This window comes from Chelatococcus sp. GCM10030263 (genome assembly GCF_042666455.1).
Lineage (GTDB): Bacteria > Pseudomonadota > Alphaproteobacteria > Rhizobiales > Beijerinckiaceae > Chelatococcus.
On record NZ_JBHTDB010000002.1, the window covers coordinates 796,115 to 851,768 of the forward strand.

The 55,654-nt window shown below is 66.2% G+C and carries 56 protein-coding genes and 1 other RNA gene (2 of these 57 cut by a window edge); 25 read left to right on the plus strand and 32 right to left on the minus strand.

The annotated features are described in order from the left end of the window. Positions 1-260: the 5' portion of a sulfite exporter TauE/SafE family protein gene (locus ACFQU1_RS03560; RefSeq protein WP_378129280.1), read on the minus strand. It extends 496 nt beyond the left edge of the window; 260 of the gene's 756 nt are visible here — the first part of the coding sequence; the start codon lies at positions 258-260; the stop codon falls past the left edge of the window. Positions 261-459: 199 nt separating this feature from the next. Next, on the minus strand, positions 460-1,173 hold the full coding sequence (locus tag ACFQU1_RS03565; protein WP_378129282.1) for a DUF1013 domain-containing protein: 714 nt from the start codon (positions 1,171-1,173) through the stop codon (positions 460-462). Positions 1,174-1,434: 261 nt separating this feature from the next. On the opposite strand from ACFQU1_RS03565, the gene ACFQU1_RS03570 reads away from it, so the two are divergent. Together ACFQU1_RS03570 and ACFQU1_RS03575 are read left to right on the plus strand one after the other, a co-directional pair. After that, complete coding sequence (locus tag ACFQU1_RS03570; RefSeq protein WP_378129284.1) at positions 1,435-1,629, plus strand: DUF1192 domain-containing protein; 195 nt, start codon at positions 1,435-1,437, stop codon at positions 1,627-1,629. Between the two features lie 333 nt (positions 1,630-1,962). Continuing rightward, the gene (locus ACFQU1_RS03575; protein ID WP_378129286.1) at positions 1,963-2,472 is read left to right on the plus strand and encodes a DUF1465 family protein; all 510 of its coding nucleotides are present in this window, start codon (positions 1,963-1,965) and stop codon (positions 2,470-2,472) included. Positions 2,473-2,708: 236 nt separating this feature from the next. Here ACFQU1_RS03575 and rpmE read toward each other — a convergent pair whose 3' ends face one another. Beyond that, positions 2,709-2,939, minus strand: a complete 231-nt coding sequence (rpmE, locus tag ACFQU1_RS03580) for a 50S ribosomal protein L31 (RefSeq protein WP_378129288.1) — start codon at positions 2,937-2,939, stop codon at positions 2,709-2,711. 142 nt (positions 2,940-3,081) lie between these two features. Here rpmE and ACFQU1_RS03585 point away from each other — a divergent pair, with 142 nt between their 5' ends. Further along, entirely contained in the window at positions 3,082-4,923 is a 1,842-nt protein-coding gene (locus tag ACFQU1_RS03585) for an ABC transporter transmembrane domain-containing protein (protein WP_378129290.1), read from the plus strand. Positions 4,924-5,015: 92 nt separating this feature from the next. On the opposite strand, the gene ACFQU1_RS03590 is transcribed toward ACFQU1_RS03585, so the two are convergent. The 11 genes from ACFQU1_RS03590 to ACFQU1_RS03640 all read right to left on the minus strand — a co-directional run bounded on the left by ACFQU1_RS03590 (position 5,016) and on the right by ACFQU1_RS03640 (position 16,149). Continuing rightward, positions 5,016-6,047 (minus strand): peptidoglycan -binding protein, encoded by a 1,032-nt coding sequence (locus tag ACFQU1_RS03590; RefSeq protein ID WP_378129292.1) that lies wholly within the window; start codon positions 6,045-6,047, stop codon positions 5,016-5,018. Position 6,048: 1 nt separating this feature from the next. Further along, entirely contained in the window at positions 6,049-7,032 is a 984-nt protein-coding gene (locus tag ACFQU1_RS03595; RefSeq protein WP_378129294.1) for a flagellar motor protein MotA, read from the minus strand. Between the two features lie 116 nt (positions 7,033-7,148). Further along, complete coding sequence (locus tag ACFQU1_RS03600; protein WP_378129296.1) at positions 7,149-7,958, minus strand: inositol monophosphatase family protein; 810 nt, start codon at positions 7,956-7,958, stop codon at positions 7,149-7,151. A gap of 81 nt (positions 7,959-8,039) precedes the next feature. Beyond that, positions 8,040-9,167: an SEL1-like repeat protein gene (locus tag ACFQU1_RS03605; protein WP_378129298.1), complete on the minus strand. Its 1,128-nt coding sequence runs from the start codon at positions 9,165-9,167 to the stop codon at positions 8,040-8,042. Then, positions 9,164-9,814: a thiamine phosphate synthase gene (locus tag ACFQU1_RS03610; RefSeq protein WP_378129300.1), complete on the minus strand. Its 651-nt coding sequence runs from the start codon at positions 9,812-9,814 to the stop codon at positions 9,164-9,166. The genes ACFQU1_RS03605 and ACFQU1_RS03610 overlap by 4 nt, the downstream gene beginning before the upstream one ends. A 106-nt stretch (positions 9,815-9,920) precedes the next feature. Further along, positions 9,921-10,985, minus strand: a complete 1,065-nt coding sequence (gene fba / locus ACFQU1_RS03615; protein ID WP_378129302.1) for a class II fructose-bisphosphate aldolase — start codon at positions 10,983-10,985, stop codon at positions 9,921-9,923. Between the two features lie 65 nt (positions 10,986-11,050). Then, the gene (locus ACFQU1_RS03620; protein ID WP_378129304.1) at positions 11,051-12,244 is read right to left on the minus strand and encodes a phosphoglycerate kinase; all 1,194 of its coding nucleotides are present in this window, start codon (positions 12,242-12,244) and stop codon (positions 11,051-11,053) included. Then, entirely contained in the window at positions 12,241-12,780 is a 540-nt protein-coding gene (locus tag ACFQU1_RS03625) for a hypothetical protein (protein ID WP_378129306.1), read from the minus strand. Before ACFQU1_RS03625 ends, ACFQU1_RS03620 begins: the two co-directional genes overlap by 4 nt. Before the next feature lie 48 nt (positions 12,781-12,828). Continuing rightward, the gene (gene gap / locus ACFQU1_RS03630; RefSeq protein WP_378129308.1) at positions 12,829-13,836 is read right to left on the minus strand and encodes a type I glyceraldehyde-3-phosphate dehydrogenase; all 1,008 of its coding nucleotides are present in this window, start codon (positions 13,834-13,836) and stop codon (positions 12,829-12,831) included. A 72-nt stretch (positions 13,837-13,908) separates the two neighbouring features. After that, positions 13,909-15,900, minus strand: coding sequence for a transketolase (tkt, locus tag ACFQU1_RS03635; RefSeq protein ID WP_378129310.1), 1,992 nt, complete (start codon positions 15,898-15,900; stop codon positions 13,909-13,911). An 18-nt stretch (positions 15,901-15,918) separates the two neighbouring features. Continuing rightward, positions 15,919-16,149, minus strand: coding sequence for a hypothetical protein (locus ACFQU1_RS03640; protein ID WP_378129312.1), 231 nt, complete (start codon positions 16,147-16,149; stop codon positions 15,919-15,921). Here ACFQU1_RS03640 and ACFQU1_RS03645 point away from each other — a divergent pair. The 6 genes from ACFQU1_RS03645 (at position 16,148) to ACFQU1_RS03670 (ending at position 20,650) form a co-directional block, all read left to right on the plus strand. After that, positions 16,148-16,426 (plus strand): DUF4164 family protein, encoded by a 279-nt coding sequence (locus ACFQU1_RS03645; protein ID WP_378129314.1) that lies wholly within the window; start codon positions 16,148-16,150, stop codon positions 16,424-16,426. The two genes, ACFQU1_RS03640 and ACFQU1_RS03645, sit on opposite strands and share 2 nt — an antisense overlap. 15 nt (positions 16,427-16,441) lie before the next feature. After that, a complete protein-coding gene (locus tag ACFQU1_RS03650; RefSeq protein ID WP_378129316.1) occupies positions 16,442-16,831 on the plus strand; it encodes a cell division protein ZapA in 390 nt (129 codons plus the stop codon). A gap of 312 nt (positions 16,832-17,143) precedes the next feature. After that, on the plus strand, positions 17,144-18,946 hold the full coding sequence (locus ACFQU1_RS03655) for an ABC transporter ATP-binding protein (RefSeq protein ID WP_378129319.1): 1,803 nt from the start codon (positions 17,144-17,146) through the stop codon (positions 18,944-18,946). A 68-nt stretch (positions 18,947-19,014) separates the two neighbouring features. After that, a non-coding RNA gene (ssrS, locus tag ACFQU1_RS03660) (6S RNA) lies at positions 19,015-19,169 on the plus strand. A gap of 22 nt (positions 19,170-19,191) precedes the next feature. After that, on the plus strand, positions 19,192-19,794 hold the full coding sequence (locus ACFQU1_RS03665) for a 5-formyltetrahydrofolate cyclo-ligase (protein WP_378129321.1): 603 nt from the start codon (positions 19,192-19,194) through the stop codon (positions 19,792-19,794). A gap of 22 nt (positions 19,795-19,816) precedes the next feature. Further along, positions 19,817-20,650: a TIGR00282 family metallophosphoesterase gene (locus tag ACFQU1_RS03670; protein WP_378129322.1), complete on the plus strand. Its 834-nt coding sequence runs from the start codon at positions 19,817-19,819 to the stop codon at positions 20,648-20,650. On the opposite strand, the gene ACFQU1_RS03675 is transcribed toward ACFQU1_RS03670, so the two are convergent. From ACFQU1_RS03675 to ACFQU1_RS03685, 3 genes are all read right to left on the minus strand, one after another. Beyond that, positions 20,647-21,630, minus strand: coding sequence for a D-2-hydroxyacid dehydrogenase (locus tag ACFQU1_RS03675; RefSeq protein ID WP_378129324.1), 984 nt, complete (start codon positions 21,628-21,630; stop codon positions 20,647-20,649). The genes ACFQU1_RS03670 and ACFQU1_RS03675 overlap by 4 nt on opposite strands. A 15-nt stretch (positions 21,631-21,645) precedes the next feature. Beyond that, on the minus strand, positions 21,646-23,268 hold the full coding sequence (gene ggt, locus ACFQU1_RS03680) for a gamma-glutamyltransferase (RefSeq protein ID WP_378129764.1): 1,623 nt from the start codon (positions 23,266-23,268) through the stop codon (positions 21,646-21,648). A gap of 203 nt (positions 23,269-23,471) precedes the next feature. Then, positions 23,472-23,732: a hypothetical protein gene (locus ACFQU1_RS03685; protein WP_378129326.1), complete on the minus strand. Its 261-nt coding sequence runs from the start codon at positions 23,730-23,732 to the stop codon at positions 23,472-23,474. A 439-nt stretch (positions 23,733-24,171) separates the two neighbouring features. On the opposite strand from ACFQU1_RS03685, the gene ACFQU1_RS03690 reads away from it, so the two are divergent. Continuing rightward, entirely contained in the window at positions 24,172-24,768 is a 597-nt protein-coding gene (locus ACFQU1_RS03690) for a MarR family transcriptional regulator (protein ID WP_378129328.1), read from the plus strand. 124 nt (positions 24,769-24,892) lie between these two features. Here the strand turns inward: ACFQU1_RS03690 and ACFQU1_RS03695 are convergent, their stop codons facing one another. The 4 genes from ACFQU1_RS03695 to ACFQU1_RS03710 all read right to left on the minus strand — a co-directional run bounded on the left by ACFQU1_RS03695 (position 24,893) and on the right by ACFQU1_RS03710 (position 27,721). Next, positions 24,893-25,591 carry a glutathione S-transferase N-terminal domain-containing protein gene (locus ACFQU1_RS03695; RefSeq protein ID WP_378129330.1) on the minus strand — a complete coding sequence of 233 codons (699 nt, stop codon included), beginning with the start codon at positions 25,589-25,591 and terminating at the stop codon, positions 24,893-24,895. Between the two features lie 149 nt (positions 25,592-25,740). Then, a complete protein-coding gene (gene bfr, locus ACFQU1_RS03700; RefSeq protein ID WP_378129332.1) occupies positions 25,741-26,223 on the minus strand; it encodes a bacterioferritin in 483 nt (160 codons plus the stop codon). Positions 26,224-26,327: 104 nt separating this feature from the next. After that, positions 26,328-27,347 (minus strand): CorA family divalent cation transporter, encoded by a 1,020-nt coding sequence (locus ACFQU1_RS03705; RefSeq protein ID WP_378129334.1) that lies wholly within the window; start codon positions 27,345-27,347, stop codon positions 26,328-26,330. Positions 27,348-27,421: 74 nt separating this feature from the next. Further along, positions 27,422-27,721, minus strand: coding sequence for a bacterioferritin-associated ferredoxin (locus ACFQU1_RS03710; RefSeq protein ID WP_378129336.1), 300 nt, complete (start codon positions 27,719-27,721; stop codon positions 27,422-27,424). A gap of 83 nt (positions 27,722-27,804) precedes the next feature. Between ACFQU1_RS03710 and chrA the strand changes: the two genes are divergently transcribed. Both chrA and arfB read left to right on the plus strand, forming a co-directional pair. Then, positions 27,805-29,010 carry a chromate efflux transporter gene (gene chrA, locus ACFQU1_RS03715; protein WP_378129338.1) on the plus strand — a complete coding sequence of 402 codons (1,206 nt, stop codon included), beginning with the start codon at positions 27,805-27,807 and terminating at the stop codon, positions 29,008-29,010. 37 nt (positions 29,011-29,047) lie between these two features. Further along, complete coding sequence (arfB, locus tag ACFQU1_RS03720; RefSeq protein ID WP_378129340.1) at positions 29,048-29,470, plus strand: alternative ribosome rescue aminoacyl-tRNA hydrolase ArfB; 423 nt, start codon at positions 29,048-29,050, stop codon at positions 29,468-29,470. Positions 29,471-29,533: 63 nt separating this feature from the next. Here arfB and ACFQU1_RS03725 read toward each other — a convergent pair whose 3' ends face one another. Beyond that, a complete protein-coding gene (locus ACFQU1_RS03725) occupies positions 29,534-30,655 on the minus strand; it encodes a lysine-2,3-aminomutase-like protein (protein WP_378129766.1) in 1,122 nt (373 codons plus the stop codon). A 220-nt stretch (positions 30,656-30,875) separates the two neighbouring features. Continuing rightward, positions 30,876-31,922, minus strand: coding sequence for an EF-P lysine aminoacylase EpmA (gene epmA / locus ACFQU1_RS03730; RefSeq protein ID WP_378129342.1), 1,047 nt, complete (start codon positions 31,920-31,922; stop codon positions 30,876-30,878). Between the two features lie 177 nt (positions 31,923-32,099). Here epmA and efp point away from each other — a divergent pair, with 177 nt between their 5' ends. Beyond that, the gene (gene efp / locus ACFQU1_RS03735; protein ID WP_378129344.1) at positions 32,100-32,666 is read left to right on the plus strand and encodes an elongation factor P; all 567 of its coding nucleotides are present in this window, start codon (positions 32,100-32,102) and stop codon (positions 32,664-32,666) included. Here efp and ACFQU1_RS03740 read toward each other — a convergent pair. Beyond that, a complete protein-coding gene (locus ACFQU1_RS03740; protein ID WP_378129346.1) occupies positions 32,642-34,294 on the minus strand; it encodes an adenylate/guanylate cyclase domain-containing protein in 1,653 nt (550 codons plus the stop codon). The two genes, efp and ACFQU1_RS03740, sit on opposite strands and share 25 nt — an antisense overlap. Before the next feature lie 659 nt (positions 34,295-34,953). Between ACFQU1_RS03740 and ACFQU1_RS03745 the strand changes: the two genes are divergently transcribed. After that, complete coding sequence (locus ACFQU1_RS03745) at positions 34,954-36,576, plus strand: glycosyltransferase (RefSeq protein WP_378129348.1); 1,623 nt, start codon at positions 34,954-34,956, stop codon at positions 36,574-36,576. Next, positions 36,569-37,807: a glycosyltransferase gene (locus tag ACFQU1_RS03750; RefSeq protein WP_378129350.1), complete on the plus strand. Its 1,239-nt coding sequence runs from the start codon at positions 36,569-36,571 to the stop codon at positions 37,805-37,807. Before ACFQU1_RS03745 ends, ACFQU1_RS03750 begins: the two co-directional genes overlap by 8 nt. A 64-nt stretch (positions 37,808-37,871) precedes the next feature. Here the strand turns inward: ACFQU1_RS03750 and ACFQU1_RS03755 are convergent, their stop codons facing one another. From ACFQU1_RS03755 to ACFQU1_RS03770, 4 genes are all read right to left on the minus strand, one after another. Next, a complete protein-coding gene (locus ACFQU1_RS03755; RefSeq protein ID WP_378129352.1) occupies positions 37,872-38,657 on the minus strand; it encodes a MetQ/NlpA family ABC transporter substrate-binding protein in 786 nt (261 codons plus the stop codon). 34 nt (positions 38,658-38,691) lie between these two features. After that, positions 38,692-39,357 (minus strand): methionine ABC transporter permease, encoded by a 666-nt coding sequence (locus ACFQU1_RS03760; RefSeq protein ID WP_378129354.1) that lies wholly within the window; start codon positions 39,355-39,357, stop codon positions 38,692-38,694. After that, a complete protein-coding gene (locus tag ACFQU1_RS03765) occupies positions 39,347-40,489 on the minus strand; it encodes a methionine ABC transporter ATP-binding protein (protein WP_378129356.1) in 1,143 nt (380 codons plus the stop codon). Before ACFQU1_RS03765 ends, ACFQU1_RS03760 begins: the two co-directional genes overlap by 11 nt. Positions 40,490-40,564: 75 nt before the next feature. Beyond that, positions 40,565-40,780 (minus strand): hypothetical protein, encoded by a 216-nt coding sequence (locus ACFQU1_RS03770; RefSeq protein WP_378129358.1) that lies wholly within the window; start codon positions 40,778-40,780, stop codon positions 40,565-40,567. Positions 40,781-41,289: 509 nt separating this feature from the next. Between ACFQU1_RS03770 and ACFQU1_RS03775 the strand changes: the two genes are divergently transcribed. The 8 genes from ACFQU1_RS03775 to cysN all read left to right on the plus strand — a co-directional run bounded on the left by ACFQU1_RS03775 (position 41,290) and on the right by cysN (position 49,793). Then, positions 41,290-42,321: a sulfate ABC transporter substrate-binding protein gene (locus ACFQU1_RS03775; protein ID WP_378129768.1), complete on the plus strand. Its 1,032-nt coding sequence runs from the start codon at positions 41,290-41,292 to the stop codon at positions 42,319-42,321. A gap of 105 nt (positions 42,322-42,426) precedes the next feature. Then, positions 42,427-43,446 carry a siroheme synthase gene (locus ACFQU1_RS03780; protein WP_378129360.1) on the plus strand — a complete coding sequence of 340 codons (1,020 nt, stop codon included), beginning with the start codon at positions 42,427-42,429 and terminating at the stop codon, positions 43,444-43,446. Beyond that, the gene (locus ACFQU1_RS03785; RefSeq protein ID WP_378129362.1) at positions 43,436-43,762 is read left to right on the plus strand and encodes a DUF2849 domain-containing protein; all 327 of its coding nucleotides are present in this window, start codon (positions 43,436-43,438) and stop codon (positions 43,760-43,762) included. The genes ACFQU1_RS03780 and ACFQU1_RS03785 overlap by 11 nt, the downstream gene beginning before the upstream one ends. Before the next feature lie 43 nt (positions 43,763-43,805). Beyond that, positions 43,806-45,470 (plus strand): nitrite/sulfite reductase, encoded by a 1,665-nt coding sequence (locus ACFQU1_RS03790; RefSeq protein WP_378129364.1) that lies wholly within the window; start codon positions 43,806-43,808, stop codon positions 45,468-45,470. Next, complete coding sequence (locus tag ACFQU1_RS03795) at positions 45,454-46,236, plus strand: phosphoadenylyl-sulfate reductase (protein WP_378129366.1); 783 nt, start codon at positions 45,454-45,456, stop codon at positions 46,234-46,236. Before ACFQU1_RS03790 ends, ACFQU1_RS03795 begins: the two co-directional genes overlap by 17 nt. Further along, on the plus strand, positions 46,236-46,757 hold the full coding sequence (locus ACFQU1_RS03800; RefSeq protein WP_378129368.1) for a DUF934 domain-containing protein: 522 nt from the start codon (positions 46,236-46,238) through the stop codon (positions 46,755-46,757). The genes ACFQU1_RS03795 and ACFQU1_RS03800 overlap by 1 nt, the downstream gene beginning before the upstream one ends. Positions 46,758-46,783: 26 nt before the next feature. Next, positions 46,784-47,752, plus strand: a complete 969-nt coding sequence (gene cysD / locus ACFQU1_RS03805) for a sulfate adenylyltransferase subunit CysD (RefSeq protein ID WP_378129370.1) — start codon at positions 46,784-46,786, stop codon at positions 47,750-47,752. A 160-nt stretch (positions 47,753-47,912) separates the two neighbouring features. Next, the gene (gene cysN, locus ACFQU1_RS03810) at positions 47,913-49,793 is read left to right on the plus strand and encodes a sulfate adenylyltransferase subunit CysN (protein WP_378129372.1); all 1,881 of its coding nucleotides are present in this window, start codon (positions 47,913-47,915) and stop codon (positions 49,791-49,793) included. Here the strand turns inward: cysN and ACFQU1_RS03815 are convergent. The 4 genes from ACFQU1_RS03815 to ACFQU1_RS03830 form a co-directional block, all read right to left on the minus strand. Further along, positions 49,788-50,300 (minus strand): low affinity iron permease family protein, encoded by a 513-nt coding sequence (locus ACFQU1_RS03815; RefSeq protein ID WP_378129375.1) that lies wholly within the window; start codon positions 50,298-50,300, stop codon positions 49,788-49,790. The two genes, cysN and ACFQU1_RS03815, sit on opposite strands and share 6 nt — an antisense overlap. Positions 50,301-50,449: 149 nt before the next feature. Further along, positions 50,450-51,517, minus strand: coding sequence for a hypothetical protein (locus ACFQU1_RS03820; protein WP_378129377.1), 1,068 nt, complete (start codon positions 51,515-51,517; stop codon positions 50,450-50,452). 272 nt (positions 51,518-51,789) lie between these two features. After that, entirely contained in the window at positions 51,790-52,398 is a 609-nt protein-coding gene (locus tag ACFQU1_RS03825; protein WP_378129379.1) for a DUF1134 domain-containing protein, read from the minus strand. Between the two features lie 114 nt (positions 52,399-52,512). After that, the gene (locus tag ACFQU1_RS03830; RefSeq protein WP_378129381.1) at positions 52,513-53,331 is read right to left on the minus strand and encodes a 3'(2'),5'-bisphosphate nucleotidase CysQ; all 819 of its coding nucleotides are present in this window, start codon (positions 53,329-53,331) and stop codon (positions 52,513-52,515) included. 174 nt (positions 53,332-53,505) lie between these two features. On the opposite strand from ACFQU1_RS03830, the gene chpT reads away from it, so the two are divergent. Further along, positions 53,506-54,150 carry a histidine phosphotransferase ChpT gene (gene chpT, locus ACFQU1_RS03835; protein ID WP_378129383.1) on the plus strand — a complete coding sequence of 215 codons (645 nt, stop codon included), beginning with the start codon at positions 53,506-53,508 and terminating at the stop codon, positions 54,148-54,150. Between the two features lie 108 nt (positions 54,151-54,258). Next, positions 54,259-55,654 carry the 5' portion of a chemotaxis protein CheW gene (locus ACFQU1_RS03840; protein WP_378129385.1) on the plus strand. 1,130 nt of this gene lie beyond the right edge of the window, so the window shows 1,396 of its 2,526 coding nt (coding positions 1-1,396); its start codon is at positions 54,259-54,261; the stop codon falls past the right edge of the window.

Here is a 55,654-nt window from a genome sequence, read left to right on the forward strand (position 1 = left end):
CCGAGCAGCGTGCCGAGAAGGGCACCCGGCAGCAGGATCGCCAATGTGCGGCCGTCATAGAAGCGCCGATAGGCGAAGACGCCGACCCAATCCTGCATGACCAGGATGGGCAAGAGGATCGCCGCCGCCTGGAAGGATGGAACAGTCAGCGCCATCAATGGCTGGGCGACGCTGCCGAGGCCGACGAAACCGCCCTTCGATAGGCCGCCGATGATGACGGCCGGCACCGCAGCCAGATAAAAGACGGGATCGCTGACCATGGTGGGATTTCGCAAGGCGGATCGCCGCCGACGCCACCGGAAGCATTCTACTCTTCCAGCTCGAGCGCCGCGGCAAGCCCGGGCAGGTTGGGCTCATGCGAGCGGCACAGTCGGGCGGCGCGCCGTTCTTGGCAATGCCCGCGGCGAAGACCCGCCATGCTCCTGGCGCGGACCGCGGGGCGCGCCGGCCCGGCCTTGATCAGTCCTGCTCTTCCTCGTCCTGGGGCTTGAGCTGCTTCAGCTTGGCGAAGACGCTGTCGGCGTCGATCCTTTCCTCTTCCTTCCGCGGCCTCGACATATCCTCGAAGGGCTCTTGCGGCTCGGGGACGGGCGCCGTGGTTTCCTCCGCCGGTAGCAGCGTCTGGCCGCTCTCCACCTGCGCGGGGCGGTCCTTGGCCGACCGGGCCACCTCGAAGTCGAGATCGATCTGCGAGCACAAGCCGAGGGTCACCGGATCCATCGGCGTCAGACTCGCTGCATTCCAGTGAGTGCGTTCGCGGATCTGCTGGATCGTCGTCTTCGTCGTGCCGATGAGCCGCATGATCTGCGCATCCTTCAATTCGGGATGGTTGCGCAGCAGCCAGAGGATGGCGTTGGGGCGGTCCTGGCGTCGCGAGACGGGTGTGTAGCGCGGGCCCTTCTTGCGCTTCTGCTCGGGCAGCTTCACCTTGGGCGAAGCCATCTTGAGCATGTAGTCGGCATCACCTTCGGCGCGCGAGATCTCCTCGCGGGTCAGCTGGCCCGTCGTAATCGGATCGAGCCCCTTGATCCCGGCCGCCACCTCGCCGTCGGCGATGCCCTTCACCTCGAGCGGGTGCAGCTTGCAGAACTCGGCGATCTGCTCGAACGTCAACGCCGTGTTTTCGACCAGCCAGACGGCGGTCGCTTTCGGCATGAGCGGTCCCGTGGACATGGGAAACTCCTTATTCGCTGCGCCGGCTTGTGCCGGCGCGCATGGTCAAACGCTGGGTAAACCTTCCGCGGGCCTCCGGCCAGGCAAATCGGCCGGGGCGGGACGTTACCACCGATGAAGGGGAACAGCGGGAATATAGGCGTTGCCGGCGTCGCTGGCAAATGGCCGGCCGAGGATCCGGCTGCGCTCCATGGCGGCGATTGCCGACCGCGCCCGACGGCGAGATAATGCGCGCCGTTCTTGAAAGGCGAGGTGAGGCCCATGGCGAGCGAATTGGACGATGAACGACCCCGGCCGCAGTTGAACCATGTGATCGGCCAGGATCTCAGTCTCCTGTCCGTCGATGAGCTTGCGGAGCGCATCGCGCTCTTGCGTGCGGAGATCGGCCGGCTGGAGGCGGCGCTCGCCGCCAAGGAGGCCTCTCGCGCCAAGGCCGATGCGGTGTTCCGGCTGTGAACGCCACATCGCACAGTCTTGTATCTTTTTGGAACGAGGCGCGCGCTCAACGGACGGCGGCAACCTTCCGTTAAGCTTTCCAGTCTATGACTGAGATCGTCCATTTGATCTGGACGTCGAGTGGCTCTGTCCACTCTCTTTGACGCCTCCCTGCTTCGACCTTCAGCCGCCCCCATCGGGCGGCTTTTTTTTTAACGCGCGCTTCACCCCGTTTCGCCTGTGCCGGCTGCGCTGGCCCCGTCCTTGCCATGTCCCGACTGAGACCGGAGTCGATGTTCCAATACGGAACGGGCCGACGTCCGGCGGCAGTCGGAAGGGTGAGGTATGGCAAGCGTGAGTATTTCTCGAGAGGCGACGGCGCCGATTCCGTTCGGTCTCCATTTCGTCGCTTCGGAGCAGTTTCGCCGCTTGTTCCGCGAAGGGATGGGACTGATCGAGGAAACCGCGGCCTATCTCGAAGGGCGGGGCAGGGAAGAAGCGCGGGTCCTTCGGCGGCAGGCAGCCCTCGCCTATGCGACGGAAAGCATGCGCCTGACGACGCGCCTCATGCAGATGGCCTCCTGGCTCCTGCTGCATCGCGCCGTCGCCGATGGCGAGATCACCATGCGCGAGGCCCGCAGTGAAAAGGCCAAGATCAGGCTCACCGCTTCCGCACCGGCCGATATCGTGACCGATGACGCGCTGCCGGCAAAGCTCTGCGATCTTCTGAGCCGCGGTCATCGGCTCTTCACCCGCATCAAGCATCTCGATGAGGTGCTCGCGGCCTGCGAGAATGTCGACGAGAAGCAGCCACCCGTGCCGGTGCCGAGCCAGGCCGCCCGGCTGCATTCCATGCTTCTCTGAGACGACGAGGGGAGGGGGGACCGGCTCGCCGCTCTCGGGTGGCGGGCCGGTTTTTATTGTCCGCCCGCGTAAGCGTGAGCGCAGGTCCGAAAACGCCAACAGGCGCCTCGCGGCGCCTGTGGCTGGTCGGCTATGGCTCGTCTTGAGACATGCACTCCGGCATCCGCCGGTCGAACGGCGCTCACGAGGCGAGGCGCTGATCCGCGCCGCTCCGGGCAGGCGCCGATCGTGGCGCCTTACTTCTTGCTGAAGCTCAGGCCCGCGAACTTGTTGTTGAAGCGCGACAGGCGCCCGCCGCGGTCGAGCAGCTGCTGGGTACCGCCGGTCCAGGCCGGGTGCGTCTTGTTGTCGATGTCGAGGTTGAGGCTATCGCCCTCTTTGCCGTAGGTCGACCGCGTGACGTAGGATGAGCCGTCGGTCTGCGTGACCTTGATGAAATGGTATTCGGGGTGGATATCGGCTTTCATGGAAACATCCTTCTGGAGCTACCGCGAAAGCGGCAACCCCCACGTAGCGTCGACAGATTGTCTTAGGGTCGCGACCCTATAGCGCAGCGCCAAGCACGAAACAAGCGGACAAAAAGAAGCGACAGTTTTGGAAGGAGTGACGATGGCACGCCGGCCGGCACGCCAAGCGGGTGATCCCGAGCAGCAGCCAGGGGCGCGCGCACCGCTCAGCGCCCTGAAGCCGCTTCTGCCCTTCGCCCTGCGTTATCGCGGGCGGATCGCTGCGGCCTGCCTTGCGCTGATCATTGCCTCGGCTGCGACGCTCGCCTTGCCGCTCGCCGTGCGGCGCGTCATCGATCACGGCTTTTCGGTCGATGGCGCCGGCCTCATCGACAGCTATTTCGCCGTGCTGCTCCTGGTCGTGGCGGTTCTGGCGCTGGCGAGCGCCACGCGCTTCTACCTCGTCAGCACGCTCGGCGAGCGCGTGGTCGCCGATTTGCGCGCGGCCGTCTTCCGGCATCTGACCAGGCTCGATGCCGGTTTCTACGATGTGACGAAGAGCGGGGAGGTGACGTCCCGCCTCACGGCCGATACGACGATGATCAAATCGGCCTTCGGCGCGAGCGCCTCGGTCGCGTTGCGCAATCTGGTGCTGTTTCTCGGCGCCGTCGCCATGATGGTCATCACCAGCCCGCGCCTGTCCTCCCTCGTCCTCATCGCCATTCCTATCATCGTGCTGCCGCTGGTCGCCTCTGGCCGCGGCGTCCGCCATCGCTCGCGCATCGCCCAGGACAAGCTCGCCGCCGTATCCGCCTATGCGACCGAGGCCGTCGGCGCGGTCCGCGTCATGCAGGCCTTCAACGCCGAAGAGGCGACCGCGGCGCGTTTTACGGCCGCCGCCGAGGAGACCTACGAGGCGGCGCGGGCCTCGATCACCGCGCGCGCCATCCTCACGGCCATTGCGCTCTTCCTCGTCTCGGCGAGCGTCGTCGGTGTTCTGTGGTATGGGGCCCAGGATGTCCTCGCCGGCCGCATGACCGGCGGGCGCCTGTCGCAATTCGTCATCTATGCGGTGCTCGCCGCCTCCTCGCTCGGCGAGCTGAGCCAGGTCTGGGGAGACGTCTCCCAGGCGGCCGGGGCGGCCGGTCGGCTCGCCGAATTGCTCGCGACGAAACCGGCCGTCACCCGGCCGGAGCGGCCGGTGGCGCTGCCTGAGCCCTCGCCGGCGACGGTCGCTTTCCAGAATGTGCGCTTCGCCTATCCGACGCGCTCGGACGTCTCCTCCCTTGACGGGCTCAGCTTCTCCATCCGCCGCGGCGAGCGCGTGGCGCTCGTCGGCCCCTCGGGCGCCGGTAAGAGCACGGTGATCCAGCTTCTGCTGCGCGCCTATGATCCGCAGGTGGGCCGCGTTTCCGTCGACGGTGTGGATGTCGCCGCGGCCGATCCCGCCGCGGTGCGCAGCCGCATCGCCTTCGTGCCGCAAGACCCGGTGGTGTTCGGCACCACCATCATCGACAATATCCGCTACGGCCGCCCCGATGCCGACGAGGCGGCGGTGCGCGAGGCAGCCCAGTTCGCGGCGGCCGATGCCTTCATCCGCGCCCTGCCGCAGGGATATGACAGCTTGGTCGGGGAACGTGGAGTGACGCTGTCTGGCGGGCAGCGTCAGCGCATTGCGATCGCCCGCGCCGTCCTCAAGGACGCCCCGATCCTCGTTCTCGACGAGGCGACCTCGGCGCTCGACGCCGAGAACGAGCAGCTGGTGCAGCAGGCGCTGGATCGGCTGATGGCCGGGCGTACCACGCTCGTCGTGGCGCACCGGCTGGCGACCGTCCTCTCGGCCGACCGGATCCTCGTTCTCGACCAGGGGCGTATCGTCGAGGAAGGCACGCACCAGACCCTCGTGACCAAGGGCGGGCTTTATGCGCGGCTTGCGCGGCTGCAGTTCAGCGAGAGGCCCGAGATGCCGGATGCACCGATAAAGGCAATCGGCATTCGGCAGTAGGCAGTCGGGCAGTCGCGGTGGTGGGTTTGGGCTGCCATCTTCCCGTTATCAGTCGTCCGACTGCCGATTGCCCATTGCCGACTGCCTAACCGCTACCGTTCCGTCAGCTTGAGCTCGATGCGCCGGTTGCGGCGGTAGGCCTCTTCGCTGTCGCCGAGCTCGATCGGCTGGAACTCGCCGAAGCCGGCGGCCAGCAGATGCTGCGGCGCCACGCCTTTGCTGACGAGATATTCCACGACCGAGATGGCGCGCGCCGCCGAGAGGGCCCAGTTCGATTTGAACTCGCCCTGGCCGGACAGCGGCCGTTTGTCGGTGTGGCCGTCGACCCGAATCACCCAGGGAATGTCCGGCGGAATTTCCTTCTCGAGTTCGAGAAGGGCCGTCGCGATCTTGTCGAGTTCCGTATCGCCCGCCGGCAGCAGCGCGGCCGAGCCCGCGTCGAACAGCACCTCGGATTGGAACACGAAGCGGTCGCCGACGATGCGGATGTCCGGCCGCTCGCCGAGGATCTGCCGCAGGCGGCCGAAAAAGTCGGAGCGGAAGCGGGCGAGTTCCTGGACGCGCTGGGCGAGCGCGACATTGAGGCGGCTGCCGAGATCGGCGATGCGCGCCTGGCTCTCCTTGTCGCGCGACTCGGAGGCGGCGAGCGCGTCTTCGAGGGCCGCGAGCTGCCGGCGCAGCGCCGTGAGCTGTTGATTGAGGAGTTCGACCTGCGCCATGGCCCGCGCCGAAACGGCCTTTTGCTGGTCGACCTCGGCGGCGAGCTGCCCGGCGCGTTGATTGGCCGCATCCGCTGCAGCTGCGCCCGAGCCGATGAGGCCCTGGAGCCGCTGGCGATCGGCCTCGGTCGTCTGCAGCGTCGATTGCAGGGCGGCGAGACTGTCCTGCGCCTCCTTGCGACCCGACCGTTCGAGCGCGAGAAGTTCGGTCAGTTCCGCGATCTGCCGGTTGAGCCGCTGCAGCGCCGTGTCGCGGCCCGCGATCTCCTGCGAGAGGAAGAATTGCCCGAGAACGAAGACCGTCAGGATGAAAATGATCGACAGAACGAGCGTCGACAGCGCGTCGACGAAGCCCGGCCAATAATCCAGGCGGCGCTCGAAGCGGCGGGAGCGCGAGAGGGCCATCTCAGCGGATCCGCTCGTCGACGAGCCGCTCCAGCAGGCGCTTCATTTCCCGTTGCTGGGTGGCTTGGGATTCGACCCAGTCCCGGATCATCTGCTGTTCGGAGCGCATATGCTGCACGAGGCCCTGCACACCCTCAGCGAGATTGGCCATGGCATGGGTGGCCGAGCGTCCGCTCTGGCTTTCGTTGAGGGCGACGGTCAGCCTCTCCAGCGCGGCGGTGATTTCCTTGTCGCCGGCTGGGGCGGCGGTGGCGATGCGCCCGGCCGGCGGCGCGGCATCCGCCACATGGGCCGACAGCCAGTCTTCGAGCTCCGTATAGAAACGGCTCTGCGCCTGACCGACCTGCAGGTCGAGAAAGCCGAGCACGAGAGAGCCGGCGAGGCCGAAGAGCGAGGAGGAAAAGGAAATGCCCATGCCGCCGAGCGGCGCGGCCAGGCCGCTCTTCAGTTCCTCGAACAGCACGCCCGCTTCGGCGCCCGTGCGCATGGTGGAAATGACCTGGCCGACGGAGCCGACCGTCTCGAGCAGGCCCCAAAAGGTGCCGAGCAGGCCGAGGAAGACGAGGAGTCCTGTAAGATAGCGCAGGTTCTCGCGGTTCTCGTCGAGCCGGGCGCCGATCGATTCCAAGATCGCGCGGAAGGTGTGGGTGCTCAGGTTGCGCGTGCCGCTCTTGCGGCCGAACAGCTTGGCGACAGGGCCGAGAAGGCCGGGCGGCGCCTCGATCTCCCCGTCGGATCCGGCGATGCGGAACTGATTGACCCAGGAGACCGAGCGGAAGAGCCGGATAACCTGCCGAAACGCCAGAATGATGCCGACGGCAAGCGCGCCGATGATGAGCCCGTTGAGCCCCGGATTGTTCATGAAGGCAGCGGTGATCTGCCGATAGAGCACGAAGGCGATGAAGCCGACGAGCACGACGAACACCAGCATGCGGATCACGTGGATGCGCGGCGGCGTCAATTTCACTGTGTCATCGGCAACCATTATCCGTCCAGTCGCTCCCGGGGATAGCGCGAGCGCGCATGTTCGCTGGCGCGGCGGTTGCAATCAAGCTCTTTGGCAGGTGTAACTTGTGTGCCCTTCGTGCCTTTTGCTGCGCGTCAGGCCACGGAGGAGGCGGTTCGCGCGGTCTTCAGGACGTCGACGAGCGCACGATGCAGCATTTCGTTGCCGCAGGCGATGCTTCCCGCCGCAATCGGGTCCGGCCCGCCGCCGGCGTCGGTCGCGAAGGCGCCGGCCTCGCGCAGGATGGCGAGCCCCGCCGCCATGTCCCAGCTCTTCAGCCCGCGCTCCCAATAGGCGTCGTAGCGGCCGCAGGCCACATAGGCGATGTCGAGCGCTGCGGCGCCATGGCCGCGTAGCGCCGCGGCCTGGGCGCTGACCGAGGCGATCTCCTGCAAGGTCGTTGCCTGGGCGGGTCGGCCGAGATGCGGAATGCCGCAGCCGACGACGGCGACGTTGAGCTCGCGGCGAGCGGCGACGCGGATGCGGCGATTGTTGAGATAGGCGCCCTTGCCGCGCTCGGCGACGAACATCTCGTCCTTGAGCGGATCATAGATGACGCCGGCGACCATCTGCCCCTCGCGTTCGAGGCCGACGGAAATGCAGAAATGCGGCAGCCCGTGCAGGAAATTGGTGGTGCCGTCGAGCGGATCGATGTGCCACCGGTGCATTCTGTCGGTGCCCTCGACGATGCCGCTCTCTTCCATCACGAAGCCGTAGCCGGGCCGCGCTTTCTCCAGCGCGTCGCGCAGGATGGTCTCGGCCTTGCGGTCGGCGTTCGAGACGAAATCGCCGGGGCCTTTCACCGAGACCTGGAGAGCTTCGACCTCGCCGAAGTCGCGTTTGAGCGAACGGGCGGCCTTGAGCACCGCCTCGGACATGACGGTGATGAGGGGGGAGCGGATCATGATGTTGTACTGCCTTCGCGACGTTTCGCGACGCCAAAGAAATCGGGGGAGAGGGTTGTGTGCCTGCCGGTCCGCTCGCCGTCAAGGCTGCAGGTTGGCGGCGAGATCGGCTGTGCGCCGGCGGGCGAGGGCTTCGGCTCTCGACCGGTCGGCCGGCGTGAGCTCCTTCAGCGCGTCGTCGAGCCACGGGTCGGCGAGCCCCTGCTGGGAGGCCATCATGTGCCAGGCCGCGGCCTCGACCAGGTTCTTCGGCATGCCCCGGCCTGCGGCGAGAATGCGCGCCAGCCGGTTCTGGGCGATGGCATTGCCCCGCCCGGCGGCGAGCGCAAAGAGCCGCGCCGCCCGCGTCTCATCGGCCGTGACGCCATCGCCGTTGAACAGCATGATGGCATATTCGACCTGGGCGCTGAGATTGTCGTTGGCTGCCGCCCGGGCCATCCAGCGCGCGGCTTCGGTCGGATTCTTCTCGACGCCGCGGCCTTCCTTGGTCAGCACGGCGAGCGCATATTGCGCGTCGGGCACCTCGATTTCGGCCGCCTTGCGGAGGAGGTCGATGGCCTGCGTCAAGTCTTCCGGCTTGCCCGTTCCCATGAGAACGACGGCGAGGTTGTACATGGCCGGCCCATGGCCTTCGGCCGCGGCGCGTTTCAGCAGCACGAGCGCGGCGTCGTTGTCCTTGGGCACGCCCCGCCCGGCAAAGGTCATCATGGCGAGCGCGAAGGTCGCGTTGCGGTCGCCGGCGCCGTCGCCCAGCCGGTACCAGTCGGCCGCCTTGGTGAAGTCCTGGCGCACGCCGAGCCCCTGCGAATTGAGCTCGCCGAGCAGCGTCATGGCCGCGCCGTCTGTGCGGTCGCTCTGCGCCCGCCGTGTCGCTTCCCGCAGGGCCGTGAGATAGAGGCCCCGCTGATAGGCGCCATAGGCGTAATCGGCATCGGGGTCGGGTAGGGTTGGGATGATGGTCGGCTCGCCAACGGTTCCACCGAAGCCGGGCTGGCCGAGGCCCTGGTTCGAGCTGCCGGCCCCCGGCGAAACCGTCGAGGGCAGCTCCTGCTGCTGTTGCGCGCCGGAAAGAGGCAGTAATCCTTGCGGCGAGACGGCCTGAGCCGGCCCGCTATCCGCCGGCGGAGCACCGTTACCCGGCGGTGTCTGGGCCTGCACAGCGCCGGCGCAGAGCACGATCGTGCCGGCGATGAGCGGGCGAAGCTTCACGGCCGGACCGACGCGGCAGCGGCAACGATCGCCGCCGCTTCCTCGATCGCCGCCGCCGGGCCCGCAGGATGGGACCAGACCGCATCGCCGAGCCCCACGAATTCGACGCGCGCCGCGGCGAGCGGGCCGATCTCCGCGAGCGACGGCGCGAAGGCGACGCAAGGCAGGGCGAAAATTTCCGCCCACCATGAGGCTCGCTCCAGGACACCGGCGAAGTCGGGCAGGCTTCCGTCCGGCCGGGGCTCGCCGAACATGATGTAGTCGACGTCGCGCTCGCCGGCCTCCATGGCCGCATGGCGGCTGCCGAGGCCTCCGACGCCGACGATCCACTGCGGCTTCAGCTGCGACACGGCGTCATCGAGGACCTCGATCTTGCCGCCGCGCATGTCGACATGCGCGCCATCCGCGCCGCCGCGCACGGCGATCTGCTCAGGAGCCGCGACGATAAGGGCCGCGCCGGCCTCCTGCGCGATGGGCGCGAGCGTCTTGACGGCCTTGATCGCGCGGCGCTCGTCCATCGCTCCCAGCTTGAGCAGCACGGCAGCGACGTTACCGCTCGCGCAAGCGGCAGCCAGCACCGGCGCAAAGGCATCTGGATCGTCGACGACGGGGGTGACGAGAGACAGGCGGCATAAAGGACTGGTCATTCGCTCGCTCGAAGCCGCGGAGAGCGGGACGAAGCGTCCCGATCACCGCGATTGATAGCGTGATTCTGCGTGAGATGGTGGCGGCACGGTGGCGCGGGTCTGCCGCTCACGCAATCTTGGGGTCGAGCTCGCCCTTCTCGTAACGCTTGGCCATCGCTGCGAGCGACAGCGACTTGATCTTGCCGGCCTGCCCCGCGGTGCCGAATTCCTCGAAGCGCTGCTTGCAAAGCTTGGTCATCGCTTCCATGGCCGGCTTCAGATATTTACGCGGGTCGAACTCGCCCTTGTTCTCGTGGAGAACCTTGCGGATCTGGCCGGTCATGGCCATGCGATTGTCGGTATCGATATTGATCTTGCGCACGCCATGCTTGATGCCGCGCTGGATTTCCTCCACCGGCACACCCCAGGTCGGCTTCATCTCGCCGCCATAGGCATTGATGATGTCCTGAAGCTCCTGCGGCACCGACGAGGAGCCGTGCATCACGAGATGCATGTTCGGCAGCCGGCGATGGATCTCCTCGATCACATGCATCGCGAGGATAGCGCCGTCCGGCTTGCGCGTGAACTTATAGGCGCCATGCGAGGTGCCCATGGCGATGGCGAGCGCGTCGACCTTCGTCTCCTCGACGAATTTCACAGCTTCGTCCGGATTGGTGAGGAGCTGGTCCTGGCTGACGGGGCCTTCGACGCCATGGCCGTCCTCCTGCTCGCCGCCGCCGTGTTCGAGCGAGCCCAGCACGCCGAGCTCGCCCTCCACCGAGACGCCGCCCCAATGGGCCATCTCGACGACCTTGCGGGTGACGCGCACATTGTAGTCCCATTCGGCCGGGGTCTTGCCGTCGGCCTTCAGCGACCCGTCCATCATGACGGAGGTGAAGCCGTACTGGATGGCTGTCATGCAGGTGGCTTCGCTGTTGCCATGGTCGAGATGCATGCACAGCGGGATGTGCGGATAGAGCTGCTCGAGCCCCTCGATCAGCTTGGCCAGCACGAGGTCATTGGCATATTGCCGGGCGCCGCGGCTCGCCTGGATGATGACCGGCGCATCCGCCGCATCCGCAGCCGCCATGATGGCGAGCCCCTGCTCCATATTGTTGATGTTGAAGGCGGGAACGCCGTAGCCGTGTTCGGCGGCATGATCGAGCAACTGACGCAGGGTGATGCGCGACACCTTCGTGATCTCCTTTGCGACGGCGGTCGATTGGCGACCGCGGGAAAAAGGCGGCGGGCTGACCGTCAGCCGGCCGCGAGGGCCTTCACGCCCGGCAGCTCCTTGCCCTCGAGCCATTCGAGGAAGGCGCCGCCGGCGGTCGAGACATAGGTGAAATCCTCCGCCACGCCTGCCTGGTGAAGGGCAGCCACCGTGTCGCCGCCGCCGGCGATCGAGACGAGCCTGCCCAGCCGGGTGCGTTCGGCGGCGTGACGGGCGGCCACCATCGTTCCGTGGTCGAAGGGTGACAGCTCGAAGGCGCCGAGGGGGCCGTTCCAGACGACCGTCGCGGCGCTGTCGATCGCCCCCTTGATGCGCTCGATCGACTGCGGGCCGACGTCGAGGATCATGCCCTCGCTCGGCACCGCGTCGAGGCCATAGGCGTGGTGTGGCGCATTCGCCTCGAACTTGCTCGCGATGACGGCGTCAACCGGCAGGATGATGGCGCAGTTCTTTTCCTGCGCGGCCGACAGAATGCGCAGCGCCGTGGCCGCGAGCTCCCGCTCGGCGAGCGACTTGCCGATGCCGACGCCCTGGGCGTGGAGGAAGGTATTGGCCATGCCGCCGCCGATGACGAGCGCCTCCACCTTGGAAACGAGATTTTCCAGAAGGTCGATCTTCGTCGACACCTTGGCGCCGCCGACGATGGCGACGACCGGCCGCTCCGGCTTTTCCAGCCCCTTGCGCAGCGCCTCGAGTTCGGCCTGCATGCTGCGCCCGGCATAGGCCGGCAAGAGATGGGCAAGGCCTTCCGTGGAGGCATGCGCCCGGTGGGCGGCCGAGAAGGCGTCGTTGACATAGAGGTCGCCGAGCTTGGCGAGCGCCTTGGCGAAATCCGGGTCGTTCTTCTCCTCGCCCGCATGGAAGCGGGTATTCTCGAGGAGAAGCACCCCGCCCTCCGGCAAGGCGGCGACCGCCTGCGCGGCCTTTTCGCCGATACAGTCCTCGGCGAAGGCGACGGACTTGCCGAGGACGTGTCCCACGGCCTTGGCGATCGGCTTCAGGCTCTCCTTGGGATCGGGCCCCTTTGGGCGGCCGAAATGGGCGAGCAGGACGACCTTGCCGCCCCTGTCGGCGATCTCGCGGATCGTCGGCATCACGCGATCGATGCGGGTGGTGTCGGTCACCCGCCCGTCTTCCATCGGCACATTGATGTCGACGCGCACGAGGACGCGCTGGCCCTTGACCGGCGCCTCGTCGAGGGTGCGGAAGCTCGTCATGGGGTGACACCTCCGCCGAGAAACCGCAGCAGGACGACCGTGATGACGGCAGCCCCGACCGCCGCCGCCACGGCAACGCCGACGAGGGCCCCATAGCCCGGCAGCCGGCGGACCCGGTCCGCCAGCGCCACCACGTCTTCCTGGCGGGCCAGCGACCCGGTCATGCCCGTCGAGGTCTCGACCTTGGATTCGAGCCGCAGCATGAGGGCCTCGGAGCGGGCGAATTTCTCCTCGATGCGGGCCGCCTTCTCCTCGATGCGCGCCAGCTGGTCGAGCGCCGGGCGCTGTGCCGGCGCAGCCGCTGGGGCGGCCGCGGGCGCGGGCGTTGGCGCGGGGCGCGGCTGAGCGGCCGGGGCCGCTGCCGCAGGAGGAGGCGCGGCGGGCGGCGGGGCGGCGCGCGCCTCGCCGGGGGCAGGCTGGGCGGGCCGCGCTTCGACCGCGGGCTCGATCCTGACGTCCGATTGTTGCTCGGGCCGGGGCTCGTTGGCGGAAGAAATGCTCGGCTCGATGCGTCCGCTCGTCCGCGTTTCACTCATGGCAACCGTCCGTGTACGAGGAGGGGTTTGGCGCTCGGCATGCCGGCGTCAGATGTGCTTCGCCAGTGCGACGGCCGTGTCGGCCATCCGGTTCGAGAAGCCCCACTCGTTGTCATACCACGCCATCACCCGCACCAGCGTGCCTTCCATGACTTTCGTCTGGTCGAGGGCGAAGGTCGAGGAATGCGGGTCGTGATTGAAGTCGATCGAGACATTCGGGGCGGCGGTCACGCCGAGCACGCCCTTCAGCTCCTGCGCCGCGGCGCGCTTGATCGCCTCGTTGATCTCGTCCTTCGTCGTGGCCCGCTTGGCCACGAATTTAAAATCGATCACTGAGACATTCGGCGTCGGCACGCGGATGGAGACGCCGTCGAGCTTGCCGTTGAGCTCGGGCAGCACGAGCCCGACCGCCTTGGCCGCACCCGTCGAAGTGGGGATCATCGACAAGGCCGCCGCACGGCCGCGATACAGATCCTTGTGCATCTGGTCGAGCGTCGGCTGATCATTCGTGTAGGAATGGATCGTCGTCATGAAGCCCTTGTCGATGCCGATGGCATCGTTCAGCACCTTGGCCACCGGCGCGAGGCAGTTTGTGGTGCAGGAGGCATTCGAGATGACGAGGTGGTCCGGCGTGAGCTTGTCGTGATTGACGCCGTAGACGACGGTGAGGTCGGCGCCATCGGCCGGAGCCGAGACGATGACGCGCTTGGCGCCTGCCTCGAGATGGGCCTTCGCCTTGTCCCTGGCGGTGAAGATGCCCGTGCATTCGAGCGCGATGTCGACGCCGAGGTCCTTGTGCGGCAGCTCGGCCGGATTGCGGATGGCCGTCACCTTGATCGGCCCCGTGCCGCAATCGATCGTGTCGCCCTCGACCGTGACCTCGTGCGGAAAGCGGCCGTGAACGGAATCGAAGCGCAGGAGATGGGCGTTCGTCTCAACCGGGCCGAGATCGTTGATCGCGACCACCGCGATGTCCTTGCGGCCACTTTCGACGATGGCGCGCAGCACGTTGCGTCCGATACGCCCGAACCCGTTGATCGCGACTCGAACCGTCATGGTCTCTACTCCTCAAGCCATGCGCCAAGGCGGCGCTTCATGTCCGGCAACTATGCCCCCTGAGCGCCAGTCTCAACCATTATGTCGGGACATTACGCGTTCGACCACGGCCTCAGCCGTAATTCCGAAATAAGCATAAAGATCCCGATAAGGCCCGCTTGCCCCGAAGCGTTCCATGCCGACGAACAGACCGTCCGGGCCGATGACCGCGTCCCAGCCGAAGCGCACCGCCGCCTCGATCGCGAGCTTGACAGGGGCATCGCCGATGATGCCGCGCCGCACCTCTTCCGGCTGGGCCAGGAAGAGCTCGAGCGAGGGCACCGACACGACGCGCGCGCCGACGCCCTGCTCGGCGAGGAGCGCCTGGGCGGCGAGCGCGATCTCGACCTCCGATCCGGAGGCGAACAGCGTGGCGATGGCCGGACCGACCGGGGACGGCGCGAGTTCGTAGGCGCCGGTCGCCGCCAGATTGCGCTCGCTCGGTTCCTTGCGCACCAGGGCAAGATTTTGCCGGGTCAGCGCCAGCACGGTGGGCCCGTCTTTGCGGGTGAGGGCTAGCTCCCAGGCTTCGGCGGTCTCGACCGCATCCGCCGGCCGGAAGACGCGCATATGCGGCATGGCGCGCAGCGCCGCCAGATGCTCCACCGGCTGGTGGGTCGGGCCGTCCTCACCGAGGCCGATCGAATCGTGGGTCATCACATAGACCACCGGCAGGCCCATCAGCGCCGCGAGCCGCATGGCCGGGCGGGCATAGTCGGAGAACACCAGGAAAGTCGCGCCGGCCGCGACGAAGCCGCCGTGCAGCGTGATCCCGTTCAAGGCCGCCGACATGCCGAACTCGCGGATGCCGTAGTGGATGTAGCGTCCGGTGAAGTCGTCCGGCGTCACCTCCTTGGCGGCCTTGGTGCGCGTGTTGTTGGATGGCGTGAGGTCGGCCGAGCCGATGGCGAGCTCAGGCAGCAGCGGGACGATCGCTTCGAGCACCAGCTCGCTCGCCTTGCGGGTGGCGATGGCCGGCGCGTCGGCGATGAGCTTGCCCTTGAGCGTGGCAATGGCAGCCCCGAGGGTCTGCGGGCGTTCCCTGAGAAGCCGGCGGGTGAATTCGTCTCGCGTCGCAGCGGGTGCCTGCGCGAGGCGACGCTGCCAATCCTCCCGCTTGCCGCGCCCGCGTTCGCCGATGGCACGCCAGGCGCTCGCCACCTCGGCCGGGATCTCGAAGGCGGGAGCGTCCCAGTGGAGGGCAGCCTTGGCGCCGGCGAGCTCGTCGGCACCGAGCGGCTCGCCGTGCGCCTTTGAGGTGCCGGCCTTCTTCGGCGCGCCATAGCCGATGGTGGTACGGCAGGCGATCATCACCGGGCGGTCGGAGTTGCGCGCGGCGGCGATGGCCTCCGCGACCGCCTCCGGGTCCTGGCCGTCGACCCGCGAGGCCTTCCAGCCCGCCGCTTCGAAGCGCTTCACCTGGTCGACTGAATCCGACAGGGTCAGCGGCCCGTCGATGGAGATGCCGTTGTCGTCGTAGAGAACGATGAGCTTGGCGAGCTTGAGATGCCCGGCCAGCGCGATCGCCTCATGGCTGATGCCCTCCATGAGATCGCCGTCCGAGGCGATCACATAAGTGTAATGGTCGACGAGCGTCGCGCCGAATTCGGCGACCAGCATGCGCTCGGCCATGGCCAGTCCGACGGCGGTCGCGAGCCCCTGGCCGAGCGGTCCGGTCGTCGTCTCGACGCCGGCCGTGACGAAATTCTCCGGGTGGCCCGGCGTCTTCGAGCCGAGCTGCCGGAAGCGCTTGATGTCCTCGATCCCGACGCTCTCGTAGCCTGTCAGATGCAGCAGCGAATAGAGCAGCATCGAACCATGGCCGGCCGACAGGACGAAGCGGTCGCGGTCGGGCCAGGTGGGATCGGCGGCATCGAATTTGAGAAAGCGCGAGAACAGGACCGTGGCCACATCGGCCATGCCCATCGGCAGGCCGGGATGGCCCGACTTGGCCTTTTCCACCGCATCCATCGAGAGTGCGCGCAGCGCATTGGCCAGACGGTCGTGTTCGATCGGGGATGTCATATTTTGGCCTGCCCGGGTTCAGGAGGTCGGTGCGAATCCAGAGATATCGCCGTTGGCGCGTGGGGCAATAGCGATAGGGGCCGATGCCACGTCACGACGGGGCTTGATAGCAGTTGCCATCTGCATGTCAAAGAGGATCGCGTTGACGTTCAGCGCCGCTGCTTGCACCCTGTGCGCGGTTCGGCGTTCCTGATGCGCATGGTCGGGGCTGCTGCCGAAGCCCTGCGGGTGAGAGGAGGCGAGCGACATGACCCTTGCCGAGGCGTTGAAACGGCTCGAAGCGGCCATCGGCACGCTGGAGGCCGCAGCTACACGGCGGCTCGAGGCGGAGCGCGGCCGCGCCGACCTGGAGACAGAGCTTGCCCTCATGCAGGACGATCGCGCACGGCTCGCCGTCGAACTCGACGGGACGCTCGCGCGCCTCAACAATCTCCAGGCCGTGACCGAGGATGTCGATCGGCGCCTGGCGCAGGCCACCGGCGTCGTCGGGGCGCTGATCGCCGAAGCACGCGCCGAGCCACGCTGATAGGAAGGACGAGCCATGGCCGACGTCAATGTCAGCATAGCCGGACGCAGCTACCGAATGGCCTGCGGGCCCGGCGAGGAGGAGCATATCACCGCCCTCGCTCATCTGCTCGACAGCCGCATCACCGAGCTCAGGCAGTCCTTCGGTGAGATCGGCGACATGCGCCTGCATGTGATGGCGGCGCTCACCATCGCCGACGAGCTGACGGAATCGAAGCGCGAGCTCACCGCGCTCCAGACCGAGGCCGCCCGCCTCAAGGAGGCCGTGGGCATGGGTGATGCGCGCGTTGGCGCCATTGAGGCGGAGGTGGCCGAGGCGGTCGCGTCGGCGGCCGAGCGCATCGAGCGGATCGCTCGCAATCTCGCCACCCAGCCGGGGCAGAACTCCCAGCATCCCCACGCCTGAACAGCCTGTACGATGGGCTGTGCGCCGGATACGAGTTGCGATTCGCGGCCATTTGAGGTATCAGAGACGCCTCGCAACGTGAACGGTCGGGAGGAACGATGAGGATGACCATCATCTCATTCGACAAAGCCCGGCCATGCGTCCGGAGCGGCGAGCGTTAGGCAGCCGCTGAGACGCGCGAGCTACCGCGGCTCGCATTCCACCATCCGCGCACCAATCGCGAAGGCTGAGCCCGGGCTGCTGCCTGTGTGCGCTCGTCCTTGCCTTATTGCCGAAAGGCCGGCGTTCGCTTGCGCGCGCCGGATCTATCCCATGACCATTCGTCCGATCCGCGCCGAAGGCGGCATACGCCGCGTCTTCGGCTTCGTCGCCCACCATTGGGGACGTCAACCCCTTCTGCTCGCCGGCATTGCCGTGACGATCATCATTCAAACGACGGCCGACGTGCTGATGCCGGTTTTCGCCGGCCGACTCGTCGACGCCATCGCCGGCGGCGGCAGCCGCGAGGCGGCCTACGAGATGGCGCTCCAGGCGCTGCTCGCTCTCATCGCATTGGGCGTGGCATTCGTGGTGCTGCAGCATCTCGCGACCGCCGGCATCGTCGTTTTGACGCTGCGGATGATGGCGAGCGTCGCTCAGGAGGCTTTCTGGCGCGTGCAGCGCTTCTCCACGGACTGGCACGCCAATAATTTTGCCGGCTCGACGGTGCGCAAGATCGGGCGTGGCATGTGGGCCTTCGACACGCTGAACGACACGGTGCTCACCGCGCTGCTGTCGTCCTGCGTCGTGCTCTTGGGGGCCACATGCCTCCTCGGCTGGCGCTGGCCGCTGATGGGCGTCCTCGTGGCCGCCGGCAGCATCCTCTATATCGCCGTCACCGTGTACCTGTCGCTGCGCTATGTCGCGCCGGCGGCTCGCCTGGCCAATATGTGGGACAGCCGCATCGGCGGTGCCCTGGCGGATGCCATCGGCTGCAATGCCGTGGTCAAGGCCTTCGGGGCCGAGCCGCGCGAGGACGCCCGGCTCGCTGCCGTCGTGGCGAAATGGCGGACGCGCACCCGCAGGACCTGGTTTCGCTCCACAAACCACGGCACATTGCAGCTGCTGATCCTCGTGATGCTGCGCAGCGCAGTGCTCGGCTTCGGGCTTTATCTCTGGTGGCACGGCCAGGCATCACCCGGCGACCTGACCTATGTGCTCGCCACCTATTTCGTCGTTCACGGCTATCTGCAGGACATCGGCATGCATGTCCGCAATCTGCAGCGGTCGGTCAACGACATGGAGGAACTCGTCGCCCTTCACGACGCGCCGCTCGGCGTGGAGGACAGGCCCGGAGCCCGCCCGATTGCCATGACCGAGGGGCGCATCGCCTTCGAGGATGTGACCTTCCGCTATGTCGGACAGGAGGAGCCGATCTACGAGAATTTCTCGCTCGTCATCGCGCCTGGCGAAAGGGTGGGGCTGGTCGGTCCGTCCGGTGCCGGCAAGACCACCTTCGTCAAGCTCATCCAGCGGCTCTACGACGTGGAGGCCGGCCGCCTGACGATCGACGGGCAGGACGTGGCGGAAGCGACGCAGGCCAGCCTGCGCGCCGGCATCGCCATCGTGCAGCAGGAGCCTGTGCTCTTCCATCGCTCGCTGGCCGAGAACATCGCCTATGGCCGGCCCGGCGCCAGCCAGGCGGAGATCGAGCAGGCAGCGCGGCTCGCCCACGCGCATGAATTCATAGGCCGGCTGCCGAAGGGTTATGCGACGCTCGTCGGCGAGCGCGGCGTGAAGCTCTCGGGCGGGGAGCGCCAACGCGTGTCGCTGGCGCGTGCCTTCCTGGCCAATGCGCCCATCCTCGTCCTCGACGAGGCTACGTCCAGCCTCGACAGCGAGTCGGAGGCGCTCATCCAGGACGCGATGGAACGGCTGATGCGCGGGCGCACGACCATCGTCATCGCCCATCGCCTGGCCACGGTGCGCCGGCTCGACCGCATCCTCGTCTTCGATCGCGGGCGCGTGGTGGAGGAGGGGAGCCATGCGGCGCTCCTGCGGCGCGAGAGCGGCCTTTACCGGCGGCTGTTCGAAAGCCAGGCGCTGTCGCTGACGGAGGGGCTGGAGTTGGGATGAGCCAATCGATTGATGGACGAGAACAATGGCCTCTAGCAATCCGGCCGGTCCCGTTCTACTTAATAGGAGCGGGGCTGCGGGATGCGTCAGGAAACACATTCCCCGGGGCCTTATCGATCTCCTAGGGAGCTGTCCCTGACCGAGCCCGTGGGCTCGGACACACGGCGCCCACCTACGCTGTAGGTTCCCGGGATCGATCTCCAACGGTCATCGTGGCTCCGCACTTCTGCCATCGGGTCCTGCCTTTGAACGATACGGCGATTGCGGGGCGCAAGAAGGCCATCCGCGCCGCCGTGCTGCCGGCGCGCGCGGCCTTTGCCGCCGAACAGGGCGAGGCAGCGAGCGCAGCGCTCGCCACGCTGGCCCTGACCCTTCCCGAACTTGCGATTCCTGCGGCCGTCGTGGGCGGCTATTGGCCGATTCGCGGCGAGGCCGATCCGCGGCCGCTGCTCGCCGAACTTCAGGCGCGTGGCGCGGTCCTCGGTCTTCCCGTCGTCACCGGCGCGGGGCTCCTGTTTCGCCGGTGGGACAGGGGCGTGCCGCTCGTGTCGGCGGGCCTGGGCACGCTTGGACCACCGGCCGAGGCGCCTTTGATGACGCCGTCCATCCTTTTCGTACCGCTCGCCGCCTTCGACCGCCGCTGCCATCGGCTCGGCTATGGCAAGGGCTTCTACGATCATGCGATCGCCCAACTCACCGCTGCCGTGCCCCAACCGAGGCTGGTGACGATCGGCCTCGCCTATGCGATGCAGGAAGTGCCCCATATTCCCGTGGAGGCTCACGATCGGTGCCTCGACGCCATCGTGACGGAGCGCGGCGTCATCCGGGCGCCGGACGGTCCGGCCTGAAGCGAAAGGATCCAGAGGACTGATGCGTCTCTTGTTTCTCGGCGATGTCGTGGGCCGGCCGGGCCGCTCGGTGGTCGCGCGTGTTCTACCCGCCCTGCGCAGCGCTTGGCAGCTCGACTGCGTCGTCGTCAATGGCGAGAATGCCGCCGGCGGCTTCGGCATCACCGAGGCGATCTGCGACGATCTGCTCGGGGCCGGCGCCGATGTCGTGACGCTCGGCAACCATTCCTTCGACCAGCGCGAGGCGCTCGTCTTCATCGAGCGCCAGCCGCGCCTGTTGCGGCCCGTCAATTTCCCGGCGGGGACGCCAGGGCGCGGCGCGACTATCATCGAGGCCAGGAACGGTGCGCGCGTGCTCGTCGCCAATGTGATGGGGCGCCTCTTCATGGACCCGCTCGACGATCCCTTCGCCGTTATCGCAAGGACCATCGACGAATGTCCGCTCGGCGAGGGCTGCGATGCGATCCTCGTCGACATGCATGCCGAGGCGACGAGCGAGAAACAGGCGCTCGCGCATTTCCTCGACGGGCGCGTCAGCGTCGTGGTCGGCACCCACACCCATGTGCCGACGGCCGATGTGCGGCTTCTGCCCGGCGGCACCGCCTATCAGTCGGACGCCGGAATGTGCGGCGACTACCAGTCCATCCTCGGCATGCATCCGGACGAATCGATTCGCCGCTTCGTCGAGAAGACCCCCGGCTCGCGGCTGGAGGCGGCCGGCGGCGAAGGCACGCTCGCCGGTCTCGCCGTCGAGATCGACGATGCGACGGGTCTTGCGGTGAAGGCCGCGGCCGTCCGCATCGGCCCGCATCTCGCCGAAGCAAGGCCCGCCTTCTGGGAAGAGGCGCGCGCCTAGTAGCCCCGATCGAGGTCGAACAGATTGGGCGGGCGTTGGCCTTGCCTGAGCGCTTCGAGGTTCCGGAACAGCACATCGAGCGTGTTCGGCATATAGGCCTGCGGATCATCCGACGACATATGCGGCGTGACGACCACATTGGAGGTGGTCCACATCCGGTGGTCGGGCGGCAGCGGCTCGGTGGCGAAGACATCGAGCACCGCGCCGGCCAGCCGGCGCGCATCGAGCGCGTCGCAGAGCGCCTCCTCGTCGATCACCGCGCCACGGCCCACATTGGCGATGCCGGCCGTCGGCGCCAGCAGCGCGAGGCGGCGGCGGTCGATCAGCCCGCGTGTGGCGGGCGTCAGCGGACAAGCCAGCACGAGATAGTCCGTCTCCGGCAGCACGCTGTCGAGATCCGCCTGGGCGATCACCCTGTCGCAGGCGGGATGCGGGCTCGCGCTGGTGCGCACACCCGTCACATGCAGCCCGAAATGCTTGGCATGGGCGGCCGCCGCGCCCCCGATCGCGCCGAGGCCGACGAGCGTCACCCGTTTGCCGCGCAAGGTGGTGCCCGCCTGCCGATCCCATCGCCGCGCCCGGTGATTCGTCACCGCCAGCGGAATGCCGTTGGCCAGCATGAGAAGCGCCATCAGGAGATATTCGCCGGCCTTTTCCGCATGCGTGCCGCTGTTCTTGACGAGCATCAGTCCGTCCGGCAGCCAATCGAAAGGCGCGAGGTCGTCGACGCCGGCATTGGCCGACATCACCAGCTTGAGCCGTGGAGCATGCGCGGGAAAGAGCGATCGGAACATGCGGTTATGGGCGAGCAGCACCTCGGCATCGGCGATGTCTCTGGCGTAATCGCTGAGGGAATTGCCGATCGTCACCGCATAGCCGGCATCCTCGACGCGATTGCGGGCAACCGCTGCCTGCCACATGGCCTCGTCGACCGCATAGGCGGGATTGCCGTTCGGTGTGTTCTGGATGTGAATGCGCATCGACCGCGCTCCCTCTCAATAAGCTGAAAAGCGCACGCCCGGCCGCGCCAGACCGCCGCCGATACCGATGGCCGTGCCGTCGGCGCGCCAGCAGGCCGCACCCGTCATGGAGCCGTCCGGGTTGAAGGCGATGGCGTTCATCCCGCCGGCGACCCGCGGCACCCGCGTGACGGCATGGCCGCGGCTGGCGAGCGCTGTGACTACCTCTTCGGAGATGCCGCGCTCGACCTCGAGCACATGGCCTTGCGTCCAGATGCGCGGCGCCTCCACCGCCTCCTGCAGCGTCATGCCGTGATCGATCAGATTGATCAGCGCCTGCATGGCCGAGCCGAAGATGCGCAGACCGCCCGGCAGGCCGAGCGCATAGGCGATACCCCCGTCCCTCGCGGCCATCATCGGCGCCTGCGAGGTGAAGACGCGCTTGCCCGGCGCGATCGACAGCACCTCGCCCGGGTGCGGATCGAAATTGAACATGTAGTTGTTGGCGATCATGCCCGTGCCGGAAATCATGACGCGCGCGCCGAAGACCGAATTGATCGTCTGGGTCGCAGCCACGACATTGCCGTCGGCATCGGCGACAGTCACATGGGTCGTATTGGCGGATTCGGCCGGCGCGAGGCCGGGCTGCCAGTCGCGGGCGCGCTTGGGATCGATCGCCGCGCGACGCTCGGTGGCATAGGCGGGATCGGTGAGGCGCGCCACCGGCACCTCCACGAAGGCGGGATCGGCGGTCGCCACATGGCGGTCGGCGAAGGCGATCTTGAGCGCCTCGGCCATGAGATGAACCGTCTCCGCCGAGCCGAAGCCGAGCGCGCCGAGATCGTAGCCTTCGAGGATATTGAGCATCTGCGCGATATGGACGCCGGCCGATGAGGGCGGCGGCGGGCCGATGATCTCGAAGCCGCGGTAGCGGCTGCGGATGACGTCACGCGTTATGACCGCATAGCCCGTGAGATCGGCAGCTTCGATCAGCCCGCCCTGTGCCGCCGTGGCATCCACCAGCGCCGTCCCGAGCGCCCCGCCGTAGAGCGCGGCGGCGCCATCGCGCGCAATCTGCCGGAGGGTCGCCGCATATTCGGCCTGAACCAGCCGCTCGCCCGGTGCCAGCGCCTGGCCGCCGGGCAGAAAATGCCGCGCAAGACCCGGATCCCCAGCGAGGTCCTCGGCGCAATCGCTGATGCAGTCGACGAGATAGGGCGTCACCTCGAAGCCGCGCTCCGCAAAGCGAATCGCCGGGGCAAGGACATCGGCGAGCGGCAGGTTGCCGAAGCGGGCAAGCGCGTCGCACCAGCCGGCGAGCGCGCCTGGCACCGCAATCGCCGTGGCGCCGACCTCGTTCCGGCGACCGATGGCTTTCTGGTAATCCGGCAGCACGTCCGAGACCGGCCTGTACATGTCCGGGCTCGCAGCGCCCGGCGCGGTGCTCAGGGCATCGATCACGAGATGCTGGCCGCTGGCGTAATCGGCCCTGTCGGCACGGCGCAGATGAATCAAGCCGCCGCCGAGCACGCCGACCATCATGGGCTCGACAACCGTCAAGGTGAAAAGGGCGGCGATCGCGGCGTCGACGGCATTGCCACCGGAAAGCAGCATCTCCGTGCCGGCCTGGGAGGCGAGCGGGTGATTCGTCACCACCATGCCCTTGGCCGCGGTGACGGGGGTCTTTTCGCAGGTGAAAGATGCAGCGCGTGTCACTGATCTCGATCCTCCGGCCACGGCTCCTTCGGATCGGCAGCACCGGGCCACAGCATGATCGATATCATATGGGGCGGGATGCGGGCTTGGCCGCCCGGCCGCCGATGGGAAGACGGGCGCCAGTCAGGCGCCCGTCGAGGTAGCGATCAGCACTGGCGGTAGCGGCGGCCGCGATACCAGTAATATTCGCACTGCGGTGTCGTGGCCGCGCCCACGATGGCGCCGCCGGCTCCACCGATGGCAGCTCCGGCGAGAGCACCGCCGGCTGTACCCGTGGCAAGGCCGCCGACGAGTGCGCCGGCGCCACCGCCGATGAGCGCCCCGCCGACGGCGCGATCCGTCGGATTGTTGGGATTGCAAGCCGCAAGACCGAGCGCCAAGGCGCCGATGGCCAATAGCCGTTTCATGAGATGCCGTTCCTCCATGGGTTCGCTCGTGAGAGCAAGCTCGACCGTTCTAAGCGAACATCGCATCCGACGAAATAGCTGTTGTTGCGCAAGCCTGTGGTCCCGACCGCTGCTGATGGTGCGCCGGAGATGCGCCGTGCCGGTCGCGCTGCTGCGAAGGCACCCAGTTCAGTGCATCCGTCAGTGCCACAAGTATCAATAGATGAATATGTTTTTTAAGTAAAAGACGAATACATAAAAATTAAGTACGAGACGACAGAAGAACGTAGTCAGCACGTATTGAGATAACGGCCTATTCCCGTTATAATATGGGCCATACACGCATCGCTTATTATCAGTATATAATGCGGTGAATATATCGGTCGCCATGTTTTACAAAAGTGCGAAAGCATAGACAGCGCTTATTGTTTAGGTGTGGCGAATGCAGAGCGAGGGAATGATGGAAGAAAGAACAGGAACCAAAGCGAGCACGCCGCTCCCGCCGCATGTCGGCCCGATCGGGCATGCCGCGGTCGAGGCTCTCGCCCTCGACCGGGCGGCATCGGCGTCGCCCGAGAACGATGCCGTCGATCATGGCCTCGTTCATCTCGAGCTCGTGCGGGTGGTGGAGCGTGTCTACCGGCGCTATCTCGATCTTCTGCGCAACGATCTCACGCGGCTCGGCGTGGATGACGTCAGTCCGTCACAGGTGATGATGCTGTTCACCATCGGAAGTGACGATCTGTCCGTGCGCGACCTCATCGATCGCGGCCATTATCTCGGGTCCAATGCGTCCTACAATCTGAAGCGGCTCGTGGAATGCGGTTATGTGGAGCGCAGCGCCTCGCCGCGCGACCGTCGTGCAGCGCGCATCCGCCTGTCGGAGCGCGGCCAGAATCTGTGCGATCTCATTCGTAAGATCGACGAGACCTATCACCGTCTCATCGTCCGCGACGAGGCGCAGAGCCGGGAATTCAGCATCGCCTTTCACATGCTGCGCCGTCTGGAGCATGTGTGGACCAATGCGGTTCGCTACGGCGAGGCCGGTCTCGTGTGAGCCCATCGGATTGCTGGGCGGGGCGAAACGGGCGAGGGGATCCTCGTTCGGGTGCCCCGCTCCATGCGGCCGATGAAAGAGCTCGAAGGGGCCGAGCGGTTCTGGATTCGCGCGGCGCTGCTCGTCAGCGCTCCAGCGTCTTCGCCGTCTGGCCGAAGAGGATGCTCTTGGAGTCCTCCGTCACGGTTGCGTTCGTCGAGATTTCCTGAGCCTTCTCATAGGCGCGCACCACGGCCGGCCGTGCGCGAATCGCCTCGAACCAGCGCCTCAGATTTGGGAAGTCGTCGAGGTTCTGGCCCTGCCGTTCGTGCGGCACGACCCATGGATAGGCCGCCATATCGGCAATCGAATAGTCGCCGGCGAGGAAGTCGCGATCGGCGAGCCGCTTGTTCATGACGCCGTAGAGCCGGTTCGTCTCGTTCACATAGCGGTCGATGGCGTAGGGAATCTTTTCCGGCGCATATTGGCGAAAATGGTGGTTCTGGCCTGCCATGGGGCCGAGCCCTCCCATCTGCCAGAAGAGCCACTGCAGCACCTCGGCCCGGCCGTAGAGGTCGCTCGGGACGAAATGGCCGGTCTTCTCGGCGAGATAGAGGAGAATCGCGCCCGATTCGAACAGCGAAACGGGCTTGCTGCCGCCGGACGGCTCATTGTCGACGATGGCCGGAATACGGTTGTTCGGCGCAATCGCCAGGAATTCGGGCTTGAACTGGTCCCCCTTGCTGATGTTCACCGGGATGATGCGGTAGGGGAGACCCGCTTCCTCCAAGAAGATCGTGATCTTATGGCCGTTCGGGGTGGTCCAGTAATAAAGGTCGATCATTTTAAGCCTCACTCAGCCGAGGAGCTGGCGTACGCATGCCGCCAGTGCAACGCGCCTAAGGTAGAGATGAGGGCGGCCATGTGACAGAGGCCGCCTCGCACAAAAAAGCCCCGCATCGGGCGGGGCTTTCAGGGCGACCGGAAGGCCGATCAGTCGTGATCGAGCTCGCCGATGTGATTTTGGGCGTAGAGCTGCTCGCCGAGCTGCTTGATGAGCTCGAGCTGCGTCTCCAGGAAATCGATATGGCCTTCTTCGTCGGTCATCAGCTCGACGAAGAGGTCGCGTGAGGGATAATCACGCTGGGTCTCGCAATAGGCGGCGGCCTCCTGGTAGAGGGCCCGCGCTCCGACCTCGGCGCCAAGGTCGCATTCGATGACTTCCCTGACGGTCTGGCCGATATGCAACGGGTCGAGCACCTGCAGATTGGGGTGACCGTCGAGGAACAGGATGCGGTCGACGAAGCGGTCGGCGTGCTGCATCTCCTCGATCGACTCGGCGCGCCACTTCTTGGCGAGTTCCTTGTAGCCCCAGTTGTCGAGCATGCGGTAATGGAGCCAGTATTGGTTGATGGCCGTGAGCTCGCTGCGCAGACCGCGGTTGAGATATTCGATGACCTTCGCGTCACCCTTCATGCTGTTTTCTCCATGAGCAGGCCTCACTTAGAATCATTATAAACTGTGAGCCTAAAGATCAAGTCGGGAGAATGCGCAATTCCAGGCTTGGGCGGCGCTGCAGGTCAGAAGCGCAGGCTCGCGCCGAGCCGCACCAGGATCCAATACAGCAGCCCGGTTGCTATGGCCGAAATGGCGAGCGCGATCCAGAAGCCGCTCGGCCCGCCGGTCAGTGGCAGGCCCGCGGTATTCATGCCGAAGATGCCGGCGACCAGGGTTCCCGGCAGCATGAGCGCGCTGACGACGGTGAGCGTCCTGAGGCTCCGGTTGGTGCCTTCTGCAGCCTGGGCGGCGATTTCGTCCTGCAGCAGCCGCGCCCGGTCGTTCACGGTAGCCACGTCCCGGTCGAGCGTTGCGAGTCGTGCGGCGAGACGCCGCAGCACGTCGTGCCCGGCCGGCGGCAGGAGCCAGTCGTCGCGGTCTTCGTCCGCAAACAGCGCCACCATGGCGGCGATCGGCCGGTGCAGGGACAGCGCAAGCCGGCGGATCTCCAGGAGCCTCCGGCGCTCATGGCCGGCCTGCTCGCTGACCAGATGGTCTTCCACCAAATCGAGCACGTCGCCTGCCGCTGACAGCCGGGCGCTGGCATTGCGGCAGAAGGCGCCGACGATCGCGGCGAAGAGATCGAAAGCCGTCGCCGGTGCGAAGCCCGCCTCGACTTTCTCGCGCACATCTTCCACCGAGGCGAGCGGATGGCGTCGGCCCGTGACCAGCAGATGCTCGCTCACCGCAAAGACGAGCCGGCCGATATGCGCCGAGGGGCGGTCGAACTCGCGGTGGAAATCGGCCGAAACACCATGAATGACCCCGGCCTCGTGACCGAGGGCGAAGCCGTCGTCATGCCCGTCGAGAATGGCGCTGGCGGAGGCCGGCAAGGCGCAGGTATGCGACACCCAGCCATGGGCGCGTTGGTCGACGAGGTGGACATGGAGCCACAGCCAGCCTTCTTCCGCGGCGAGGGCGGCCGGCACATCGGCGGGCGAAACGGCGCGTGGCGGGGATCCGGGAACGAGCTGGTAGGCCCAGACGAGACCCGGCAGGTCCTCGCGCTCATTGGCCAGAGGCGGCAGAGTAGCATCGAGCATGGTGGCAGGCTCACGGCAGGGCCGCGAGCCTTACTGCCCTTACGTGACGCTCACGTGACGCAACCGAGGATGCTTCACTCGGCGGCGACGAGATGGATAGGAGCGTCCGTATTGTCGTGGTGATGATCGTGGTGATGATCTTCCGTGGCGTGCTCGCGACCTGCTGCGGGGCAGACGGCACAGCCCACGGGGCAGGCCGAGGCGCGCGCATCCGCGAGGATGCGGCGCACGGTCACGAGGCATCGCCCGCAATTCGGGCTACAGCCGAGGCAGCGGTACGCTTGCGCCGGCGTGCGGGGCGCATGCGGGTCTTCGTCCGCCAGCGTTTTGCGGATATCGGTGTCGGTGACGACGTTGCAGTGGCAGACGATCATCGCGAACCCAGTTTAGAACCGTTCAAAAAAGCCTTTACTCTCAGTAACTTATATACTGACGACGGAAGATCCAAGGGGGTGATGTGCGACAGAATCGACATGACGGTGCGGGTGGGGCGCTCGCGGTGTTCCGGGTCTTCCTGTGGCTGGGGCTTACATCCTTCGGCGGGCCGATCGCGCATCTCGGTTATTTCCGCGAGGCTTTCGTCGTCAGGCGGCGCTGGATCGACGAGGCGGCTTTCGCCGACCTCCTGGCGCTTTGCCAGTTTCTGCCCGGCCCGGCCTCCAGTCAGGTAGGCTTTGCTCTCGGCGTCCTGCGCGTCGGTGGGCTGCGTGGCGGGCTCGCCGCCTGGCTCGGCTTCACGATGCCGTCGGCCCTGCTGCTCGGCGCCTGCGGCCTGGGCGCGGCGGCCTTCACCGGGCCGGCGGCGGAAGGCCTTTTGCATGGATTGAAGCTCGTCGCGGTGGCCGTCGTCGCCCAGGCGGTCTGGGGCATGGCGCGGACTCTGGCGCCGGACCGGCCGCGTGCGGCCATTGCGCTCGTGGCGGTTGCCCTCGTCGTTTTTGCGGGCGGCACCGGCCAGATCGCCGCGCTCGTGCTCGGCGCCCTGGCTGGCCTTGGGCTTTGCCGCGATGCCGCGCCAGCGCCCCACGGCGCGCTCGCCGTGCCGGTCTCACGCCGGGCGGGTGCAGTGGCGCTTGCCCTGTTCGCCGTCATTCTCATCGGCGCGCCGCTCGCTGCCACCCTGAGCGGCTCTCAAGGTGTTGCGCTGTTCGATGCCTTCTATCGCTCGGGCGCGCTCGTCTTCGGCGGCGGCCATGTGGTGCTGCCGCTGCTGCAGGCCGAGGTCGTGACGCCCGGCTGGGCCACGGCCGAGACCTTTCTTTCGGGCTACGGTCTCGCCCAGGCGGTGCCGGGGCCGCTCTTCACCTTCGCCGCCTACCTCGGCGCGGTCATGGAGCCGCAGCCGAACGGGGTCGCGGGTGCGGTGATCGCCCTCGTCGCGATCTTCCTGCCGGGGCTTCTCCTCGTTTACGGCATGCTGCCTTTCTGGGACGCCCTGCGGCCAAGACCAACGGCCCAGGCGGCTATGCGCGGCGCCAATGCCGCGGTGGTCGGCATCCTGGGGGCGGCGCTCTACGACCCCGTCTGGACGAGCGCGGTGCTCGCGCCGCCGGATTTCGTGCTGGCGCTCGCCGGCTTTCTCCTGCTCACGGTTTGGAAGGCGCCGCCTTGGGTCGTGGTCGTCGCGCTCGCCGCGGCCGGTCTCCTCTTGCGCCTGATCTGAAGCGCTCTATTGATCTGAGCGGTGAGGCAGGTGGGCCATGATCTGGGTGAACGACCACATTCAGCTCGACGAACGCGAGATCGAGGAGACCTTCGTGCGCGCCGCCGGTCCCGGCGGGCAGAATGTCAACAAGGTCTCGACCGCGGTGCAGCTGCGCTTCGACATCCGCCGCTCGCGCTCGCTGCCGGACGATGTCGCCTTGCGCATGATGAAGCTCGCCGGCAGCCGCCTCACCAACGACGGCGTCATCGTGATCATCGCCCAGAACCACCGCAGTCAGCTGCGCAATCGCGAGGAGGCCCTGGCGCGGCTCGTCGATCTCATCCGCGAGGCGACCCATGTCGCCAAGCCGCGCCGCCCGACTCGTCCGACGCTCGCCTCCAAGAAGCGTCGGCTGGAGACGAAGAGCCGGCGCGCAGCGGTCAAGAGCCTGCGCGGCGGCAAGCCGAACGTGGATTGACAATCAACCGGTCGAACCGCGGCCGGGAAAGCCGGAGCCCGGGATGGCACGGTGGTGCAGAACTCACCCGGCCGGGGGATAGCGATGCCGCCCGCCCTGATAGTCCGTGACCTCGTAGCCTTCCTCGTCAGCCGCTTCGCAGAGATAGCCCGGACCGACCGGCACCTTGCCGTGGCCACCGGGAATGTCGAGCACATAGGTCGGCTGGCAGAGCCCGGAGAGGCGGCCGCGGATGGCGCGCATGAGCGCCTGGCCCTCGGCGATCGTCGTGCGCAGATGGCTCGTGCCCGGCGCCAGATCGCCCTGGTGCAGGTAATAGGGTTTGACCCGCGCCTCGACCAAGGCCCGCATGAGGTCCGACAGCGCCGCGGGATCGTCGTTGACGCCCCTGAGCAGCACCGACTGGCCGAGCATCGGGATGCCGGCATCGACGAGACGCGCGCAGGCGGCGCGCGCCGCGGCCGTCATCTCGCGCGCATGGTTGGCGTGGAGCACGACGTAAACGGCCTTGCCCTGCGCCTTGAGGGCCCCGACCAGCGCCGGCGTGATGCGCGCGGGATCGACGACCGGCAGGCGCGTGTGCCAGCGGATCACCTTGACGTGCTCGATGGCAGCGAGGCTCGCGACGACGGCTGCGATGCGACGCGGCGAGAGGACCAGCGGATCGCCCCCCGTGATCACGACTTCCCAGATCTCCGGCCGCGCCCGCACATAGGCGAGGGCCTCCGCGAGTTCAGCATCCGACAGCATCTTGGCGCCGGGCCCGACCATCTCGCGGCGGAAGCAGAAGCGGCAATAGACGGCGCAGACATGCACGAGCTTGAGCAGCACCCGGTCGGGATAGCGGTGGACGATGCCGGCGACCGGCTGATGCGGGTTGTCGCCGATCGGATCGTCGCGCTCCTCGGGCAAGCGATCGAGCTCGGCGGGATCGGGGATGAACTGCCGGGCGATGGGATCGTCGGGATCGGCGGCATCAATGAGATCGGCCATCGCCGGCGTTACCGCCACCGCATAGCGCGCGGCAACCGCATCGAGGGCGGCGAGCCGCTCCGGCGGCACAAGGCCGGCGGCGGCGAGTTCCGCGGGGCGGTTCAGCTGGCGCGCCGGGCTGGTGCCGGTGAGCGAGGGTGTTTTGTCAGGCTCACCCCACCCCGGCTCGCTTCGCTCGCCGACCCTCCCCATCGAGGGGAGGGTCGAAACCGCAGCTATGCCGTTCACCAATAGATCTCCGCGGTGAAGATGCCTTTTCACGCTGATGACTTCTCACAAGGACGAACCGACGTTTGCCGTCCATAACCGACGCTTGCCGCTCCCCTCCCCCTTGTGGGGAGGGGTAAGGGGTGGGGTGAAATGTCGGGCGCTTTCATAGAAAGCTTTCGTCTCCCACTCAGGTAACCGATCATCACGGCAGCGGCGTCCATAGCACATCCTCGATGCGATCCGTGCCGGTCGCGAGCATCACGAGCCGGTCGAGACCGAGCGCTGCGCCGCTCGCCGCCGGCATGACGGCGAGGGCGGCGAGAAAGTCCTCGTCGATCGGATAGCGCTCGCCATAGATGCGCTGCTTCTCGGCCATATCGTGATCGAAACGCGCCCGCTGCTCCTCCGGGTCCGTCAATTCGCCGAAGGCATTGGCGAGTTCGACACCGCAGGCATAGAGCTCGAAGCGCTCGGCAAAGCGCGGATCCGTCGGCTTTGGCCGCGCCAGCGCCGCCTCGCTGATGGGATAATCATAAAGGATGGTCGCCCGTCCGAGGCCGAGCTTCGGCTCGACGCGCTCGCTGATCACGCGGCTGAAGATGTCGCTCCAGCCGTCGTCGGGCGCCACGCGCAGGCCGCCCGCCATGGCGATGGTGGCGAAGGCGTCGCGGGCCGCGCCATTATCGCCATCGGCCGGAAGCACCGCTTCGAGATCGATGCCGGCATGACAGGCGAAGGCCGCCGACACACTGAGCCGCTCCGGCGCGAGTCGCGGGTCGGCGCTGCGCCCGCGATGAACGAGGACATCGGTTTCCACCGCATCGGCGGCGGAATGCAGCACCAGGGCACAGTCGTCCATCAGCCTCTCATAGCTCTCGCCGGCGCGGTACCATTCGAGCATCGTGAATTCGGGATGATGCAGGGCGCTCCGCTCCCGGTTCCGAAACACGCGCGCGAAGGTGAAGAGTCGCGGTTCGCCCGCGGCGAGCAACTTCTTGCAGGCGAATTCCGGCGAGGTGTGGAGGTAAAGCGGCTCCCGCGCCATATCGAGCCTGACAAGCTCGGTGCGGAAGGCGTGCAGATGCGTTTCGTTGCCGGGCGAGACCTGCAGGATCGCGGTCTCGACCTCGAGGAAATCGGCGTCTTCGAACAGCCGGCGGATTGCCCCGGCGATGCGCTGGCGCGCCAGCAGCGCGGGACGGCGCCGGGTGTGGATCTCGGGCGCCCACCAGGGAGCGGAGGTTTGCATCGGCTCTTCAGTTCTTCGTTATGCCCGGTGGGCCTTGCGCTGGACAGCCGGCCCGGCAGATGTGAGAAGACGGCTGGCATTCGCCGTCAAGATCGCTATGGTGCGCCGAAATTCCGGCGTCGGCGGGCCACGGCCCGCATCGGCGCCTTAGCCGTCTGATGATTGAGGACGATCCCCGTGAAGGTTATCGCGAGCTCCGTGCGCAAAGGCAATATTCTCGAGGTGGATGGCCAGCTCTACGCGGTGCTGTCGGCCGAGAGCTTCTTCCCCGGCAAGGGCACGCCGACCACGCAGATCGACATGCGCCGCCTTTCCGACGGCGTGAAGACCTCCCAGCGCTACCGCACGACGGAGCAGGTGGAACGCGCCTATGTGGAAGATCGCGAGCACACCTATCTCTACCAGGACGGCAACGACTACGTCTTCATGAATCCCGAAAGCTTCGAACAGATCACCGTCCCAGCTGACGTGATCGGCGACCAGGCTGTCTATCTGCAGGAAGGCATGGCCTGCATGGTCTCGGTCCATGAGGGCGTGGCGGTCGCCATCGAGCTGCCACAGCGCGTGACACTGGAAGTGGTCGAGACCGAGCCGACCGTGAAAGGTCAGACGGCCTCGTCCTCCTACAAGCCTGCGGTGATGTCGAATGGCGTGCGCGTCATGGTGCCGCCGCATATCGCAACGGGCACGCGCATTGTCGTTATGACCGCCGACAACTCCTATGTGGAGCGTGCCAAGGATTGAACGACGCCGGCCGAGGCCGATATCTCAGCCGCCGGTGCGTTCAGGGGCACCCCCCAGATCTCCGTTTCATGGACGCGGCCGCGCAGCAGGGTGCGGCCGAGCGGCGCGAGCTTGGCGAAGCACGCGCCGTGAGCCGTGGCATTCTCATCGCCCTGTGCAGCCTCCAGCGCTTCCCGACTGATGATGAGCGCCGCGTCATGGGCGCGGCAGAGCACTTGCAGGCGGCTTGCGGCATTGACCGTGTCGCCCACCACCGTGATGGCGAGCGCCTGTTCGCCGCCAATGTCGCCGAGCATGACGTCCCCCTTGTGGATGCCGATGCCCATGGACACGGTGGGCTGTCCCCGGGCGCGCCGCTCTTCATTGAGCCGCGCCATCGCGTCCTGCATGGCGAAGGCGCAGGCGAGCGCTCTCAGCGTATCGTCCGCGCGCGGCTCGGGCATCCCGAACACGGCCATCAGCCCGTCGCCGAGAAAGCGGTCGAGCGTGCCGTGGTGGGCAAAGATCACCCTCGCCATAGCCGTATGGAAATCCCGTAAGAGCTCCATGGTCGCTTCCGGTCCGGCCGCTTCCGAGAAGCCGGTGAAATTGCGGATGTCGCAGAACAGGATCGTGGCCGGCAGCTTCTGCGGCTTGGCGAAGGGACGCCCGAGGCGCGCGACGAGCTCCACCATATTGGGCGAGAAATGCCGCGCCAGATTGAGCCGCTCGGCTGTACTGCGCCGGCTCTCGGCCACGGTCGCATAGAGCACGAACTGGGTCGAACTGATCGTCAGGATGTAGAGCTGGGCGAGAAGCAGCATCACCGACATGGGCATGAACGGCGTATTGCCGTGGCTTGCAACGACGGCAAGCGTCAGGCTCGCGCTCGTCAGCACGATGACGCAGAAGAAGCGGGGCTGGGTGTTGAAAGCGGCTGCCGCGAGCGCCGGCCCGATGAGCAGCAGGACGGCCGCATTTTCGATGATGGCCGGCAATTCCACCGCCAGCGCCACGGCAGCGGTGGCAATAGTGAGCCCCCAAAGTACAAGGACCGGCACGGGCGGGCGGGCCCATTGTCCGGGGCGGCACCAGGCGATCAGTGCCGGTGTAACGAGAACCGAGCTCGCGAGGTCGCCGATGAACCAGGGAACGAAACTCGTGACGAGGTCGAGCGGTCCACCGAATGCCCCGATGCCGCGAAGCGCCTGGGCGGCGTGCAGCACGATCGTCCCGACCACCCCGCTCGTCAACGCGAAGGTCTCGCAGCCCGCGGCGAGCAGCACGATCATGCTGCGCGGATGGCTGAACACGTCGCCCGTGGCGAAAACGCTCTTCTCGAAGAATCGAAAGGCGGCGGCACCCGCCGTCGCACCGGCAGCACCGGCCAACACCAAAAAGGCTTCCGTGAGGAAGCTGCCCACACCGCCGCCGTCCGCAACGACACTTGCCGCCGCGGCCGCAATACCGCCCACAAGGATCGGTCCCAGCCCCAGGAGTGGCTGTCGCGAGCCGTAGCGCAGCATCAGATAGAGCGCCACGCCACCGGCTGGCCACAGCACGGTGATACCGTCGGACACCGCCGCAAAATTATGTGCCAGAAGGGACAGCACGCCATAGACAGCTGTCCAGGCGAGAAAACCGACCACGATCGCTCCTAAGCCCTGCGCCGGCTTGCCGACGCAAGCATAACCGCACCAAAATACCACTATAGAATAGCCTGTTAGGCGCGATATACAAATAATGGCCCGGTCATGTGCCAACTGGATGTCGCCCGCCCGGGGTAAGGCCCGGGAGGGGCAGATCGTCAATCGCATCAAGCCGGTCGCGCGGCGGAGTTGGGTCCGGCCGTAAAGTGCCACCACAAAGCCATTCGGTGCCGTTGCTCCCGGATATGCCTCACTGTTATTGTCAAATTCGATCGAATGTGGTGGATATCCATTCCGCAGGCGAGGTGCCGCACCATACCGTGGGCTGCTCGCCCGATCCGGCTGCCGTGAAACGGGTTAACGTTTCGCATATGAGTAACAGGTAATTCTATCCTGGACCGGTGACGTCATCGGACCGGAGAGCATGCGCAGTCGCCTTTGCGGCGGCTGTGTGGGATTGCCCTCATCGTGAACCGATCGTCACGCGCGTCGGAATGATGGCCGTCGCAGGGGTGACGGCATCACTCGTGCGGTAAACGACAGTGTTGGCAGGACGATCAGTCATGCCGTCGTGTAAAGGAATAGCCTTGTCTCCAAGTGCTAAGACTAATGCTAAAAAGGGCATTGTGACGGCCGAAATGCCGTCGCGGGAGTTTGCAATGCGCAGCGTTAGTTCAGGCGATGAACGGCGCCAGGTGCCTCAGGCCATTGCTTCCCCTCCTGTCGAAATACTGACTGAAAATGCTCATAACGTTCTGACGGAGAACGCGCGCGGAGCTCCAGCTGTCTATTACGATGCCAGCTTGCTCCTGCATTTCGGCCTGAAGCCCCCCGTCGGTATCGTGCGGGTAGAGCAGTATCTCGCCGAATATCTCAGCAAGGAAGCGCCCTTCAATCTGCGCTTCGTGACATTCGATCGGATGATGAAGGCTTATCGCCTCCTGCGTCCGAGCGAGCAGAGCCTGCTCGATGACGTCCTTTTCCGCCGCTACCAGTTGCCGCGGACAGGCTATAGTGAAGATACAGCTTCGAACGGCAGTCAAACTACCTTGAAGATGCGCCTGCGGAAGGCGTGGGGCCGGCTAAAGACGGCCGCGTTCATCTCGGGGCATGACTTCGGCGTGATCATGGGCCGGGAATTAGGACGGCTGCTGCCTGTTCATCAGCATTATTCGCCGGTCCGTCGTCTGGCTACCCGGATTCTGCGGCGTTCTCTGTTCCTGACCGCGCGATTGGGTCACCTGGTGCTGTCAGGGCTCAGTCTGCCGGCGCGCAAAAATGGCCTCTTGGTCGCGATTGGCGGTGGGCAGGCGGCGAGCGCCCACGATTTTGCAAGTGGCGACACGGTTATCTCGGTCGCCAATGCCTGGGATTATATGGATTATGAATATCTGACCAAGATCGTGCGGCGCGACGGTGTGAGACTCATCGGTGTGATACATGACGTCATCGCCATGGAGATGCCCTTCACCACGCCGGCGCCGTTGCATATCTATCATCGTCACTGGGTCGAGCTCGGCCATCTTGCCGCTCACCTCGTTGCAATCTCCAAATACAGCCTTTCGAGCTATCACCGGTTCATTGGCGAGCCCAACGACGTCGACCCGCCGATGAGCCATGCTTACCTGCCGAATTTCCTCTATGAGCGGCGAGATGAAATCGGCGAAACCGTCGTGGCCGAACTGCTCGACCGCCGCTTCGTCGTCTTTTGCTCGACGATCGAAACACGAAAGAACCATATCCTGCTGCTCAATCTGTGGGATCGGCTGCGGCAGGAGATTGATCCCGAAACGTTGCCTGTACTGGTCTTCGTCGGCAACTGGGGCTGGGGCACGGAGGCGGTCCGCCTTTTCAGCGACCGCAATTGGCGGTTGCGCAAACACCTCCGCATCCTGAATGACCTTTCGGACGCCGAGCTCATCTGGCTCTATCGCAACGCCCGCTTTACCGCCTTTCCCGCGCTCGCAGAAGGCTTCGGCTTGGCCGCGGCGGAAAGCCTGTCATTCGGCACGCCCGTGGTTGTTTCGAACTGCCCGGCTTTGCTCGAGGCCAGCGAGGGACTGATGCCGGCTTACGAGCCGCATGACTTTCCGGGCTGGCTCGCGGAGATGCGCCGGCTGATCCTGGACGATGCGTATTTGACATCGCTGCGAGGCAAGGCGGCGCAGTATAAGGGGGCTGGCTACGACGACTTCGCCCGCGCGATCCGCGACGCCTGTGTCGCCGACGCCAGTCGATCCGACGGCCTTGCATTCGGTGAGCGGGGGAAGGCCGGTGTCTAAATGCCTCTTCCTGACGCCCTTTCCCCTCGCTGCGCCTAAACATGGCGGACAAATTCGCGCCGCGAGCTTACGGGATTCTGCGCTTCTGGCGAATTGGCAGGTCGATAGCGTCGGCATCTATCCGTCGGAACTCTTCAGAACACCCGAACGGGGCCCGCTGGATATCGTTCTGGACGATAAGAAACTTAATGAGACGATCACATCGGATCTCGTCTTCGCAGATCTCAAGGCCGCTCAGGCCGCCGCGCGATCGAAGCCCATCGTCGACCGCTTGAGGCGGCTGATCCAAAACCTCGCTCCGGACGTGATTCAGGTGGAACATCCCTGGACATGGCTTCTTCTGAGGGAGGCGCTGCCTTCCTCGCCTCAATTCAAGATCATCTATTCCAGCCATAATATCGAGTGGGCCGCCCGCAAGCCGCTGCTCAACCTGGGCTTGAAGAGCGCCACGTCACAGGCGGATCTGGAGGCCACACGCCTTCTGGAAGAAGACTTCGCGCGGGCCGCGGATCTGGTGCTGTCCATCTCCGACCTGGAGGCCAAAGAAATCGAGCGGGTCTGCGGCCGGCCCGTGGTCTATCTGCCCGCCATCTCGGAGCTGAAATTGCCGGATGGTGGCACCTCACGCTTTGCGGCCATGGCGCAGGAGGCGTCTTGCCGCTATGCCGCGCTGTTGGGCAGTGCCTATTGGCCCAATGTCGAAGGCTTTTTCGACATCCTCCCGGATGGCTTGGGCTTTCTCGCCCGCGACGAACAGCTATGGGTCGCCGGCAACCTGGGCGACGCGATCGTCAGGGACGAGCGCTTCCATGTCTTCCTCAGCATCAATCAATCGCGAACCCACATCATGGGCTACATCGAGGAAAGCGAGAAGGCGGATTTCCTTACGGCGGCGGCCTGCGTCGTCGTTCCCGTCACCTTCGGCGCCGGCGCGAAGATGAAGACCGCCGATGCGATCGCCAGCGGGCGGCCGGTCATCGCCACACCGCATGCCCTCGAAGGCTATGGGCCGATCGTCGGCCCCGCTCTCGGCGAAGGCGTCTATGTCGCCGACAGCCCAAAGGAGTTCCGCAGATTGATGCGGGAGGCCTTTCGCACGGGTCTGCGCGGCTGTTCGCCCGAGATCCGCGGGCGGCTCAGCCTGGAGGCCATGTCGAAAACCTGGGCACGGCATGTCGGCCAGCTGCTCGAATCGCGAGAGCTCGCTTCGCCGGCCGTTCTGACGGACTGACGCCTTTCCGAAAGGAACCCGGACGGGTTGACCCGTCCGGGGCGCATTCGGGCCGATTGCGGCCTTACCAGCTCGGCAGCACCGCGCCCTTGAAGGTCGTCTCGATGAAGGCCTTCACCTCGGGGCTGCGATAGGTCTCGACGAGCGTCTTCACCCAAGGCTTGTCCTTGTCTGCCGTGCGGACCGCGATCACGTTCACATAGGGACCTTTGGGATTCTCCTTGAGGATCGTGTCGCTCGGCTTGATGCCGGCGGCGGTCGCGTAATTCGTGTTGATGGCGGCGGCAGCGACGTCGTCCAATGTGCGCGGCGTCTGGGCGGCGTCGACTTCGAGAATTTTGAGTTTCTTCGGATTGTCGGCGATGTCGGCGACCGTCGGCTTCAGGCCGACGCCGTCTTTCAGCTTGAGCACGCCCCTGTCCTGCAGGAGGAGCAGCACCCGCCCGCCGTTGGTCGGATCGTTGGGAATGGCGATCGTGCTGCCTGCCGGCACCTCGTCGAACGACTTGTATTTGGTGGAATAGACGCCGATGGGGAAATTCACCGTCTCGGCGACGCTGTCGATCTTGAAGCCGCGATCAGTCTTTTGATTGTCGAGGTAGGGCTTGTGCTGGAAGGAATTGGCCTGGATGTCGCCGGAGTCGAGCGCCTGGTTCGGCACCACATAATCCGAGAATTCGACGATCTCGATGGTGAGCCCCTTCTTGGCGGCGAGCGGCTTTACCGCTTCCAGGATCTGCGCGTGCGGCCCCGGCGTCACGCCGATCTTGATTGTTTCCGCCTCGGCTGCGGCGGCGCCGCCGAGCGCAAGGCCGGCAGCCAGCGCCAGGATCGAAAGAACGGTTTTCATCGCATGGGTCTCCTTTGTTGTGATCCGGCGGCGCTCAACCGTGGCGGATGCGTTTGTTCAGTCGTTTCGAGAGAATGTCGCCGAGGCTTTGGATGCCCTGGACGAGGATGATGAGGACGATGACGACGGCTGCCATCACGTCCGGCATGAAACGCTGGTAGCCGTAGCGGATGCCGAGGTCGCCGAGCCCGCCACCGCCGACGACGCCGACGATGGCCGAGAAGCCGATGAGGCTGACGATGGCGAGCGTCAGGCCGAGCACGATGCCGGGCAGCGCCTCCGGCACCAGCACCTTGGCGAGGATCTGCAGGGGGCTGGCGCCCATTGCGCGTGCCGCTTCGATGAGGCCGGGGTCGACCTCGCGTACGGAACCCTCGACGAGCCGTGCAATGAAGGGCGTCGCCGCGACCGTCAGCGGTACGATCGCCGCGGTGGTGCCGATCGAGGTGCCGGCGATCAGCCGCGTGAAGGGGATGATCGAGACGGTCAGGATGATGAAGGGCGTCGAGCGCAGAGCGTTGACAACAACGCCCACGACGGCATTGGCGAGCGGCGCCGCCAGAAGCTCGCCGCGCCGGCTCGTTGCAAGGAAAACCCCGAGCGGCAGGCCGATGAGTGTTCCGACAGCGGCCGATACCGCCACCATGTAGAGCGTGTCGAAGGTGGAGGCGACGATGAGACGGATAATCTCAGGCGACATGCGAGACCTCCCCGAGCGCCTGCGCCGGCGAGGCGGCAGGTAATGCGAAATGGCCGAGCACCTCGAGATCGAGGTCGCGCGCGGCGAGAAAGGCGCTGATGTGTTCGAGCAAGGGCGGGTCCTCCGGCACGCCGACGATGAGCGTCCCGAAGGGGCGGCCGGCGATCGCGTCCACCGCGCCGCCTAGAATGTTCACGGCGACACCGAACTGTTGAGTGATCTGAGAGAGCACCGGATCGGTCGCATGGGCGCCTCGGAAAATAATGCGCAACACCTGCTGGCTGCCCGGCGCGGGCGTGGCGCTGAGATGCTCGGCCACGAAGGGGGGCAGGGCACGTCCGCTTTCGGCGGCGAGAAAGGCGCGTGTCGTCGGGTGCTGCGGCCGCGTGAACAGATCGAAGACATCGCCCTGCTCGACGATGCGCCCGCCCTCGATGACGGCGACGTCGCGGGCAATGCCGCGGATCACCGCCATCTCATGCGTGATGAGCAGGATGGTGAGCTCGAGCTCTTGATTGATGGTGGTGAGAAGGTCGAGAATCGAGCGGGTCGTCTCCGGATCGAGCGCGGAGGTCGCTTCGTCCGACAGGAGCACGCTGGGCCGCGTGGCGAGCGCCCGGGCGATGCCGACGCGCTGCTTCTGGCCGCCGGAGAGTTCCGCCGGATAGCGGTCGCGCTTATCGGCGAGGCCGACGAGATCGATGAGTGGATCGACCCGCGCGCGGATCTCGGCGCGGCTTGCCCCGGCGATTTCGAGCGGTAGCGCTACATTGTCATGGACCGTGCGCGAGGAGAGCAGATTGAAATGCTGGAAGATCATGCCGATCGAGCGGCGCAGCTGCCTGAGTTCCTCCTCCGGCAGGTTCGCGACGTCCGTGCCGCCGACGAGCACGCGCCCGGCGGTCGGCAGCTCCAGTCCGTTGACGAGACGGATGAGCGTCGATTTGCCGGCGCCGCTCCGGCCGATCACGCCGAGGATAGAGCCGGCGCGCACCGAAAGATCGATGTCGGCGAGCGCCGCGACGGTGCTCTGGCCCCTGCGGGCGGCATAGGTTTTCGACACGTCCTCGAAACGAACGGCGACCTCGGCCGGCGCATCGGGCCTATCTGGGGAAGAGAGCAATGTGTTCACGCTTGCCTCGCGATGTCGGGAAGGCGTGACCCAATTGGCCGGGGCACGCCTTGCAGGAGCCGCTCTCGGGAGCGGTCAGTCCTGACGTTGCGCGCCGCCGCGGCGGCCCTTGCTGCTGAGAAAACGTTGCGCTGCCCGCTGGGCCGCAACCGGGTCGGCAAAAATCTGCCCTTCGAGCCCGTGAAATGGCCGTGCCGCCGCATGGAACCGGTAGCGCTGGCCGTCGCGGGCGACGATGCCCGCCGGTCGCCCTGCGACCTCGATGAGATAGCTGTCGTACATGTCCATCATGCGCCGGCCTCGACCGGCGCCTCGCCTATCAGATTGTCGGGAAAAATGTCGCGTTCAGATGCGCCAACAGCGCATCGGTACGTCGTACCGACAACAACACATTCGCGATGACGAGGCCCGATGGACGAGGGCGAGTGCCATATCGCATCTCCTTATCAGTGGAGCCACGAAGACACTTCGTGGCGCTTTAGCGTTTGGTGACGCGGCGCAAGCTGCTGTCAAATCACCGCGGCCCGACGGTTCTCCGTCGAGACGACCGCAATATGGGTGCCGGCCCGCTGCCTGTCAAACCCCCGAACGGCCAGTCGCGTCGGCGACGAGCGCCCCGGACTTTCGACCTTGGATGTTTCGGTGCTGATATGCCGCGCATGCCCTTGCAAACCCTATTTCTAATTTATCATAAAAAATATGTAGATAAATAAATTTTACAATCAATATCTTGTATATTTTTGAATTCGCGTCAAGATCGCCATCTTTGCTCCGACCGCGTGATCAGGAGATCTGTCGTGGTGAAGCTTCAATCCAACCTATCGCGTCGCGAACTGCTCGCGGTTGCGGCTGCTGCCGGCGTCGTTGCGCCTCTACACCCCGCGCTTGCCCAGACGCAATTGCTCAACGTCTCCTATGATCCGACGCGCGAACTCTATCGCGAGATCAATGCCGCCTTCGTGGCGGATTACGCCAAGCGCACGGGCGAGACGCTCACGGTGCGCAGCTCCCATGGCGGCTCCGGCGCTCAGGCGCGGGCGGTCATGGAAGGACTCAATGCCGACGTCGTGACACTGGCGCTGGCCGCCGATATCGACGCCATCGCAAGCCGCACCAAGCTCATTCCCACCAACTGGCAGACGCGCTTGCCCAATAATTCCGCGCCCTACACCTCGACGATCGTGTTCCTGGTGCGCAAAGGCAATCCCAAGGGCATCAAGGACTGGGGCGATCTGATCCAACCGGGGCTCTCCGTCATCACGCCCAACCCGAAGACCTCCGGGGGTGCGCGCTGGAATTATCTCGCCGCCTGGGGTTACGCATTGGAAAGCAGCAAGAGCGAGCAGAAGGCGCAAGAGTTCGTCACGGCACTCTTTCGCAACGTTCCGGTCCTCGACACCGGCGCCCGTGGCTCGACTGTGACCTTCGGCCAGCGCGGCATTGGCGACGTGCTGCTCGCCTGGGAGAACGAGGCCTTTCTCACGCTCGACGAGTTTGGCAGCGACAAGTTCGATATCGTCGCGCCGTCCGTATCGATTTTGGCCGAGCCGCCGGTCTCGCTGGTCGACAGGAATGTCGACGCCAAAGGCTCGCGCAAGCAAGCGCAAGCCTATCTGGATTTCCTCTATACGCCCGACGCGCAGGCGATTATGGCCAAGCACCATTACCGGCCGTTCAAGCCGGAATTCGCACGCAAGGAGGATCTTGCACTGCTGCCGAAGCTTAGGCTTTTCACCATCGCCGATCCCTTCGGTGGCTGGGCGGTGACCCAAAAGCGCCATTTCGACAGTGGCGGCATTTTCGATGAGATCGCCCGCGCCAGCTCGCGCTGAGTGACAAGCCGCACATCGCGAAAATTACGTATCATAAATGTATTTTACTACATTCTTGCACGTGATATTGTAGTTTATAGGTATTACAAGATCCGGGTGTGAAAAGTGGCTCGTCTGCGCTTGTTTCCGATCTCCTACGACGTGGAGGGCAGGACCGTGGTCGTCGCCGGCGGCGGGGAGGCGGCGCTCGCCAAGTTGCGCCTTCTCGTGCGCAGCAAGGCCCGGCTCGTGCTCGTCGCGCCGGAGTTGGACAAGGCTCTTGCCGATTTCGTGCGCGAGACCGGCGTCACCCATGTGGCCCGCACTCTCCAAGCTGATGATCTCGCGGGGGCCGCGCTCCTTTTCGTTGCGTCCGAGCACGAAGCGGAAGCTGCGGCGGTCTCGGCGCTCGGTCGCGCGGCGGGCGTTCCCGTCAATGTCGTCGACCGGCCGCATCTGTCGGATTTCGCCGTGCCGGCCATCGTCGATCGCGCGCCGATCGCCGTCGCGATCTCGACCGACGGCCATGCGCCGGTGCTGGCCCAACGCGTGCGTGCGGCGATCGAGGCCTTGCTGCCGCCCGAATTCGGCCGGCTCGGCGACCTTGCCGAGAGCCTGCGTGCGGCCGTGATGGCCTCGCTCGCCTCGCCCCGTCATCGCCGGCGCTTCTGGGCGCGGCTGTTCGATGGGCGCAGCGCCGATTTGGCGTTGAAGGGCGATCTCACCGGCGCCCGCCGCGCGGCTCTTGCCGTGCTCGGCGAGAGCTTCTCCGCGGATGACGGCGCCGTCTGGCTCATCGGCGCGGGCCCCGGCGCGATCGATCTGCTCACGCTACGCGCCCAGCGGCTTCTGCAGCAGGCCGATATCATCGTTCACGACAGCGCCGTGCCGTCCGAGGTCGTCGCCATGGGCCGGCGCGACGCCGAGCGCATCGTCGTAGAAGGTCGCGGTGATGCCGAGTTCCTCCTCGCGCTGGCCCGTGAAGGCAAACAGGTCGCGCGTCTCGTCGCAGGCGATCCGCGCCATGGCCGGTTCGAGGACGAGCTTGCGGCCGTCCGTGCAGCCGGTCTTCGCCACGAGCTGGTGCCGGGCGTTGCCGTCCATAGTTCCGCCCAATCCGAAAAGGCCTTCAGCCATGAAGCGTGATGCCAAGAAGCCCGGCCTCAAGGTGGTCACGGCCAACGCGCTCCACACCGGCGCGGTCGTCTTTCTGACGATAGCCGGAACCTGGTCGCGCAATGTTTCCGAGGCGGCGCTCGCCGAGGACGACGAGACAGCCGCGGCCTTGGAGGCGCAGGGCCTCGCGGAGGCCGGGCGCAATGTCGTCGTCGAGCCCTACTTGGTCGAGGTCAGGCGCGAGGGCGATCGGCTCGTTCCCGCGCTGCTGCGGGAGGCGATCCGCGCCGCCGGCGGGCCGACGGCGAGCACCTTGCACCGCATCGCCGCACAAGAGGCGGCCTGAAGCACCCCACGGCTGCCGCCGCACCTTTCCCAGGGAATTCACCATGTATCGCTATGACCAATTCGACCGGCAGTTCGTGACGGAGCGTGTTGCGGAATTCCGCGACCAGGTCGCCCGCCGGTTGAGCGGCGAACTGACGGAAGACGAATTCAAGCCGCTCAGGCTCATGAACGGCGTCTATCTGCAGCTCCACGCCTATATGCTCAGGATCGCTATTCCCTATGGCAGCCTGACGCCGCGCCAGCTCAGGCGCCTGGCCGAGATCGCGCGGCGCTGGGACCGTGGCTACGGCCATTTCACCACCCGGCAGAACCTGCAGTTCCACTGGATCAAGCTGAAGGACGTGCCGGACATCCTGAGCGCGCTTGCCGAGGTGGAGATGCACGCCATCCAGACCTCGGGCAACTGCATCCGCAATGTCTCGGCGGATCATTATGCGGGTGCCGCCGCCGACGAGATCGCCGATCCGCGCGTCTATGCCGAGATTTTGCGCCAGTGGTCGGCGCTTCATCCGGAATTCAGCTTCCTGCCGCGCAAGTTCAAGATCGCGGTTTCGGCCGCCGCAGACGACCGCGCCGCCATCCAGATCCACGACATCGGGCTCGAGGTGAAGCGCAACGAGGCCGGCGAGATCGGCTTCGGCGTCTTTGTCGGTGGCGGCCTCGGCCGCTCGCCCTTCATCGCCAAGAAGCTGCGCGATTTCCTGCCCGAGGCGGAACTCCTGAGCTACTGCGAGGCGATCCTGCGCGTCTACAACATGTACGGGCGCCGCGACAACAAGTTCAAGGCGCGCGTCAAGATCCTGCTGCACGAGGCGGGCCAGGAGGAAATCTCGCGTCAGGTCGAGGCCGAATATGCCGCGATCCGCGCGCAGGGTCGGCTCACGCTGCCGCAGGCCGAGATCGACCGCATCCGCGCCTATTTCGCCCCGCCCGCCTTCGAGGACCTGCCCGCCCGTTCGGCGACGCTGGATGCCGCTCTTGCCTCGGATGAGGGGCTCGCGCGCTTCGTCGAGCGCAATCTCGCTGCGCACAAGCAGCCGGGCTATGGGGTCGTGACGATCTCGCTCAAGGCGATCGGCGCCGTGCCGGGCGATGTCACCGCGGAACAGATGGAGGCGATCGCCGATATCGCCGAGCGCTATTCCGCCGGCGATCTGCGTGTCAGCCACGAGCAGAATCTCGTGCTGCCGCATGTGAAACTCGACGATTTGCCGACTGTCTATGCGCTTCTGCAGAAGGCCGGCCTGGAAACGCCGAATGCCGGGCTCATCTCCGACATCATCTGCTGCCCGGGGCTCGATTATTGCTCGCTCGCCAATGCGCGCTCGATCCCGCTTGCTCAGCGCATCGCCGAGCGCTTCGGCGACCTCGAGCGGCAGACGCTGATCGGCGATCTCAAGATCAAGATATCCGGCTGCATCAACGCCTGCGGCCACCATCACGTCGGCCACATCGGCATCCTGGGCGTCGACCGCAAGGGCGAGGAATTCTACCAGATCACGCTCGGCGGCTCGGGCGACCAGAACGCGAGCCTTGGCGAGATCGTCGGCAAGGGATTTTCCTCAGCCGAGGTCGTCGACGTGATCGAAACCATCGTCGACACCTATCTCGCGCGGCGCCAGGGCCCGGAAGAGACTTTCCTCGCTTGCTTCCGCCGCGTTGGTGAGGCTCCTTTCCGCGAGGCGCTCTATGCCACGGCGGCTTGAAGGGCCCACACGGTCTACCGAGGCGCAACACCCTCCCCTTGAGGGGGAGGTAGAGAGCTTCGCCACCCACGCCGTCACGCTCGAAGCTGCCCACGGCGCGCTCCAACCCGCCGAGGTCCTGCGGCTCGCCGTGGAAAAGCTCTTTCCGGGCGAGATCGCGCTGGTATCGAGCTTCGGCGCCGAATCCGCCGTGCTCCTGCATATGGCGGCGGCGATCGATCGGGCGCTGCCGGTCGTCTTCGTCGATACGCTGCGCCTCTTTCCCGAGACCCTCGCCTATCGCGACCGGCTCGTGGCGGAACTCGGCCTCACGGACGTGCGTAGCGTCGGTCCCGATCCTGCCGCCATGGAAGCCGCCGATCCCTATCACGCGCTCTTCCATATCGATCCCGACCGCTGCTGCCACCTGCGCAAGGTCGAGCCGCTGGACAAGGCGCTCGCCCCTTTCACGGCCTGGATCAACGGCCGCAAGCGCTACCAGGCGACGACGCGCAAGGCGTTGCCCGTCTTCGAGGCGGACGCCAGCCACATCAAGGTGACGCCGCTCGCGAGCTGGGGGCCGGGCGAGATCGCGGCCTATATCCGCGCCCATGACCTGCCGCCGCATCCGCTCGTGGCGCGTGGCTACCCTTCCATCGGCTGCATGCCCTGCACCACGCAGGTCGCACCCGGCGAAGACCCGCGTGCCGGCCGCTGGCGCGGTCAGGGCAAAGTCGAATGCGGCATACACGTCACGCCGGCCGGCGTGACCAGAAGGAGCGCCTGATGCCTGTGTTCAAGCACGGAGCCTTCGTCGACGACCCCTGGCAGACGGTTCCGGATGAGGCTCCCGTTCCCGCCGACGCCCCGGCCATCGTCAGCAAGGCGCGTTTTATCGCTGAACGCGAGAGCCTAGCCGGCCGCAACCCGCCGCTCGGATTGGCGCTGAAAGCCGGTGAAAGCCTCGACGGCATCGAGGGGGACATCCATCGCTTCGCGGTCATCGCGCTCGACTTCCCGAAATACAGCGACGGCCGTTCCTATTCCACCGCCCGCATCTTGCGCGAGCGGCACGGCTTCGCAGGGGAACTGCGTGCCACCGGCAATGTGCTGCGCGACCAGGTGAATTTCATGCATCGCGCCGGCTTCGATGCGCTCGACGTGACGCATGCGGGCACCATCGCGGCGCTGCAATCCGGCGCTGTTAAATTCGTGAGCCGCCATTACCAGCCGGCCTCGGTCGACACCGAGGAGCTGCAACCGACGCCCGAGCGGCCACGCCTGCGCATCACCCCAGGGCCGGCCTAACCTTCCCCCAACTGGAATTTCGTCCGATGACCCTCGCACTTCGGGCCGAGCACGACGCATCTCTCCTCGACAGACCGACAGTGGATGCCGCGCAGGCGCTTTCGCCGCATCTGAAACGCCTGGAAGCGGAAGCCATTCACATCATGCGCGAGGTGGCGGCCGAATTCCGCCGGCCGGTGATGCTCTATTCGATCGGCAAGGATTCGGCCGTGATGCTGCATCTCGCCCGGAAGGCCTTTCATCCGGGCAAGCCGCCGTTTCCGCTGCTCCACGTGGACACCACCTGGAAGTTCCGGGAGATGATTGCCTTCCGCGACGAGACCGCGAAGGCGCTCGGCTGGGAGCTCATCGTCCATATCAATCAGGAGGGGCTCGCGTGCGGCATCGATCCCTTCCGGTCCGGATCGGCGATCCATACCGAGGTGATGAAGACGCAGGCGCTGAAACAGGCGCTCGATAAGGGCGGCTTCGATGCCGCTTTCGGCGGCGCCCGCCGCGACGAGGAGAAGAGCCGCGCCAAGGAGCGCATCTTCTCCCACCGCAGCCCCGGCCATGTCTGGGATCCGCGCAACCAGCGGCCCGAGCTCTGGCGCGTGTTCAACACCCGGATCGGACCGGGAGAGTCCATGCGCGTCTTTCCGCTGTCCAATTGGACCGAGCGCGATGTCTGGCAGTACATTCGGGCGGAGCGAATTCCAGTCGTGCCGCTCTATTTCGCCGCGGAACGGCCCGTCGTGCGGCGGGGCGGTGCCCTCATCATGGTCGATGACGCGCGCATGCCGCTCGATCCCGGCGAGCGGCCGGAAATGCGCCGCGTCCGTTTCCGCACGCTCGGCTGTTATCCGCTGACGGGGGCGATTGAATCCTCCGCAGCGACGCTCGACGACATCATCGCCGAGCTCGAGTCCTCCTCCGTATCCGAGCGCCAGGGCCGCGTCATCGATCAGGACGCCGGCGCCTCCATGGAGCGCAAGAAACGCGAGGGGTATTTTTGATGGCCTCGGCTTTGCGTAGGGGCGGGGCGATTCCAGTGAACGGTTTCGTTCCCTCTCCCCGGCGGGGAGAGGGACAGGGTGAGGGGGCATTTCTTTGAACGTGAAGGTCATTCCCCCTCACCCGGCCGCTTCGCGGCCGACCTCTCCCCCATTGGGAGAGGTGAAACGAGCCGATCGCGGGCTCCTGCGCTTCATCACCTGCGGCTCGGTGGACGACGGCAAGTCCACACTGATCGGCCGGCTGCTCTACGAGACCCATGCGGTGCTCGACGACCAGCTCGCCGCGCTCGAAGCGGACTCGCGCCGCGTCGGCACCACCGGCGGCGATGTCGATTTCGCGCTCCTCGTCGACGGACTCGAGCAGGAGCGCGAGCAGGGCATCACCATCGACGTGGCGCATCGCTATTTCGCGACGCCGCGGCGCGCCTTCATCGTCGCCGACACGCCCGGCCACGAGCAATATACGCGCAACATGGCGACCGGCGCCTCCAATGCCGAGCTCGCCGTCATCCTGGTCGATGCGCGCAAGGGCCTGCTGACCCAGACCAAGCGCCACAGCGTCATCGTCTCACGCATGGGCATCCGCCATGTGGTGCTGGCGATCAACAAGATCGACCTGGTCGATTTCGATGAGGCGCGCTTCCGCGCCATCGTTGCGGATTACGCCGCAATCGCCGCCGACCTCGGCTTCGCCACCGTCACGCCGATTCCGCTGTCGGCGCGCGTCGGCGACAATGTGACGGCGCCGAGCCGCAGCACGCCCTGGTTCGATGGCCCGACGCTGCTCGACCATCTCGAGACGATCGACGTTTCTGCGGAGGCCGAGGAGGGGCCCTTCCGCTTTCCCGTGCAGTGGGTCAACCGGCCGGCCCAGGATTTCCGCGGGCTCGCGGGCACCGTCGCCGGCGGTCGCATCGCCGTCGGCGATCCCGTCGTGACGGCGATCTCCGGACGCGCGACCCGCGTCGCGCGCATCGTCGCCTTCGACGGCGATCGCGACGTGGCCCACGCCGGCGAGGCGGTAACCCTCGTCCTCGCCGACGAGATCGACGCCCCGCGCGGCGAGATGCTGGTGGCGCCGAAGAGCCGGCCCGCCGTGGCGACCCGCCTCGAAGCCGAACTCGTCTGGATGGGCGAGGAGATCCTCGTGTCGGGGCGCAGCTATCTTCTGAAGATCGGCCCGCGCACGGTGCCCGCCACGGTCAGCGCCATCGAGCATGCGCTCGACATCGAGACGCTCAAGCCCTTGCCGGCCGCCTCGCTTGGCCTCAACGCCATCGGCGTGGTCGAGATCGAGACGCTGGTGCCCATCGCCTTCGACGCCTACGTGGCCAATCGCGAGACCGGTGCCTTCATCCTCATCGACCGCTTCACCAATGCGACGGTGGCGGCCGGCATGGCGCGCGCGGCACGTGGCGCCACCAATGTCCACCGCCACGGATTCGATGTCGACCGGGCCGCACGCGCCGCGCTCAAGCACCAGCGCCCGCTCGTCGTTTGGCTTACGGGGCTGCCCGGTTCCGGCAAGTCGACCATCGCCAATCTCGTCGAGCGCAAGCTCCATGCGCTCGGCCGCCATACGGCCGTGCTCGATGGCGACGGCCTGCGGCAGGGGCTCAATGCCGATCTCGGCTTCGACGCGGCGGCGCGCGCGGAGAACATCCGCCGCGCGGCCGAGGTCGCCCGCCTCATGACGGACGCCGGGCTCATCGTGATTTGCGCCTTCGTCTCCCCCTTCCAGGCCGATCGCGCCAAGGCACGCGCTCGCTTCGAGGATGGGGAATTCCTGGAGGTTTTTGTCGATGCGCCGCTGGAGATCTGCGTCGCGCGCGATCCCAAGGGCCTTTACGCCCAGGCGCGCGACGGGCGCATCGCCGGTTTCACCGGCGTGGGGCAGGATTACGAGCCGCCGCTTGCGCCCGATCTTCGGCTCGATGCGACGAGCGCCGATGCCGCGACGCTCGCGGAGGAACTCGTCGCCTTTATCGAGCAGCGTGTGATCGGCTTTTCACGCAGCGCCGAGGATTCGGCCGAGCTATGAGGCGTTCGGATCCCGTGCCCGGGCGCCGGCCTTTGCCGCCACCTTGGCCGAGGTCTTGGCCGCCCTCTTCTTGAGGGCATTCGCTGCCGAGTGGAGCTCCGAATCGGCGCCTTCTGTGGTGGTCTCGGTCGCTCCAAGCCGCGCCTCGCGGGCGAGTGCCTCGTAGCGCTTGCGGTGGGTGTCGAGCTCCTTTTGCGACAGGTCCTCGAGGTCGAGCATCGAATTCTGCGCATCGATCGTCGCGCGGATCAGCTCGTCGAGCTTGATGTGCATGGCCTCGGCATCACGGTTCTGGGTGTTCTGGATAATGAACACCATCAGAAAGGTGATGATCGTCGTGCCCGTGTTGATGGTGAGCTGCCAGACATCCGAGAAACCGAGGAACGGGCCGGAAATCGCCCAGCCGACCACGATGGCGCAGGCAATGCCGAAGGCGGCGGGGCTGCCAGCGAGCCGCGCCGTCTGTGATGCGAATTGGCCGAACCAATCGGACTTGTCTTTTGCCACAGCGCAGCCTCCGCTTTCGCGAAGGTAACGCGTGCCGATACGTTGAGTTCCCACAGCGGCAAGTGCAGGCGACCCTCGGTCGCGGTGTCGCCAACGACGAGAAGAGGTGTAGATTCAGTCGCTTGCGCGCCGGCCCCGGCTGGTCGCCCTCACACCTTGACGTGGCGTTGCGACGACGTGACGCCGGTCGGCTCGACGAAGGCATCGGCGATCTCTTCGATACGCCGCCGCAGAGCTGCCGTTTCGGTTGCGAGCGTCGCCTCGCCACCGTCCAGCCGCGCCGCGCGGCCCTTCGCGTCGGCCGCCTCGGCCGTCGCCGAGGCAAGGGATGCTTCCAGCTCCGCGACGCGCGCCCGTGTCTGGGCGAGCGTTGTTTCGCGCTCGTCCAGGGTCTCGCGCAGTCGTGCGACGGTCACGGTGGCCTCGGTCAGCTTGCCCGCGAAGGCCACCTCGTTCGCCTCGAGCATCTCGAGGAGCGACCTCTGATTGTCCTGGCGCGTGGTCAAATCGGCAATGGCCTGGGCGAGTGTTTCGGAATGCTCGCGCTCGATATCAAGCTGTCTTTCCGCTTCTTCGGCGCGCCGGACGGTCTTCTCGAGTTCGCGCAGAATCTGCGCAGTCTTCTGTTCGGCGTCGGCGAGGCGGGCGATATCGGCCTCGTGGCGCGTTTCCAGTTCCACGATGCTGATCCGCCGCCGGTCGAGATCGAGCTTGAGCTCCTGGTATTTGGCCTCCAGCGCGGCGATGGTCGCGTCGCGTTCGACGACGGCCGTGCGCGTATCGCGCAGCACGCGTTCGAGCTCCGAGATCGTGGCCTGCTTCTGGTGAAGGTCGGCCGTGAGATCATTGCTGCGTGCTTCGACGAGAAGGGTCTGCAGCGCGTCGAGCTCGCGGCTGCGTTCGGCAAGCTCGTCTTCGAGCGCATTCAGCGTGCCGATGCGCTTGCCGAGCTCCTCCTGGCTCTTGGCATAGGCGGTGCGCTGCTTCTCCACCTCCCGTTCCAGGCGGCGCACGGCGACTGCGAAGTCGGCTCGCAAATGGTCACGTTCCGCGGCCATTTCCTGCCGCGACAGCGGCAGCTGCGCCTCGAGCCGGCGACGGACCAGCCGCTCTGTTCGTCGGTTGAAAGCCGGCAGGAAAAACGCTGCGAGCAAGGCGGCCGCAAAGAAGCCCAGGGCGAAGATCATCGCCGCTTCGACCTTCGCCAATTCGACCATCATCGATCCCTGCGCGCTGGTGCTCGGTCGGAGACACCATTTTGGAGTAGGATTATCTCTTAACGGACAAAGAGATAAAACACTCTTGACGTGACTGATGGGATTTATGGCGGCCAAGGCCGCGTTCCAAGACCCGCTGACGAACGACGGGGATCTCACGCGTGATCGAGTAGGTCGGGATACCGCGCCGCAATCAAAGATTGCGGGCCAGGCCTACAAGCTGTGCCGGCGACGCGCCGGCTTGGCGGGAGTGGGCAGGCGGGCCCTGGAGCTCAGAACGGGTTCCAAGTGGCGGATTGGGTAAATTTCAGATAGCCGAGATTGACGCCGAGGCGTGCGCCGACCCCGGTGCGAATGGGGACGACGACGATATTGTTGTTGGTGAGCGCCGTCATGCCGAAGCCGGCGACGAGATAGGCGGAGCCGTCGATACCGGCGAAACGCTGGAATAGGGAATTGACGTTCGGCAGGTTGTAGATGAGCATCATCGTGCGGGCGCCGTCACCCCCGACATCGAAGCCGAGCGAGGGGCCTTGCCAGAAGACCCGCCGGTCGCCTGCATTGCGCGTATAGAACATGCCCTCGCCGTAGCGCAGGCCGCCGAAGAAGGCGCCTGAGGCTTCCTGGCCGAGCACATAGCCATTGGGCTGCCCCCAGCGGCGCACCGCCTCCTGGATGGTCAGGGCCAAGCCTCGCGACACATTGCCGAAGAACTTGTGTCCGGAGGAAACGAGCTCCTCGGGGCTGAAGGTCTCCGGGGGCTGCTGCGTCGGGCCCCTCCCATAGGCGCCTTGCGCGGCGGCACGCGGGACGGGTGCGACCGCCGCAACGAGGGAGAGGGCGACGACGCCGGTCAGCATCAGCCGAAGGATGGGCGACATGAGCTCCTCCTCACGATTATCGGCCTGCTTTCGCATCACGCTCCGGCCGGCCCTCACGAATCAGCCGAGCCAGATTCGGGTGTAAAAATGTCTGCCGCAAGGCTGGCAGGACCGTCAGCTCCGCTGAACAAGGCGCGCTGCGAGCCCAGGGTCCCCGAAAGCAATGAACGAACCATTGAGGAAGCCGCGTTCGGCATGCCCATAGGTCAGGAATGCGCCATCGGGGGCGATGACGGTGCCGCCGGCGGCGGTCAGGATCGCCTCGCCCGCCGCAGTGTCCCATTCCTTGGTCGATCCGAACCGCGGATAGACATCCGCCTCGCCGCTCGCGACGAGGCAGAATTTGAGCGCCGAGGCCCTCTGCTGCACGGCCTGGATCGGTAGCCTTGCGAGAAATGCCTCGCTTTCGGTGTCGCCGTGCCGCCGGCTGGAGAGCGCGACGAGCCCGGCGGCCGGGGCCGGCCGTGTCCTGATCTTCGCCCAGGCGCTTTTCGCAGGCAGGCGCTGACCGGGCGCTACATTGATGGCGAAGGCCTTGCGGCCTGCAAGATAGAGCCGGTTCAGCCGCGGCGCGAAAACCGCCCCGGCGATCGGCCGCCCGTCGGCGACCGCGGCCACATTCACCGCGAAATCGGCTTCGCCGGCAATGAAATCGCGCGTTCCGTCGAGAGGATCGACGACGAAGAAGGTGCCGACGACCGGCTGGCCGGATACCGCGCTCTCTTCGGATACGATCGGCTCGCCGGGAGCGGCCGCGGCGAGCGCCGCCATGATGGCCGCCTCCGCCGCCCGGTCGGCCTCCGTGCAGGGGCTGCCGTCGTCCTTGACCTCGACGCTCACGCCGTCCTTCACCGCCTTCTCGATCGCCGCTCCGCCGGCAAGCGCGGCTTCGGCGAGAATGGCCGCGATATCGTCCTCGGTCTCATCGGTCATGGGGAACTCGGGCTTGGCTTTCGGTCACTGGCTTCGGGGCTGCCGCGCATCATGCCCCGCAGGGCGGCCTGCTGCGATGGACAAGCTTCCAAGGACAGGCGAGCCGGTGTATCACACCTCTCGGATCGAGGGCGCATTTCGTCGCCGTGATTCTGTTACGACGCGGAGCCGTGTATGAATTCTGTCTCACTGGATGCGCTCGATCTCGCTGCTCTCCTGTGCAGCCGCGTCTGCCACGATGTCATCAGCCCTGTGGGGGCGATCGTCAACGGGCTCGAGGTGCTGGAGGACGAAGAAGACGCCTCCATGCAGGAATTCGCGCTCGATCTCATCCGCAAGAGCGCGCGGCAGGCCTCCGCTCGCCTGCAATTTGCCCGGCTCGCCTTCGGCGCGGCTGGTTCGGCCGGCGCTTCCATCGATCTAGGCGATGCCGAGCAGGTCGCCAAAGGCTTCATTCAGGACGACAAGCTTTCGCTCGCATGGGACGCGCCACGCGTGCTCATGGCCAAGAACAAGGTCAAGCTGCTGCTCAACCTCATCGTGGTCGCCACCAATGCCATTCCGCGGGGCGGCCGCATCGAGGTGAGCGTCAAGACGGAGGGCGACGCGGTCCATTTCGTCATCCTAGCGACCGGCCGCAGTGCCCGCATCCCGACCCACGCCGAGGATCTGATTGCCGGCCGATCGCACGACGGCAATGTCGACGCGCACGGCATCCAGGCCTTCTATACTGGCCTGGTCGCCAAGGCAGCCGAGATGAACGTCGCCTTTGCCATCGACGAGGAAACCGTGACCTTGACGGCTGATTCGGCCGTCTAAATCTACGCTTACCGGCCTTTTGCAACCTATCGTCAACCGTTGCGCTTGCAGAGTGCATGCTAATGTATGCGCGCTGCAGGTCCCGGCGCGAGGCTTTGGGTTGGCGTTATGGACGAGCTCCTGCGCGAGTTTCTGACCGAGACGGCCGAGCACCTCGAGGTGGTCGACGTCGAGCTCGTGCGCTTCGAGCGCGACCCGAACGACATCGAGGTCCTGCGCAACGTCTTCCGGCTCGTCCACACCATCAAGGGCACCTGCGGCTTTCTCGGCCTGCCCCGCCTCGAAGCGCTTGCCCATGCGGCGGAATCGCTCATGGGCCGCTTTCGTGACGGCACGATTGCCGTCTCGCGTGACGACGTCTCCCTCATTCTGGCAACTATCGACCGTATCAAGCACATCGTGGCGGAGCTGGAGCGCAGCGCCGCCGAGCCGCCCGGCACCGACCGCGATCTCATCGACAAGCTGGAAGAGGGCGCAAAGCTTCCCACCGACGTCGGCGAGCGGTCTGCGCCGGCGGCGACGACCGCCGCCAAACCGGATGGCGAACGACCGCCCGCCCGCGGGCGTGCCTCCTCCCGAGCTCCGACCATCCGCGTGACGGTCAATGTGCTGGAACACCTGATGACGATGGTGTCCGAGCTCGTGCTCACCCGCAACCAGCTGCTCGACATCGCCCGCCGGCAGGGCGATCACGAATTCCTGGTGCCGCTGCAGCGGCTCTCGCAAGTCACGGTCGAGCTGCAGGAAGGCGTCATGAAGACGCGCATGCAGCCGATCGGCACCGCCTGGCAGAAGCTGCCGCGCATGGTGCGCGACCTTGCCGTCGATCTCGGCAAGCAGATCGATCTGAAGCTGCGCGGCGCGGACACGGAGCTCGACCGGCAGGTTCTCGACTTCATCAACGATCCCCTGACGCAGCTGGTGCGCAATGCCGCCGACCACGGCATCGAGCCGCCGGCGGAGCGCCGCAGCCTCGGCAAGCCCGAGCGCGGTTCGATCACGCTTTCCGCCTACCATGAGGGTGGCTCGATCACGATCGAGATCAGCGACGACGGGCGCGGTCTCGATTACCAGCGTATCCGCCGGATTGCGCTCGACCGCGGCCTCGCCAGCGAGGCCGACATCGAGCGCATGAGCGACGACGCGGTCACCCGCTTCATCTTTCATCCCGGCTTTTCTACCGCCGCCGCGATCACTGCCGTGTCCGGCCGCGGCGTCGGCATGGATATCGTCAAGACGAACATCGATATGATCGGCGGGTCGATCGAAGCGCGCTCCGAGCCCGGCCGCGGCACGACCTTCGTCATCAAGCTTCCTTTGACGCTCGCCATTATCGCCGCGCTGATCGTCGGCGTGGCCGGCCAGCGCTTCGCCATCCCTCAGATGACCGTACTGGAGCTTGTCCGGGTGCGGCCGGACTCGGAATCGGCCGTCGAGAGGCTGAATGATGCGCTCGTCTTCCGGCTGCGCGACGAGCTCATGCCTGTCATTCCCTTCGCGACCC

Coding starts and splice junctions, on each gene's coding strand:
- ACFQU1_RS03565 (WP_378129282.1), bottom strand. CDS start 1,173: ATGTCCACGGGACCGCTCATGCCGAAAGCGACCGCCGTCTGGCTGGTC.
- ACFQU1_RS03570 (WP_378129284.1), top strand. CDS start 1,435: ATGGCGAGCGAATTGGACGATGAACGACCCCGGCCGCAGTTGAACCAT.
- rpmE (WP_378129288.1), bottom strand. CDS start 2,939: ATGAAAGCCGATATCCACCCCGAATACCATTTCATCAAGGTCACGCAG.
- ACFQU1_RS03585 (WP_378129290.1), top strand. CDS start 3,082: ATGGCACGCCGGCCGGCACGCCAAGCGGGTGATCCCGAGCAGCAGCCA.
- ACFQU1_RS03590 (WP_378129292.1), bottom strand. CDS start 6,047: ATGGCCCTCTCGCGCTCCCGCCGCTTCGAGCGCCGCCTGGATTATTGG.
- ACFQU1_RS03595 (WP_378129294.1), bottom strand. CDS start 7,032: ATGGTTGCCGATGACACAGTGAAATTGACGCCGCCGCGCATCCACGTG.
- ACFQU1_RS03600 (WP_378129296.1), bottom strand. CDS start 7,958: ATGATCCGCTCCCCCCTCATCACCGTCATGTCCGAGGCGGTGCTCAAG.
- ACFQU1_RS03610 (WP_378129300.1), bottom strand. CDS start 9,814: ATGACCAGTCCTTTATGCCGCCTGTCTCTCGTCACCCCCGTCGTCGAC.
- ACFQU1_RS03620 (WP_378129304.1), bottom strand. CDS start 12,244: ATGACGAGCTTCCGCACCCTCGACGAGGCGCCGGTCAAGGGCCAGCGC.
- ACFQU1_RS03625 (WP_378129306.1), bottom strand. CDS start 12,780: ATGAGTGAAACGCGGACGAGCGGACGCATCGAGCCGAGCATTTCTTCC.
- gap (WP_378129308.1), bottom strand. CDS start 13,836: ATGACGGTTCGAGTCGCGATCAACGGGTTCGGGCGTATCGGACGCAAC.
- tkt (WP_378129310.1), bottom strand. CDS start 15,900: ATGACATCCCCGATCGAACACGACCGTCTGGCCAATGCGCTGCGCGCA.
- ACFQU1_RS03645 (WP_378129314.1), top strand. CDS start 16,148: ATGACCCTTGCCGAGGCGTTGAAACGGCTCGAAGCGGCCATCGGCACG.
- ACFQU1_RS03640 (WP_378129312.1), bottom strand. CDS start 16,149: ATGTCGCTCGCCTCCTCTCACCCGCAGGGCTTCGGCAGCAGCCCCGAC.
- ACFQU1_RS03650 (WP_378129316.1), top strand. CDS start 16,442: ATGGCCGACGTCAATGTCAGCATAGCCGGACGCAGCTACCGAATGGCC.
- ACFQU1_RS03655 (WP_378129319.1), top strand. CDS start 17,144: ATGACCATTCGTCCGATCCGCGCCGAAGGCGGCATACGCCGCGTCTTC.
- ACFQU1_RS03670 (WP_378129322.1), top strand. CDS start 19,817: ATGCGTCTCTTGTTTCTCGGCGATGTCGTGGGCCGGCCGGGCCGCTCG.
- ACFQU1_RS03675 (WP_378129324.1), bottom strand. CDS start 21,630: ATGCGCATTCACATCCAGAACACACCGAACGGCAATCCCGCCTATGCG.
- ggt (WP_378129764.1), bottom strand. CDS start 23,268: ATGGTGGTGACGAATCACCCGCTCGCCTCCCAGGCCGGCACGGAGATG.
- ACFQU1_RS03685 (WP_378129326.1), bottom strand. CDS start 23,732: ATGAAACGGCTATTGGCCATCGGCGCCTTGGCGCTCGGTCTTGCGGCT.
- ACFQU1_RS03690 (WP_378129328.1), top strand. CDS start 24,172: ATGGAAGAAAGAACAGGAACCAAAGCGAGCACGCCGCTCCCGCCGCAT.
- ACFQU1_RS03695 (WP_378129330.1), bottom strand. CDS start 25,591: ATGATCGACCTTTATTACTGGACCACCCCGAACGGCCATAAGATCACG.
- bfr (WP_378129332.1), bottom strand. CDS start 26,223: ATGAAGGGTGACGCGAAGGTCATCGAATATCTCAACCGCGGTCTGCGC.
- ACFQU1_RS03705 (WP_378129334.1), bottom strand. CDS start 27,347: ATGCTCGATGCTACTCTGCCGCCTCTGGCCAATGAGCGCGAGGACCTG.
- ACFQU1_RS03710 (WP_378129336.1), bottom strand. CDS start 27,721: ATGATCGTCTGCCACTGCAACGTCGTCACCGACACCGATATCCGCAAA.
- arfB (WP_378129340.1), top strand. CDS start 29,048: ATGATCTGGGTGAACGACCACATTCAGCTCGACGAACGCGAGATCGAG.
- ACFQU1_RS03725 (WP_378129766.1), bottom strand. CDS start 30,655: ATGGGGAGGGTCGGCGAGCGAAGCGAGCCGGGGTGGGGTGAGCCTGAC.
- epmA (WP_378129342.1), bottom strand. CDS start 31,922: ATGCAAACCTCCGCTCCCTGGTGGGCGCCCGAGATCCACACCCGGCGC.
- ACFQU1_RS03745 (WP_378129348.1), top strand. CDS start 34,954: ATGCGCAGCGTTAGTTCAGGCGATGAACGGCGCCAGGTGCCTCAGGCC.
- ACFQU1_RS03755 (WP_378129352.1), bottom strand. CDS start 38,657: ATGAAAACCGTTCTTTCGATCCTGGCGCTGGCTGCCGGCCTTGCGCTC.
- ACFQU1_RS03760 (WP_378129354.1), bottom strand. CDS start 39,357: ATGTCGCCTGAGATTATCCGTCTCATCGTCGCCTCCACCTTCGACACG.
- ACFQU1_RS03770 (WP_378129358.1), bottom strand. CDS start 40,780: ATGATGGACATGTACGACAGCTATCTCATCGAGGTCGCAGGGCGACCG.
- ACFQU1_RS03785 (WP_378129362.1), top strand. CDS start 43,436: ATGAAGCGTGATGCCAAGAAGCCCGGCCTCAAGGTGGTCACGGCCAAC.
- ACFQU1_RS03790 (WP_378129364.1), top strand. CDS start 43,806: ATGTATCGCTATGACCAATTCGACCGGCAGTTCGTGACGGAGCGTGTT.
- ACFQU1_RS03795 (WP_378129366.1), top strand. CDS start 45,454: ATGCCACGGCGGCTTGAAGGGCCCACACGGTCTACCGAGGCGCAACAC.
- ACFQU1_RS03800 (WP_378129368.1), top strand. CDS start 46,236: ATGCCTGTGTTCAAGCACGGAGCCTTCGTCGACGACCCCTGGCAGACG.
- cysD (WP_378129370.1), top strand. CDS start 46,784: ATGACCCTCGCACTTCGGGCCGAGCACGACGCATCTCTCCTCGACAGA.
- ACFQU1_RS03820 (WP_378129377.1), bottom strand. CDS start 51,517: ATGGTCGAATTGGCGAAGGTCGAAGCGGCGATGATCTTCGCCCTGGGC.
- ACFQU1_RS03825 (WP_378129379.1), bottom strand. CDS start 52,398: ATGTCGCCCATCCTTCGGCTGATGCTGACCGGCGTCGTCGCCCTCTCC.
- ACFQU1_RS03830 (WP_378129381.1), bottom strand. CDS start 53,331: ATGACCGATGAGACCGAGGACGATATCGCGGCCATTCTCGCCGAAGCC.
- chpT (WP_378129383.1), top strand. CDS start 53,506: ATGAATTCTGTCTCACTGGATGCGCTCGATCTCGCTGCTCTCCTGTGC.